Genomic DNA, 56,939 nt, shown 5'->3' with positions numbered 1-56,939 from the left:
CCATCACCAGATCGAGGACATGCACTATTTTCCAGTCCTTGAAAAACAGGACGCACGGATCTCTTCCGGTTTCGGTATTCTCGACAAGGATCACCACCAGATCGACGCGCTTCTGCACGGTTTCGCCGATGCGGCCAACCAATTGCTCGGTGATCCCGGCACAGGCAGCGCCTTTCGCGACAAGAGCGGCGCGGTCAAGACGGAACTCGACCGCATGGCGCCGATGCTCGACCGTCACCTTGTGGACGAAGAGGAACTCGTCGTGCCGGTACTGCTGAAATTCAAACCCGCAGGCCTCAGCTAAGGCGAGGCCGCGAATAACAAGGCCACCCCCTGTCCGGCCCTTCCAATTCCGAACAGAGGGCGACCGACAGCCGGGGATATTCCCACATCACCCCGACCGTGTCTCCCGGAACTTTTGACTTCGTGAGCGACGTCCCGGGCGTGACCTACTTGATGCCAAGCTTTTTCTTGATCTTGGAAAGCAGACTGGCAGGCTTTTCCTTTACGCTTTTGATATCCCACATGGCGCGCTCCCGCTCTTGGGATTCCTTCAGGATCTTGTTCGCCTTGGTGGTTTCCGACAGGCACAGCGCGCGGATCGCGTTGTCGACCGCCTTGATGTCCTTGGTGCCGACTTCCTTGGCGATCCGCTTGGCTTCCTTGTTGGTGAGAAGCAGCGCGTGCAGCTTCAGAAAAGCCGGTGAGTCAAAGAAGCTGGCATTATGGTTCAACTCGAGGTCATTGATGATGTGTTCCTCGATGTCCCCCAGAAGCGGTTGCCAGGATTTGAGCTTCCAGTCTCCGACGTCCGCCAGAGCCTTGGCATCGGCGGTCATCTTCGACGGCAGGTTCAACCCTTTGCGCGCATTACTCTGTATGTAGACCTTGTAGATTTTCTTGACGTCGAACTTGCCCTGCAGAAAATTGACCTCGTCCGAATTGAACACGCTGGTCAGATGCTTCTTGTAAAGCGGCCCGATATTGCGGTCCTTGAGCAGCGCCAAGGGATTGTCGGGATAGGTGATGGTTCCGATCTTGGGCATCGTTCTTGTCTTTCCTTTATGGGTCCGGCCGCACGCGGGGCCGCGCTATCGGGCTTTGATGGATCGTCGCGAACGGCGTCACGACAGGTTCTGTGACTAGGTCGAACGGCGCGGCGCAACGGTTCAAAAAAATTCGAATTTTTTTGGGTGGCGCCGCATCGGAACGATCAGGGCCGCAACCACAGCCTTGATCCGAAACGCCGATGCCTCAGCTCTTGCGGGTGATCCGGGCATAGACGATGTGTCGATTCCGGCCAAAGAACACCTCGGCCTGCGCATCCTGCCCCGGCAGGCTGCTCTCCGCGATGCGCGGCTCGACCGAGGGGCAGGTTGAGCAAGACGCTATCCCCGGAATATCCGCGCGGCTTGTCAAAGGACCAGCATGGGAACGGGTCTTGCAAATGACAGTCGCCCAGCGAATGGCGCTGTGCTTCGGTCAGCAACTCGCGCCACGTTGCCGGGTCGCATGCGTTGCGGAATTCGTGCAAGCGCATCACCAGCCCATGAACGTTGGCATTTGCCAGTTCATCGTGATCGGCAAACCTCAACCGGGCCCATTCATTCGAGGATCAGCAGCAGCTTCAGCCGGGATTCTTCGAATGTCTTGGTTTCTTTGTCTTTGTGTCGCTGTTCAGGCCGTGCGTTCTGATCTTTGGCGTCACCGGAAACTTCAGAAAATTCAAAAGGCATCGGGTTATTCCATACTAAAGATGTCGATGCCTGCGAGCTAAGCAGCGTCTGTTGGCGCTCCGGCTTTAGTCCCCGTGCGAAGATACTACTTCTTGGCCAGCCCAGCGTTGTTTTCCGCGTATAGGCACAGCCAGTCCGATGAACGCTTTTGCGCCCGGCCTCGCAAAACGTCAGAAATGGATCAGATCGACCCGGCCTCGGTCAGCTCGCGCTGCAACCGTTGTTCCTCGACCGTGCCGGGCTGGCTGAACCGGGCCAGCAACAGGTAGGCCACCGGCGTCAGGAACAGGGTCGACACCGTCGCCAGCCCCAGCCCGCCAACCACGACCCATCCCAGCGCCTCGCGCGCCTCGGCCCCCGCGCCCGACGACAGGATCAGCGGCACGCCCCCCAACACTGTAGATGTCATCGTCATCATCACCGGGCGCAGGCGGATCGTCGAGGCGTCATAAATCGCATCGAACAGCTCGGCCCCGTCATCGCGCAGCTGGTTGGCGAATTCCACGATCAGGATCCCGTTCTTTGCCATGATCCCGATCAGCATGACCAGCCCGATCTGCGAATAGACGTTCAGGCTCAGGCCCGCGAAGATCAGCGCGAATATCGCGCAGGCCAGTCCCAGCGGCACCGTCGCCATCACCACGATGGCAGAGATAAAGCTTTCGAACTGCGCCGACAGCACCAGCAGCACCACCGCAATGGCAAAGCCAAAGGTCAGCAGCAGACCCGACGAGGTTTCCTCGAGCGCCGCCGCCTCGCCCAGCGGCACGATGCGGTTGACCGGCGACATCAGCCCGGATGCAAGCTCCTCGACCTCGGTCATCGCCTGCCCAAGAGACAGCTCGGGCGAGAGCGAGGCCGAAATCTCCACCGACCGGTTCTTGCTTTCCCGGTTCAGCTCCGGCGCGACGGCCCGTTCTTCCAGCGATACGAAACTCGCCATCGGCACCATCTGCCCGTCCGCCGCCTGCACAAAGACATTCTCAAGATCGCCCGGATCGTTGATCGGGTCCGAGGTCGATAGCATCTGCACCTCGTAACTCGTATCGCCAAGGAAGACATCCGCCACCGCGCTGCCGTCCAGCATCGCCCGCAGCGCCGCGCCCAGACCGCTGATGTCGATCCCAAGGTCCGAAGCCAGCCCCCGGTCGATCTCGACAAATAACTGCGGCTGGGTGGTTTCATAGCCAAGCTGCACACGGCCAAAACGCGGATCGTCGCGCAGGCTCTGCACCATGCTTTCGCCGATCTCGGAAAGCTGGGCGTAATCCGTTCCCGTCAGCGCAAAGGTCAGCCCGCGCCCGGCACCGCGAATGCCCAGCGAGTTCGGCTGGATCACAAAGACACGCACCCCGACGATCTCCGAGATGGCATCGTCTATGTCGTCGGCAATCTCCTGCTGTGGCCGGGTGCGCTCGTCCCATTTCGCAAGGGTCGCCACCATGAAACCCTGATTATCCGCGCCATAGCCGGTGATCGCAAATACATTGGTGATCTCGCCGGACTGGCGCAGCGGCTCGACCGAATCCTCGATCTCGCGCATTTTCGACGTGGTATATTCCAGCGACACGCCCACCGGCGTGCGTACCGACATCAGTACCACGGCGCGGTCTTCGCGCGGGGTCAGTTCCTGATTGATGCTGCCGAACATAAAGATCGCCGTAACCGCGAAAAGCGCCGCGATCACCACCACCACCATCGGCGCGGCCAGCGCCGCGCGCAGGAGCCGCCCGTAAAGCGCCGCCAGACGATTGCCAAGCCAGACCATCGGCCCGCGCCCTTCGCCGTCCGAATTCCGGGTCAGCAACCGGCTTGCCATCATCGGCGCCAGCGTCAGCGCCACGACCGAGGACAGCATCACCGCCATCGCCAGAGTAAAGCCGAATTCGCGGAACAGCCCGCCCGCCTGCCCCGGCAGGAAAGACAGCGGGATAAACACCGCCGCAAGCGTCGCCGTCGTCGTCACTACCGCAAAGAACACCTGCCGCGTACCGATCACCGCCGCCGCCCTCGGCCCGGTTCCGGCACTTCGGTGACGCACGATATTTTCGAGCACCACGATGGCGTCATCCACCACCATCCCCGTCGCCAGCACCAGCGCCAGCAGCGTCAGCACGTTGACCGAGAACCCAACAAGGTAGAGCGCGGCCACCGTCCCGATCAAAGCCACCGGCAGCGTCACGGTCGGGATCAGCGTCGCCCGCCAATCGCGCAGGAAAAGGAAGATCACCGCGACGACGATCACCACCGCCAGCCCAAGCGTCTTGATCACCTCGTCAATCGCGCCCTGAATGAATATCGCGTCATCCGAGGTCACGAAGATATCGACATCTTCGGGCAGCGTCTCGTTCAAAGCGGCCACCCGCGCCCGCACCGCCTCGGAGATTTCGAGCGTGTTCGACGTCGCCTGCCGGATCACCCCGATGCCGATACCCGACTGGCCATTCGCGCGCATGATCGTCTGGTTCGGTGCCGGTCCCAGCGTCACGCGGGCAATATCGCCGATCGTGACGTCATTGCCGATTTCCAGCGCCTCGAAAGCCTCGGGGGTGATGACCGTCGCGGTGGTGCGCACGTTGATCGACTGGCTGTCGCCCTTGAGATCTCCCGCAGGCACGTCGAGCGCCACATCCGACAGGGTACGGCGCAGATCGGCCAGCGTCACGCCCCGGCTCGCCAGTTCCAGCTGGTCGATATCGACGCGGAAAATCGCATCCGTATCGCCATAGATTTGAAGATCCGCCACCCCCGGCAGCGAGATCAGCTCATCCTCTATCCGGTCCGTCACGATCAGCGTCAGATCCTGCGGCGCCCGGCTGTTCGAGGTCACCGCGATCCGCATCACCGGCTGGCCATTGGCATCCGCCTTGACGATCTGCGGATCGTCCGCATTGTCGGGCAGGTCGTTCACGATCCGCCCGATGGCATCCCGCACGTCGGTCGCCGCCACGTCCAGATCCACGTCATCGGCGAATTCCAGCGTCACCCGGCTGCGGCCATAGCGCGAATTCGATGAAATCGAGCGCACGCCCGACACCCGGCCCACCGCGCCCTCGATCCGACCCGTCAGTTCCTGATCGACGGTTTCCGGCGAGGCGCCCGAGAACATGGTGGTCACGGTGATGACGGGGCGATCCACATCGGGCAGTTCCCGGATCTCGGCGGCGAACAACCCCGCAAGACCGGCAATCACGATCAACGCGTTCAAAACAAAGGCAAGGATCGGACGGCGCACGAAAATCGCGATACCACCGGGTTTCGCCGCCTCGGCCGCCGCCTGCTCGGCAAGGCTCGGCTGGTCTTCCTCCGGCTCCTTGTCGGCCAATCTTTCGTCTCCCCCCACGCTCATGTCACAGCTTTGCCGGCTGGACCGCCGGAACTTCCGGCTGCGCCATGACCTGCGAGGAAATCTCGACCTCGCCATTCGGCCTCAGGGTCTGCACCCCCTCGACGATCACCATCATGCCCGCTTCCAGCTCGGCATCGACCAGCACCGTCTGTTCGTTGCGCTGCAGGATCGTCACCGGCACCCGCTGGCTACGGCCTTCGCGCACCACCCAGACGAACGCGCCGCTCGCCGACCATTGCACCGCCAGCGGCGGCACCGCGGGCACCGGCGTGCCCTCGAAACTCATCGAAACGGAAAACGCCATCCCCGCCCGCAGGCTGTCATCGCTATTGTCCAGCGCGCCTCGCACCCGCATCGTACGCGAGGCCCGGTCCACCACGTTGTCGATAGCAATGATCTGACCTTCAAGCCGACGATTGCGATGCGCCAGCGGCTCGGCCCAGAACGGCTGCCCGGGTTCAACCAGATCGACCACCCGTTCAGGCAGACGGAAATCGACCAGAATGCGCGACCGGTCGGTCAGCACCGCCAGGCTGTCCTCGGCCGTGATACGTTCGCCATGTTCCAGATCAACAATCCCGACCCAGCCCGAAATCGGGGCGTGGATCTTGCGTTGGCCCAGATCGAACTCGGCCTGTCGCAGGGCGAGTTCTGCATCCTGAAGCGCAAGCTCCGCCTCCTGCACCCGTACCGCCGTCACCGCGCCCGCCTGCGTCAGCGTGTTCACCCGCTCGTATTCGCGCTCGGCATTCGCCATCAAGAGCTGGGCGCGCGACATCGCGATCTGCTCGGCGTCATCTTCCAGTTCGATGACAATCTCCCCCTCTTCGACGAAATCGCCCGAGCTGATGTTCACCGAACGGATACGCCCGGACACCTCCGAGCGCAGCGTGACCGACCGCAGCGCCCGCCCATCGCCAATCGCGCGCAGGTCGCTGTTCTGGCGTTGCATGACCACCTCGGTCACGACGACAAGCGACGGACCCTGCCCCCAACCTCCCTCGCTTTCCTCTTCCGGCGGGGCTGGCGGCTCCATGCCCAAGAGATCGAAAACCCCGGCCCGTTCCAGCACCGGCACCGCCGAGGGCACAAAGGCGATCCATGCCGCAACGGCAGCCGCCATCACCACCAGCGAAAGCAGGATCTGTCTGATCAGGGACATGGGGTCTTGGCCTTTGTCACATTAGAATTTCTGCACGACGCCGCGCGACGCGCCAGATATACGTCAAGGACTGTTCACTGCAAAATCCATTATAGCAACACACAACCCCTTTATCTGCTGTGTGCTGCCCGGAATTTCGCTCTGGATCCGAGGGCTTAGCGCAATCCGTCCTCGCCTTTGACGTCCTCGACCGCCAAACCTCCCATGCGCGCATGGATACGTGCGCCACGGCTCATCGCCAGTGCAAACAGCAACTCGTCAGCGCGCGGCCCGTCCGGCACACCGACCTCCATACCATCGAAATGGCTGCGCACATAGGCCGCGTTGATATGGCCCAGCGGAATATCTATCCGGGTGCCGACGCCCCCCATCTTCATCGACGACGGCACAATCGCCTTCGCCTCGCCCAGCCGCTCGCGCATCGCATAGCCGCCCGGCACGTGCCACAGAGCGGTATGTTCCAGCTCGCCCCCCTCGCCGGCCAGCCCCGCCTTGCCATAGCCGTCAATGCCATCGATCCCGCCCATCGCCTCGACAAGCCGGTCGGTCATCATCAGCCCCAACGGCTTCAGATCCTCCATCGCCGATTGCAGATCCGCCTCGTACACCCCGGCAAAAGGGTTCCTGACCAGCGCCACAATCGCCGCCCGGCGGCGCGGCAGATCCGGCACCGGCCCACCATCGTGATGGATATCCTCGATGAAGATCATCGTCTTGCGCAGGGTAAATTTAGGCATCCAGCCGCTCCGTTTCTTGTATTTCCAGCCCGGGCATATAGCCCGCGATCCGCACATGGCCTTGCAGGGACAGCCGCGCCGCCCGGATCAACCCCTTGTCGGCCACCCCGCGTGCAAAAGCCAGCCCCGCCGCAAGCGCCCGTTCGATATCCTTCCGCCCAAGCGGACCGACCTCCACAGTCACCAGCCGCGCGCCAAGATCACTGTCGGGCGATATTTCTCTTGCGGGGCAACGCTTTATCACCGGATGCCCCGGCAGATCGACCGCATTGGCAATCAACGTGGCCGCCGCATCCGCCGCCGCCGCCGTCGGGGCCAGCACCGTCACGCTATCGGCAATGCCCAGCGACTGGCTGCGCCCTCGCCAGCCCGAGGTCGCGACCCCGCGCACCCCGTCGCCAGCCCGCAGAACGGCCCGATCCGACAGACCATCCGCGATCTGCGCGACCATTTCTTCGCCCTTCGCCATGTGAAAGGCCACGTCGCCGCCATTGTTCACATAGGCAGTTTTCAATTCACCCGCCGCCACCATGACGCCCAGGATCTCGTCCGCGACCGATCCCGCCACCGCCGCCATCGGCGTCACGAATACCGGCGCAAAAGGCGCGACCGCCGCCCGCATACGCCGAGCTACCGGGCCATTCAAATCCGGCCCGACCGGCTGGCGAAGCAGATCGAGCTCCCCCGCCAACTCACTCAGAACATTCTGAAACCTGTCAACCGCCGTCCTCAGAGCCACTTCGCGTCCCGGCCCCTTGGCATCGACAATTAGATCAATCGGCCCGTGGTGCAGATGCAGCCGCCGCCCGTCAGCAAGAAACCGCGCCTGCGCCCCGTCTGTCACGGCTTACGCCCAACCGCGCGGGCCGAGGCCCCATATTCGCCGCCGCTCTCCAGCACATCGTCCACCGACCGGACCGACGCGTCATGCCCGCCAAGCGCCCGGAACTCTTCGCGGCTCGTGGTGAACTCCAGCGGCGCAACCAACGCCGGTGTCGGCACCGAGCCAAACGCGTTGTCGGGCAGACCCAGCACATCGGCCATGATCGTGATGCCGCCGCCGGGCCAGACATAGGCCTCGCCGCCACCTACCGTAACCTTCGTGCGCCGCGCCTGAACCGAGCGGGTCAGATGCACCGGGTTACGCGTCACGCCCGAGCGCAGCGACCCCCCAGCCCCGCCCATGAACATCACCGTGCACAAGGCCGGTTCGCAATTTTCCGCAATAAGTTCGACACTTGGAAGAAGTTCTTGAGGCATTTCCGCAGGCTGCGGCACCAGATCACCGTCCAGCACGTAATAGGCCGAATGCTCGCCGGTGGTGGATACCATCAGCATGGTCAGTCCCGGTCGCGCGCCTTTTTTCTCAAGCCAGGGGTTCAGGATTTCCAGCGGGTCGTTGATATTGGTCCCGCCCCAGCCCAGCCCCGGTTCGGCCACCTGGAAATAGCGCCCGGGGGTCGAACGTCGCCCCTTGATGCGAATGCCGGTATCGGGCCAGCCGATGACCTTGCCCGCCTGATGCTCGCTCACCACGCCGGTAATATGATCGTCAACCACGACAACTTCGTCGACCAAGCCCTTCCACTGGCTTGCAAACATCCCGATCGTGGCCGAGCCGCAGCCCACCCGCATGCGGGTTTCTGGCACCCCGTCGACAATCGGCGGCTGCCCCGCCTGAACCACCACCGTGGCCCCGCCATCGACGCTCAGCTCCACCGCTTCACGGTTACACAGCCGCAAAAGCGCGTCGCAGGTCGCCCGCCCTTCGGATTTCGAGCCGCCGGTCAGGTGATCGACGCCGCCAAGGCTCATCATCTGCGAGCCATATTCGGACGTGGTCATATGCCCGACCACTTCGCCCCCGGCTCGGACAGGCGCGCATTCCTCGCCCAGATGCCGGTCGGTGTCGATCTTCACCTTAACCCCGCAGTAGGAGAAAATTGCTTCTGTCACCACGGTCACGAAATCCGCGCCATCGACCTCGCGGCTGACGATAAAGGGCGCGGGTTTGTAATCGGGATAGGTGGTGCCCGCGCCGATTGCGGTGATGTCCAGATCACCCGCGCCGATGCGCCCGTCCCAATCGGCCCGCAGAAAGGGGCGGATTTCGCCGCCCGCCTCGATCCGGGCATCCAGCACGGTCAGCGGATCGCAGCGAATGATGCGGCCGCCCTCGTTGGCATAACGGTCGCAGGCGCCCAGCTTGCCCTCGGCGATATAGCACATCACCGGGCAGGCGTCGCAGCGGATCTTTTCGGGCCGAGCCGAGGTTTTTTCCGCCATTGTCATACCTTCCGATGCACAGGGGGTGTACAGGGGGTGTACAGCCTGTGCATCGCCATTTTCGCTGTCCCAACGGCCATGGTCACACCGTTCGCCGCGTTAAGAACTGGCAATCTCACCACTCCGATCATCCCCCGATCTCCCCGCTTTCCCGGATCGCCGCAAGCACGCGATGCGGCAGCGCCGGAACCCGGGCCAGACGCGCCCCGCAAGCATGGCGGATCGCGTTCAGGATCGCCGGCGCCGTCGGGATCAACACATGTTCGCCCAGCCCCTTGGCCCCGAACGGCCCCTCGGGATCGGGCCTCTCGATCAGGATCGATTCAATCTCGGGCATGTCGCCAAAGGTCGGGATCAGGTAGTCATGCAGGTTCTCGGTACGCCCCGGAATATATTCCTCCATCAGCGCGAGCCCGAGCCCTTGCGCGATACCCCCCTCGATCTGCCCCTCGGCCAGCATCGGGTTAATGACCCGCCCCAGATCATGTGCCGCCACCATGCGGACCACCTTGACCGTGCCCAGTTCGATATCGACATCCAGCTCGGCAATCTGCGCGCCATAGCCGTAAACCGCATAAGGCGCGCCTTGACCGTTTTCGTCGAGCGCCCCGGTCGGCGGGTCATAGCTTTCTTCGGCAGAGATCACATAACCATCTGGCTGAACTTGCAAATTTGCCAGCTCAATCGCGGTATCCCGGGTGCCGTCGGTGACGCAGACACGTCCTTCGTCCAGACTTAAAGTGGCGCCCTCACCCATGTTGGTCATCGCCAGCAGCTGCGCGCGCAGCGCCGCACCGGCCAGCTGCGCGGCCTTGCCGGTGATGAATGTCTGGCGCGAGGCCGAGGTCTTGCCGCAGTCCGGCGTCAGTGCCGTATCGCCACCGATCAACCCGATCCGACCCACCGGCACCCCGAGCGCGTCGGCGAAAATCTGGGCGATCACGGTGTTCGCGCCCTGCCCGATATCCGTTGCCCCCTGATGCAGCCAGAGCGTCCCGTCGCTGCGCAAACCGGCCCGGATGGTCGACGGGTTCGGCAGCGCCGTATTCCCGCAGCCATACCAGCACGAGGCCACACCGACACCTCGCCGCACGCGCCCCTTCTGGGCATTGATAACGGCAGCGCGGGCCAAAGCCTCATCCCAATGCGGGGTCAGCGACTCGAGACAATCAGCGATCCCGACGCCGGACAATTCCTGCCCGCAGACGGTAGGTTCACCATCCTTTAACGCGTTGAGTTTACGAAATTGCAGCCGGTCGATCCCCGCCTTGATCGCCAGATCGTCAAAAAGCGTCTCCTGAAGGATCGCCGCCTGCGGTACGCCAAAACCGCGAAAGGCGCCGGAGACTGGCCCATTCGTGTGAACCGCGCGTGAGCTCGCCCGGTAGTCGCCCATAAAGTACGGCCCCGACGCATGGACCGGCACACGCACCGCCACGGTCGGCCCCCAGCTTGCATAGGCGCCGGTATTGAACTGCCCGTCGAATTCAAACCCCGAGATCCGGCCCTTGGCGTCAATCCCGGCCCTCGCGCGCATCCGCGCCGGATGGCGTTTCGTGGTCGAACTCATGCTTTCGCGTCGGGTATAGATCATCCGGGCCGGGCGTCCGGTTTTCAGGGTCACAAGCCCGATCAGCGGCTGCAAGGACAGGTCAAGTTTCGAGCCGAACCCACCGCCCGCCGCCGCCGGAATGATCCGCACGCGCTCGGGCGGCAGACCAAGCACAAGCGCCGTGTCATCGCGGTCCATCATAGGGGCCTGCGTGCAGGCCCGGATTACAAGAACATCGTCCTCCATCCAGGCGATACCGGCTTCGGGTTCGATATAGGCATGCTCCACATATCCAGTTTCCATAGCGAATTCAGCAACATGCGCGGCACTCTTCAACGCCGCCTCCGCATCGCCACGCTGCACCAGCCCGCGGATCAGGATATTGCCCTCGCGGTCCTCATGCATCCTCGGGGCATCCCCGACCTCTGCCTGATCCGGATCGCCAAGCGAAACGTCGGGCGCCCAGATCACCGGAAAATCGCCGAGACCCAGTGTTTCAATTAGCTCGGGTTCCCCCGCCAACAACGCAATGGCTTCGCCGCGCATCCGGGTATGCGACACTGCCAGCGCGGGCTGGTCGCGAAAGGCCGGGATCACGCTGAACCGGTTTTCGCCCGGGATATCGGCGGCGGTGAATACCTCAACGCCCCGCTCGGCAGCCCATGCGGCGGTATCGCCCAACGTGAACCCCGCGCTTTCATGGGGCGAGCGAATGGCCCGCACCGCCAGCATGTCCTCACGGATCATGTCAGCGCCGAACTGTTCGCGCCCGGCGACCTTGGGCACCCCGTCGAGTCGTTCGATGGCCGCACCAACAGCCTGCCCGGCCATCGGGGCCTCGACCGGGTCAGGCGCCAGTCCCGCTTCCATCACCGCCGTGACGATCTTGGCATAACCAGTGCAACGGCAAAGCACCCCGCCCAGCGCGTCCTCCACCTCGGTCCGCGTCGGCACCGGCTTGCGCGTCAACAGCGCCGAGGCGGCAACCAGCATCCCCGGCGTGCAGATGCCGCATTGCGCCGCCCCGTGACGCAGAAAGGACTGCTGAAGATTGTCCAACACCCCGTTTTCAAGGGATTCCACCGTGCGCACATCGCGCCCCACGGCCTGCGCCGCCGGGGTCAGGCAGGCGCAGACGGGCGAGCCGTCAATCAGCACCGTGCAGGCGCCGCAGTCTCCCGCATCGCAGCCAACCTTGGTACCGCGCAGACCCAGATCCTCGCGGAGCGCCTGCGACAGGCGCCGACCCGGCGCGATCTCGATCCCTGCCTCGACGCCGTTCACGATCAGCTTGGCATCCACCGCGTCCTTCATGCCGGGCTCCTCATCAGGGTCAGGTCATCCAGTACCCGCCGCAGCAGGTGGACCGCCGCCTCGCGCCGGTATTTATCGCTCGCCCGCATATCGGTGATCGGCGTTAGCGCCGAGGCGATCAGCTCCGGCTGCAACCTGTCCGGCAGACCGGCAAGCGGCGTGCCGCGCAAAGCCTCCTCGAGCGCCGCAAGCCGTGTTGCAACCGGCCCGCAAGCCCCGACCGACAGCGCGATGTCGCGGACGAACCCATCCTGCACATGCAGGCGCGCGGCGACCATTACGATTGAAATCACAAGGTATTTGCGCGCCCCAAGCTTGCTGAACCGGCTTTCCCCCTTGCCCGAGGTGTCGGGGATGCGGATTGCCGTCACCATTTCTCCGGGGGTCAACACGGTGGCGCGCGGCGCGGTCAGAAACTCGGCCAACGGTACCTCGCGAGGGCCTCCTTTCGCGCCGATTTCCACCTGTGCATCAAGGCTCAGCAGGGGCGGCACCCCATCGGCTGCGGGCGAGGCATTGCAAATATTGCCCGCCACCGTCCCCGCGTTCTGGATCTGGACGGACCCGACCTCGCGCGCGGCCTGTTTCAGCATATCGAACGCAGGCGGCAGATCGGCCGCGATCACATCGCTCCACGTGCTGGCCGCGCCGATGCGCCAGCCAGTCGCATCCTTCCCGATCCGGCGCAGCCCCTCGATCCGCGTCACATCCAGAACCGTTCCGTTCAGGCTCTGGCTTTCGGTCGCGGCGAAAAGGTCGGTGCAACCGGCGGCAATCGTCACGGGCTCGCGCGCCAGAATGCCCAGCGCTTCATCAAGTGTGTCCGGTTGCAGATAGGCGCCCAAGTCGACCTGCCTTTCCTTTTGGAGAACAGGAATTGTTCGTGTACTAACAGAAGTTGAGGCAGGTCCGCGCACCTGTCAACAATCGCGATGCGCCGACAGGGTTCATGAACGACAATAGTGATGCAACAACAGGCAGCTACCGGCTTGACGATCAGGTCGGATTTATCCTGCGTCGCGCCAACCAGCGCCATCTTGCCCTGTTTGCGCGCGATATTCCCGACCTGACCCCGACTCAATTCGCCGCACTTGCCAAGCTTTGCGAGCTGGGACAGGCCTCGCAGAATGCGCTTGGCCGGGCGACCGCGATGGACGCGGCCACGATAAAGGGCGTGATCGACAGGCTGCGCAAACGCGGTCTGGTCGCCGCCCGGCGCGACGCGGATGACGCCCGACGGGTCCATCTATCCCCCACGGATCAGGGACAACAGCTTTACGCGGCGCTCCTCCCACGCGCCCGCGAGATTTCCAAGGAAACACTGGCACCGCTTACGCCGCAAGAAGCGAACCTGTTCCTGCAATTGCTGGAAAAGCTTGCCGGGGAATAAGCGTTACATTCCCCGGGGCGAGGCCAGCAGCCAGAGACCAAAGAAGGTATAGGCCACCATAAAGATCGACAGCGGCAGCTGGCTTAACACCGCGCGGCGCGGTGTTTCAAAGGCGCGCAAGGCCAGCGCATGGGCCAGCAGGATCGCCACCACATGGCCCACAACTACCGCGCCCGCCTGTGTCAGCCATATCAGGCGCACGGTAGATTCCGTTTGCAGGAAACCGGTCGTCACATGGTAGTGGTCCATCCCCAGCAACTCGGCACCATTGCGCAGGGGATCGTTCATCATTTTCAGCACATACTGCCCGTCGACCAGAAACACCGTAAGGTAATGGGCAATGTGATAGCCCAGCGCGATCGGCAGGATCGAGGGCGCAAACAGCCGAAAGAACCTGCCCAATCCACGCTGTCCCGCAAGCCGCAACCCCAGCGCCACGGTCCCGGCATAGATCGCGATCAGCGCTGCGTTGGCCAGCAATAGTCCCCAGATCGACGATGCAACGACCGCCGAACGCCCCGGAAACTCGAGCGGATTAAGGCCCAGTAGGCCGAACCACCAAAAGGTTTCGTTCAAGCCGTCGAAACTGCCACTGCCCAGAAGAATCAGCATGAACACCGCGGCCGCATATCCCGGCACCGGCTGGCGCAGCACCTGCCAGCCCCAAAGCCCCATCGCCGCCCTCGCGCCCTTGCGACCGAACAGTCCCAGCCGCGCATAGCTGCGCATCAGCACCGTGATCGCCTCGCCGCGCAGCAACCAGCGTGGGCCGAGGATCAAACCGCCCATCAGCATGGCCAGCCAGTAAATCAGGATCACGCGGGCCAGATGATCCGGATCGGACGGGGCCAGATCGGCAAGGAGGAAGGCGTAGAAGGCGAGATAGCCAAGCACCGCGCCCCACCCCAATACCGCGCGCGGCAGATGGATCAGCGTCCTTAGCCCCAACTGGCGGCGCAGCCACAGGACAGGCACCAGCCACGGGTTCAGCCATGACCATAGATTGCCGAGCAGCCCTTGCAGGCTGACCAGCGCCAGCCACCAGAGCGTCCAGATCACCAGCGGCAGCGGGTTGCTCAGCGGATCATGCGGGCCTCTGAACCCCTCTCGGATCAGCCAGAACAGCAGCAGTGTCGAGAGCAGACCGGTGATTGCCCGTCCGCGCGGGCGCATCCTGAACAGGGCAATGGGCCGAAAAAGGCCGTGGATCGCCCGCACCGGCAGGAATACCGTCAGCAGTACGGTCAGGACGACACAACCCACCCCCGCCGCAATATAGATGTCCGTCGGCAGCAACAGTACGAATCCCTGCTCGGACACATGTGCCCGCGCCGCCGCCGGAAAAATAGCGCCAGCCAGCGCCGCGCCCGTGATCTGCCGATACCCCATGGGTCAATCTTTAGGCGGGCGTACATGACGTGGAAAGCGCCAAAGCTTGGGCAAGCACCCGGCACAGGTCGAAAACTTCCCCCCTGTCGCCTCGCTGCCGCGTTGACAGGCACAACAAATTGGCCACATCATTTGCACACAAACAATTCCGGAGGACCGATGAGCGGGACATCGTCAGGCGCCGTAGTGGGCGTGGATGTGGGCGGCACCTTTACCGACCTTGTCGAGCTTGATCCGGCAAGCGGCAGGGTGCGTCTGGCCAAAGTGCCCAGCACGCTCGACAATCAGGCCTTCGGCGTGCTGAACGCGCTGCGTGAGGCAGGTAGCGATCTGCAAACGCTTGCGCTTATCGTACATGGCACCACCACGACGACCAACGCCGTCCTGGAACGCAAGCTGAGCCGTACCGGGCTGATCACCACCGCCGGGTTTCGCGATATCCTCGAACTCGGTCGTCGTACCCGCCCGCAAGCCTATGGGATGAAGGGAGAATTCCGCCCCCTGATCCCGCGTGACCTGCGGCTCGAAGTGCCCGAACGGATGGATTGCGACGGCTTGGTCGTGACCCCTCTGGACGAAGACGCGGTGCGGCAGGCGGCGCAGCAGCTTGTCGATGCCGGTTGCGAGGCGCTCGTCATTCATTTCCTGCACGCCTATGCGAATCCGACCCATGAACAGCGCGCCGCCGAGATCGCGCGCGAGGTCTGGCCCAACGCCTATATCACCACCGGGCATTCGCTGCTCTCGGAAAGCCGCGAGTTTGAACGCGGCGTGACGGCGGCGGCTAATGCCTCGGTCCAGCCGATCATCGACCGCTATATCCGCCGCCTCACCGACGAGCTGAAATCCGGCGGCTATACACGCGACGTGCTGGTGATGAACGGCAATGGCGGCATGGTCAGCGCCGACCGCGTCGCGCTTGAGGCCGCCAAGACGGTGATGTCCGGTCCAGCCTCTGGCGTGATGGCCGCCGCCTATACCGGGCGTCAGGCGGGGATGCGCGACCTCATCACCTATGACATGGGCGGCACCTCGACCGATGTGGCGCTGATCCGCGATGCCGAACCCACCGTCTCGAACGAAATCGAGATCGAATATGCCATGCCGATCCACGTACCCATGGTCGACGTGCGCACCGTCGGCGCAGGCGGCGGTTCCATCGCGCGGGTGAACCCCGCCGGTCTCCTCGAAGTCGGCCCCGAGAGTGCGGGCGCGACGCCCGGGCCGATCTGCTACGGGCGCGGCGGCACCCTGCCGACGATTTCCGATGCGAACCTGTTGCTCGGGCGGCTCGATCCGTCACGGCTGGCTTCTGTCGAAGGCGTTTCGCTTGAGACCGTGACCGATATTTTCGAGCGCGAGTTGGGCGCGAAACTCGGTGTCGATGCCACCCAGGCCGCCGCCGCCGTGATCCGGCTCGGCAATACCAAGATGGCGGGTGCGATCCGTATGGTTTCTGTCTCGCTCGGGGCCGACCCGCGCGATTTCGCGCTCTTTGCCTTTGGCGGTGCGGGGCCGCTCCATGCCTGCGCTCTGGCGCGCGAGCTGGGCATTCCCCGCGTTCTGGTTCCCTCGCGCCCCGGCATTACCAATGCCATCGGCTGCGTCGTCGCCGATCTGCGCCATGATTTCGTGCGGACGCTGAACACGCCACTGGACGCGCTCGACCCGGCTGACCTGCACAAGGTTTTTGCCGCACAAGAGGCCGAGGGTGATGCGCTGATTGATGCCGAGAGCATCACGCTCAGCGACCGCCGCCACGTGCACAGCGTCGATATGCAGTTCATCGGCCAGACCCACCTGCTGCGCGTCCCGCTCGAGCGGCCGGATGTGGATCGCGAGACGCTGCAAGCGCTGTTCGAGGCCGCCTATTACAAGCGGTTCCGGGTCAAGCTGGACAATATCCGCGCCAATCTGGTCAATGCGAATACCTCGGTCATCGGCACCCGCGCGGCGCTGGACCTATCGACTCTAATCGACCCCGCCGGGCGCAAGGAGACGCTAACGCAGGCCGAAACCGGGCTTCGTCCGGTCTATTTCGACGGCTGGCACGACACGCCGATCTACTGGCGCGATCACCTGCCCGCCGATTTCAGCCTCACCGGCCCCGCAATCGTTCAGCAGATGGACACCACCGTCCTGATCGAACCCGGTGACCGGGCGCGCGGCGACGCGCAGGGCAATATCATCATCGAGATCGGAGCCACCGCATGAGCCAGCCCGCGCTTGATCCCATCACGCTCTCGGTCATTCAGGCCGGGCTGCAACAGGTCTGCGACGAGATGGACCTGTCCTTTTCCCGCGCCGCCTTTTCGCCGGTCATCGCCGAGGCAAATGATCGTTCCGACGGGATCTACGCCGCCGAAGACGGCGCGCTGATCGCCCAGGGCGCGGGCGGCTTGCCGGTCTTTGTCGGCACGATGCAATATTCCACCGCCACGCTGATCCGCATGATCGCCGAGGGCCGCGCGGCAGAGCCGCGGCCCGACGACATCTATATCGTCAACGACCCCTATCTTGGCGGCACCCACCTGATGGACGTGCGGTTCGCCAAGCCGTTCTATCGCAACGGTAAAATATGGTGCTGGCTCTCCAACACGGGCCACTGGCCGGATACCGGCGGCGCAGTGCCCGGCGGGTTTTCCGCCTCTGCCACCTCGGTCGAACAGGAGGGGCTGCGCCTGCCGCCCGTGCGCCTGTTCAAACAAGGCGCTCTCGACCCCGAGATCTATGCGATCATCACCTCGAACATCCGTGTCGCAGACCAGCGGATCGGCGACGTGCAGGCGCAGGCCGCCGCATTGCTGGTGGGCGAGGAACGGCTGGGAGAACTGCTCGACCGGTACGGCGACGACACGGTGGCCGGGGCCATTGCCGAGTTGCGGGATCGTGCCCGCGTCCAGATGGCCGCCTTTATCGATGCAATCGAACCGGGGAGGTATGACTCGGTCGCCTATGTCGACAGTGACGGCGTTGTGGACAAACCGCTGGCGATCAAACTTTCAGTTACCCGGCAGGGAGATGAACTGGTGTTCGATTTCTCCGGCTCTTCCGCCCCCTGCGCCGGGCCGATGAACTCGGTGCGGGCGACGACGCTCAGCTCTGTCTACCTCGCCATGCGCCATATTTTCCCCGAGGTCCCGATGAACGCGGGCGCCTTTGCCCCGCTGAAAGTCACCGGGATCGAGGGCACTTTCCTTGATGCACAATACCCCCGCCCGGTGTCGGGCTGCGCCGCCGAAGTCAGCCAGCGCATTGCCGAGGCGGTGTTTGCAGCACTTGTCCCCGCCCTGCCCGAGCGTGTCACCGCCGCGCCCGCGGGAACCAGCGGCAATTTCGCGCTGGGTGGCCATGACCCGGCGCGGGGGCGCGATTTCGTCATGTATCAGCTCTCGGGCGGAGGATACGGCGGCAATGCGGACCATGACGGGCTGGCCAACGGCTGCTCGACCATTGGCATTTCCAAGGCGCCGCCGGTCGAAATCATGGAGCAGGCCTTCCCCGTGCTCTACCGTCACTATGCCCTGCACGAAGGGTCAGGCGGCGCAGGCAAGCATCGCGGCGGGTTCGGTCTCGATTACCAGCTGGAACTGCGGCGCGGGACGGCGCGCGCCAGTTTCGTCATGGACCACGGGCGTTTCGGACCGCAGGGCGTGATGGGCGGGCGCGATGGTGCGCCCAACAAGGTCACGGTCTGGCAATCGGGTAAGCCGCACGTGCCGCCGCACCTGTCAAAGGAACAGGATATTCCGCTTGGCCCAGGGGATCGCGTGCATGTGCGCACCCCCGGTGGCGGCGGTTATGGCGATCCGTTCAAACGGGACCCGAAACTGGTGGCCGAAGACGTGCGCCTTGGCCGGTACAGCATTGATCAGGCGAAAGAATTATTCGGCGTGGCCGTGACAGCCACGGATTTCACCGTGGACGAACCCGCGACCGCCACGCTCCGCGAAAGCTAAAAGCGTTTTTGCCAGGCGTTGATGGCCTGCCCGACACGGCTGGACGGAACAAAGGCAAAGAGTTCCTCATCCCCGAGGCTTGCCGACAGGAAATTGATCCCTCCGGCCAGAGGAAGGATCACGCATTCGGGCTGAGCCGCCCCAAGGCGCGGCTTGGTCCCGTTCCGGTTGCGCGCAGCGAACTCGGCCAATCGCACGACGAGGGCCGCGTCGCCGCCCCTCTTGTCACCACTGCCTTTGGTTGGCATGAAAATCCAGGCGATAGCAAAGCCTTCGATCACCGCGAAAAAGTCCGACAGATTGCGCGGTGCTTCGGGCGTGGGCGGCTTGATGCCAGCCGCCTTGGCGAGCATTGTGGCCGAGCATCCAACAGCATCGGCTACCTCATGCTCGCTGCTGCGTTCAAAGACGAAACGGGCCGAACGTACGTCGCTTAGAACGGTATTGAGCTGACCGGCCCAAAGCTGCGCTGCTGCGCGCGGATCGACTGGCGCTACGAAATTCGGACAATCTGGCAGCCGCGTGGATACCAGTCTTCGGTTCGAAACCACGAGACGGATCAGGAGATCAGCCCCGTGAAACAGTGAGATCCGGCGCGGCATAACGGTTTCGTCAATCTCTTTCAGCAGAACGTCAAGGATTGCTTCTGCCCCGCCGTCGACAACCGAAGGCAAGCCCTGACCCGGTTCGGCAAGACGCGTCAGAGCCCGCGCGAGGCGCGAGCCGCCAGCACCGTTCTCTTCTGTCGTCGCCTTGGCCACCGGTGTCGTCATCCTATGAAAGCCTTAAATATTCCGCATCGCGCTACGCGCGCCATTTGTCAGGATCGGCAGGTCCGCCGCCGAGTGACAGACGCAGCAGATCATGTCCGACGGCACCTGATCTGAGCGTACGAAAAGCTTGATCCCGTCCGGGTGGAGTACAATGGCTTCGGTCGAGAAATCCAGCGCCATATCCGCATCCGACGAAATTGCGATGTGATCGGCCTGATCGAAACAGCGCGCCGCCAATTTGCACAGCGCGTCGAGCTTTTCCTGCGGCCACTGGTTATCGGCGCTGACCCGCAGCACAAGCCGGGTCTCCAAATCGCCGAACGCCGCGAGAGAGCAACTCTCTGTCGCGGCGCGCAATGCGTCCAGACGATCGGATACTTTCATGCGATACCTTCCTCGCGCATCGGTACTTTCATCTCTGCGATGCCTCCATCGGCGGCAAGAACGTGCCTTCGCGACGCGGCAGTCGCTCGGACCGGCTGCCATCCGACCGGACCCGGACACGTTTGGGCACGACACGCGGGCCTTCCGCTTCGTCAGGTGCGGCCACGGATTCGACGGCCTCGGGTGCGATTTCATCCTTTTCCTCGGCTTCGACTTCCGCAGTATTCAGCAGCATTTCAACCAGATGCTCTGTAAACGCCCCGGCACCGCTGGCGTTCCATGCTTCGACATCCTCGTCCGCCTGAAGCGCCGAAATCAGTGAAACCGGATAGATCGCCGCAAAGAGGTCGCCGGTCTCCTTGCGCAGCCTTGCCAAGACCCGGGCGCGGTCGCGCTCGTTGGTCAGCTTGTCGATCTGGGTCACCAGCAGCAGGCTGTCGCCCCGGATCTGGTGGCGGATCTCTTTCCATGTTGCCGCTTCGGACTGACGCCACGCCTGCGTCGCATGGGTGCACCATACCACGTGATCGGCTTCGCCCATCACCGGCTGCCAGACCTCGGAGGACATGTTGGGGTCGGAGATCCCCGGCATGTCGATGAGGTCGCAGAGGTGGAGCGTTTCGGATTCCATCGACAGGCGGATCAGCCGGGTTTCCTCAAGATCGACGAGGTCGAGATCGGCAACATCGAAAGGGATTTCGGTCCCGTCATGCCGCTGCATTACTGCGGCCTCTGGCCCGTAGGTTATCCACACAGGCGGCAGCCGCGTGGCCGTCACCTTTGTCGGCAGCGGGCTGGCCCCGAGCAGCAGGTTCGACAGCGTACTCTTGCCGGCGCTGAATTCCCCCATAAGGGCCAATCGGGGCTTGCGTTCGGGCATGTCGTCCATTCTTGGCAGTCCTCTGTCGTGTCAGGCGGCGTATTGGGTCAGGGTGTCGAGCGCATGCTGAAGCTGGCTCTGACGCTGTGCCTGTTCGCCATCGACAAACAGCTTTTGCAGATCGCCCGGACGGGTCTGTCCGGCGCATAGCCCGTCAAGAATATCGCTCTGCTCGGCGAGGAATTCGTCAAGCGCGGCAAGCGCGGCATCGCGCACCTCGGCGGTCTGGACCGATTTCAACTGGACCATGAAATCCTCTGTCTCGGCGGCGATAAGCAGCTGAAATTTCGAGGCAAAAGCCTTGTAACCGCGCGTCCGGCGCCACCAGGACTTCCACCAGCCATCCCGAAAGTCGAGCGCGATGGTCTGCCCCAAGGCGACCGGTGCGGGTGTCTCCGGGGCCATTGGCACGCTCATCTGGATACCGCCGACCGCCGATCCGAAGGCCGCGAAATACAGCTCGGCCATATCCTCGACCACGGACTCAAAGCAGGTGTTGGTCAGCGTCTGCGCGCGCGTTCCAAAGACGGTAAAGGCCGAGCGAAGCAGCATCCGGAGCCCCGTCGGGCTGTATTCCCAAAGCTCGTTTTCGCCGTAGCTTTCCAGATGGCTGATCAGCGAATGGGTCGCGCGCTGGATAAAGGTGGCATGGGCGCGGTCTGCCCGGCTTTGGTAATTCTCGATCAGTGCCGAGAATTCGCGGCGCAGGTTCTCGCGGTGGCGCTGCGCGATGGCCTCAAAACGCTGTCGCGCCTCGGCAGGCGCAAGAGTTTCCTCGCCCGACTGCCCCTCGATCGTGATGGTTTCGGCGACTTTCAGGCTGCTGGCAACCGTCACGGCGGAATTGGCCACCTTGGCAAGCAACGCCTCGCCGCTTTCCGACACGATCCGTTCCGAAATCAGGCGAAACAGCGCGGGCACACCGGATAGCTCCCAGATCATCTCGGCCGGGGACCCGTGGGATTCGCTGCCGTCGAGTGCAACATCCGCATAGTTCAGCAAGGCGTCAGAGCTGAGCTGGGACATGTTCTGCAACCCGCCCGATAGCACTTTGTTGGCCCAGTAGGCGCTGCCGAATACAATCTCGGCCTCGGTTGGGCCGTTCTGGTCAATCAGGGTCTGGCGGATGCTCGCCTCGATCTCGGGGATTTGCTCACCGGGGTTCTGCAATTCGTCGATGCGGTTGACAAAGATCAGCACGTCGCGGGATTTCAGGTTCGAAATCAGTCGGATAAGCCCCATGTCAACCGAGGTCAGCGCCTGATGCGCCGACAGCACAACGACGCATAGGCGGCTTTCACGGATCGCCTGAATGGTCACCTGCTCACGCATCATAAAGGTGTCGTTGACGCCGGGCGTGTCACGCAGGCACATGCGGAACGGAACTGTTTCGCAGTTCAGATACAGGTCGGCCGAGCGGGTGATATCGGCAAACCGGCCCTGGTCTTCGTCCGTGTCACCATCGCCGAATTCAATATCGAAATCATCGCCCAAGCAAATGTAGCGTTCGACGAGGTTCTTGTCGAAAAAGCCGTATTCGTGTTCCTGCCCCAGAAGCAGTTCGAACTTGCGGCCCAGACGCTTGCGCGATTTCTCCCGCATGGCCTCGATCTGTTCGCGGATCTGTTCCAGCTCGCTCTCGGCCCCTGCCCGCCCGGCGAGTTCACCGATGCGACCGCCCTTGGTCAGCAGCCGGTCCCATTCATCCTCGGTCATGAACTTGAATCGTGCGCCGATTTCCGAGCGCGCGCTGCCCGGTGTCAGGTGAAGCGAAGTGACCACCGATGTCCACGGGTTCACGTCCGACGGCAAAAGATCGGACCAGCCCGCCATGGCATTGACCAGCGAGGTTTTGCCCGATTTGACCTGTCCCAGAAGCGTGATCGAAGGTTCGAACTCGGCCAGTTGACGGCGCATCCGATCAACGGAACGATTGCCGTTTTCCCCAGCCAGTTCAGACAGGTCATCTAGCGCCTGCCCAAGCTGGGCAATCCGGTCGGAAAAATCCGAAAGTTCTTCGAGACCGGCACCGAGAAAGTCCGATCGTTGCGTCCCGCGGAGCTTTCTGGCCGAGTCGAAACTGGTGGGACTATTCATTACATTGCCTTGCTTCATACAGTATGGCGTTGATCTTTCAGGGTTTCCCCCTTTTGCGCGAACCTCCCCAGCTCTCAGTCTCAGCCCTTTTCGTTACGAAACTATGTTTGAAATGAGGCCTATCCGAGGCAGGGCCTTAGGACTGTTTCGGCGCGCCCGCCGCGTGCGCGATTTCCTTTTTGAGTTGCAACAAGAGCGTGACCGCATCCACAGCCGCATCTTCATCCCGTTCCAGCTGGAAGAGCAGCATCATTTCGGCGCTGTCTTCGGTATCAAGTTGCAGATCCTGCGCCATCAGGTCGCGCGGGTCGGTCGCCTGGAGCATCTCGGCAAGGCGGTTGGCCGACTCCACGCATTTGTTGAGGATTTTCTCGGCCTGCGGCTCTTTCTGGTTGGCATATTCGGCCAGCATGTCATTGGCGCAGTCCTGCAGCAGCTTGAGCGCGCTCTCCAGGGTCGGGTCCTTGCTGCCGGGCTTGACCGCGGCAGGGCGCACATCGGCGTTGCTCGCGGGCAGGTTTACGATCCGGTCTGCTTCACGCACGAACTTGTTCAGCAGCATCTGCGCCTGATCCATGTCCGCAGTACGGCCGTTTTCGATCTGCTGGGACACGCCGGACATCAGTTGTTCGCCGCCGCTCGATTTCCACAGCGCATGGTTGAGGTTCGGACCAGCAGTGCGCGCGGTGATCGCCTGTTCCGTGGCAATCGGGTAAAGGCAGAGGAACTCCTCTGAAACAATGGGCTCCAGCTCTTCGATACGCTGTTGCAGCACCCCGCGCATCATCTGCCGGTCGGCCATCGTCAGAACGAGAAAGCTGTGATCCTTGATATCATCCGGCACCCCGGCCCAAAGCCGTTGTTCGGTTTCGTCAAAGCTCTCGGTACACCACAGGACGATATCGGCCCATTGGGTGATCCAGTTGACCATCGAGGCCTGATGGCCCGCGTTATCGCTCAGCCCGACTTCGACGAAATTCTGACGCAACAGGGAATCGTCATCAAGTTCCAGCCGGGCGCGCACCGTGTTTTCCGGTACGTCACGTGCCTGGAATTCGCCGCTGCGCCGAATGCAGGTGCCATCGTCAAGCTCGAACAGGGAGCGCGGCTTGAGACCATGCGCGATTTCGATCACCGGAATATCCTGTACCCTCGGGATCGCCTGTTGGCCAAGCAACATGTTGATCAGGGCGGACTTGCCGCTGCCGTGCATGCCGACCACGGCCACCTGAACCGGCTTGCGCAGATGATCAAGAAGCCGGGTGCCCCACTGGTGCCATTCACTCGGAAAGACATCACCTTCGAGCGCGGATTGCAGACGTTGAACGACGGGCTCTAAAGGATGGCTCATCGTCACGCGGATTTCTCCATCGACAGCCGATAGGTCATCACGTTCCGCGAGTCTGCCTTGGATGAACTGGCCATGAAAGCGAACCCGTTTCGGTTGCGGATGACGCGCTGTTCAGTGCCCTGCATGGCGCCGACAGAGACGGTCGGCTCTTCGAGTGCTTCGCGCTTTTCGCTGACACGGATGACGCAGACCGAGATATTGTCCTGATCGGGGTCGTCGAGCGCCTCGATTTCACGCAAGAGCACGGTCCCGATTTCGGCGCTGCTCCGGTCGGCATGGGCCGCAATCAGATTAGAGATCTCCTGATCCGCAAGGAATTGCAGGCCGTCGCTGGCGACAACGATGATATCGTCGGGATAAAGGCGGACGGGCTCCGCCGGGCAGTCGATCTGCGCGATTGGGCCACCGATCAGCACCGAGGTCAGGCAGTTGCGATCCGGGTGCAGCGCGCCCTGCCGTGAATCCAGAAGCCCGTTATCGACCATGTAATTGATCTGCGGGCCCATTGAATGGTCTTCGTTCAGTCGGGAGAGCTGACCGTCGCGGAATAGGTAAAGCGGTGAATCTCCGACGGAAATCCAGTGCAGGCTGTCCCCCATAAGAACAGGGGCGACCAGCGTGGTGCCCATGCCTTCGGTTTCAGGGTTCTGCTCGGCATGAAAGCGGAGGCATTCGTTTGCCCCAAGCACGGCGTTGCGCAGGATGTCTCCGATACCGGTCAGACACTCCGGGTCCCCGCCATTGAATTTCAGCTCGCTGAAAACTTCGGTGACGGCGATCTTGCTCGCGATATCACCGGCCGCATGGCCGCCCATTCCATCGGCAAGGACGGCAAAGCCCATTCCGACACCAACCGGGAAATCACAGGCGATTGAATCTTCCTGATATTCCCGACGTCCCCGGCTTTGCGCCGAGGCCGCCTCGTAGCTCAGCTCAGCCAAAGGATACATGTCGCGGTTTATCCTCTTGAGATGCGGTCCAGTCGAAATCCTTGCCACAGAGGGCCACGAAACGCAGCGTTGTCTCGCCGATCCGGATCAGGTTGCCGGTGTCGAGCTCTTCGGTGCTGAGCACGGGGCGGTTATTGAGACGCACGAGGTTCGCCTTGCCGCCATGCCCAAGGTAGAATTTCCGGCTTTCCGCGTCATAGGCGACGGCCGCGTGATTGGCCCGCGAGATCGAGTTGTCGCCGAAATCCAGACGTACGGCCTGATCTTCGCCGCGACCGATCTGTGCGACGCCGTTTTGCAGCGTAAAGCAGGTGCCGCGTCCGGGGCCGTTCACGATAATCAGCCAGCCGACCGGGAATTCCGCCTGGGTTGAACGAGGCGCCGGGCTTTCGGCAAAGGGATCAGCCGCCTGGGTTTCGTTGTTGCTGAACCCGAGGAGCCGGGTTTTGACACGACCTGCGCGACGCGATGCGCGTCCAGCCGCAGGGGCCGGAACATCGACCGGTGAGGCTTCTGCCACAGGTTCCGCGACTTTCGGCTGTTCAGGCACTGCGCGGCGCAGGCGGGGCGTTTGCGGGGCTTCGGCGGCTTCACGCGGCGCGGGCGCACGTACGGGCCGCGGTATGGCGCCGGTCCAGCCTTTGTCCATCGGGGCGCTGGCCTGCTCTTCTTCGTCGTCGTATTCGGGTTCCTGCACCTTGGCTTCCATCGCGGCAAAGCGGCGCAACAGCGCAACCCGGCGCTCTTCATCGGTGCTTTGCGGCGCAACCTTCTCGAGGACGGGCTCGGGCTCAACCTCTTCCGCAACAAGCAGAGGCTCGGAGGGTTCTTCCTCCTCCGCGAAGGCTTCCATCTCTTCGGGTTCATCCTCTGTGTCGAACGCGTATTCCGATGTCTCTTCCTCGGCAGCAGCCTCGGCTTCCTCACGCTGGGCAGAGAGGACAGACATGATGCCCGCATTTAGGGCACTGTCGTCTTCTTCATCGAGTTCGGGTTCGAATTCATCCGCTTCGAATTCAAGCGTCTCGTCAGCCATCTCGGCTTCGATCCCGGCGGGCTTTTCGACGGGGGCTTCCTCGGCTTCGGCGTAGGCTTCCTCTTCTGCAAAGGCTTCCTCTTCTGCAAAGGCTTCCTCTTCTGCAAAGGCTTCTTCTTCCGAAATGCCGCCCTCTTCCACGAGGCTCATCTCTTCCTCGGGCTCGTCATCGGTTGCGGCGACGATCCGGTCGAGGGTACGGGTGAACTCGTCCTCGGCCTCTTCGAGGTCGTCCACCTCTTCGTCGAACACGTCGAAATCGTAGTCTGCGTCTTCCTGACCGGCGTCATCCGCATGATCAAGATCGCTGAACAGGCCCTCTTCCGGCTCTTCGTCGGTTTCCTCTACTTTCGACGCGGCGACTTCCGGCGCAGCGACGTCTTCAATCTCTTCGATGGCTTCGGCGGGATACTCTTCTTCCCGGATCACATCTTCCTCGACCGTGGGAGCCTTTGCAGCAGGGGTATCCCGGAGCATACCGCTCAACCGGGCCGCATCGAATTCGAAGGAGTCTATGTCGCGGCGGGTAACCTTGTCGCGTGGAACCAGGTCCTGCTCCCGGTCGCGCATCACGTCGGATAGCGGCGCGATGAATTCATCAGAGAGGACAAGCGTAGATTTCGCCTTTCCCGTACTGTTCTGCCCGCCGGCCGCGGCCTGCGCACGTTTTTCAGAAATAATGTCTCGAATGAATTTCATGCTTCGTATCCTTTAGTTTTGGATCGGCGACCAATTCGAAGAGCGACGGATTGGCAGGCAGGACGTAAACAATTTCACCAGCCCGGAACCGCCCGCCGCCTTTGTCCCCTCAGGCTGGGCATCGTCCTGCACCGCGTCTGTCGCCTTTTCTTCTTGCACACGAGGTTTGATGGATTTGGGTTGCATCTGCTTTGGCGCGGTATTCGGCTGTTCACCGTTTTCCCGCAGCCAGAAATCAAGGTTCTCGATTGGCGCGCCAAAAATATCGACCAGTTCCTTGGGACCGTCTTCCAGTTCCTGATCGAGCAGGCGCGCGCGTTTCCGCTTCTTTTTCCGTTCAGCCTGAAGCGCCGCATCGCCGGGCATGCCCTGTTGCACCTGCCGGTTGGTGTCTTCGACCAGCCGCGAAATCACGCGGGTCAGTTCGACTTCGCTGCCGGACTCTTCTATTTCTTCCTCAACCACCGGCGGCGGCGCGATATCGAGCATGCCCAGCCATTCAGCGGCCGACGCGATACGATCGCGCGAAAGAACCTCAAGCGCTCGGTCAATGGTCCGCAATATATTAAAGTCGAGATCCCACCGGCCCGAGGCAAGCGGCACGTACGGATCGGCCTGATGCGCGGCCAGGGCGGCGACGCGGTCCTGACTGTTGGGCGGCGCCTCTCCGGTGATCAGGTGATAAAAGGTCGCCCCCAGAGAATAGAGATCGCTCGACGCGCCCTGCGGCACATCGGTCAGGTAGAATTCATGGGGAGAGTAGCCATCCTTGACCGCAAGTAGGTTGGAAAGTGCGCGGTGTTCCTTGCCGGCGCGTTCGCGGGCCGCGCCGAAATCGATCAGGGTCAGATGATTGTCAGGGTCCAGCAGGAAGTTATCGGGCGAGATATCGCGGTGGAGAATGCCGAGTTCATGTATATAGCTGATCGCCGTCAGCGCATCGCATAGCATCTGCGACAGGACATCGCCGGTCAGCCGGTCGGGGTTGGTATCCATGATCGCCAGCAGGTCTTCGCCCGGGACAACCTCCATCGCCATGTAGGCGGTGTTGTTTTCCTCGAACACCTGGTGGACGTGGACGATATTGGGATGATCCAGCTTGGCGACACGGCGCGCCTCGCGCAGGAAGTGCCGCAAAATGGATTGGTACTTGTCCGCGAGACCGGGGGATTGCGGCTGGAGCTTGCCATCTACACGGCAGCATAGCGCACCGGGAAAGCATTCCTTGATCACATATTGGCGGTCGAGACTGTCGCGCGCGAGGTAGGTGATGCCGAACCCGCCCTGCACCATGTACTGTTCGATAACGTACTGACCACGCAGCAGAGTGGTCCCTGCCGGCAGCTCATCGACCTGATCATTATCCTGTGTGGACGAGGTATCAAACACGACCGTCAGCTCTCTCACCGAATCCAATAGTTGGTTCAGCCGCGACACGATCAGACATTGGACTGCGCGCGACCCCTACACGTTGCGCGGAAATTGTGTCCACAACGTGGTTCAATCGGGCCAATCGAATGACCTGAGCGCCCGCGAGCGGAAAAATGTTCATTCAATTGAAGCGGCCAGCATCACATTTATTAAAAGAAGCGTTCTAAAATTGACGCTCCGACACAACAAGAGGCTTAGATCATTGCCTTTTGTGCAAAGTTCGGAAACATTGGAAAGCCAATGATCACAACCGGTTTCGAGCGCAATTCGTAGATTTATACTAAAAAACAGGGGTTGGCCGGATTGTCGCCACGATTTGGGCAAATTTGGCGTATAGCAATTAACCAGTTGAGTAATCCACGAGTGGAGAATACCGGTGAACGCAGAAAGTAATGTAGACAGCACATTTCAAGAAAAGCTGTCTCGCCGCGCCCGTCTTCAGGAAGAATTGCGTGTACTCGCAGTAGATGACGACCATAACATTCTTCAGCTGCTGAAGACTGCCCTATCCGCGTTCCACTTCAACATTTCCATATCCGATTCCGGGGCCAATGCTCTCAAGCTGATCGAGCGTCAGGAAAAGCCCTTTGATTGTTTCCTGCTGGACATCCAGATGCCGAACATGAACGGCATCATGCTCTGCAAGGAAATCCGCAAGCTTCCCGCCTATCGTCAGTCACCAATCCTGATGCTGACCGCGATGTCCGACCGGGAATACGTGGATCTGGCCTTTGTTGCCGGTGCGACGGATTACGTGACCAAGCCGTTCGATTTCCTTGAGCTGCGCAGCCGCATGTCGGCGGCTCAGCGACTTGTGCAGGAACGCCGCATCGCTGAAACCGCGCATTCGCGCAGCAAGGCGGCCAGCAAACCTAAATTCCCGCTGAGCGAACCGGTTTCCATCGAGGGCATCGACCGCATCCTGCGCTATACGGAATTCGACAACTATATCATGCAGTTGTCGCAGGGCCGGATGTTCAATACCCACGCAGCGGCCGTGAAGATTGCCAATGTCGAGGAGATGCACGAACGGCTTTCCGTTGATGCGTTCGAGACTGTTCTGCGCGATGTCGCGCTTGCGATGGCAAACCAGACCAAGAAGACCGGCGATATCATCAGCTATCGCGGCGACGGTGTCTTCCTGATGGTGCGTCACAGCCGGTTCAGCGGCAACGGTCAGGATCTTGAAGACGATCTGAACAAGATGCTGCACACGCTTCAGGCGCAACGCCAAGGCGCGAACGAAGCCAGCGTGATCACCGGTGACAGCGTATCCCTGCGCTCGCTGTCTAAATCCGGATCGCTTATGTCGATCAACCGGGCCATCGAGAGCGTGAACATGCGCGACCAGATCATGCGCGAAGAGCAGAACACGCCGCGCCGTCTGTATTCCGGTCCCAATGCCGCCAGCGAACCCGAGACCGTTCGCAAGCGGCAGTACCAGAATGTTCTTCAGGAACTTTTCCGGGAAGAACCGTCCCTTCGTAACGACTAGCCTGCCGCGACAAGCGGCAGCGCCCGTCTGACAGCGAACGCTTCTGACGACCTAGTTCAACGCATAAGCTACCAGGAATTTATCCAGCGAAAACAATGCTTTCGCGCGGACGTAACGCCCTGCCTTCTCTAAAGCCTTAGAAAAGACACCTTTCATTCGAACAGTAAACGCAATTATTAAGTATTAAATACAAAACCTCGTCATGGATCGAGCAGACAATGACTCTTGTTGACCAGAATACCGAAGTAGCTGACGCGGTTCCCGCGATGTCGCGGGAAGAGCGCCAGATACGCGACTATTTTTGGGCAACGATGGGGTTGATCTGGCAGCGCCAGGCCATTTTTGGCGCGGCGGCCATCCTCACCATGTTCTATTTCGATCCGCTGAAATCGCTGGCCTGCTACGGCGCTGTCCTGTTCACAGAGCTGAACGACCTCATCCTGTGCCGACGGGTGACCCGGGAACCTTGGCTGTCCGAGAAAAAATGCCGGATGTACAAGCGCTGGATCATCTTCAACACGATCCTAAGCGCGCTTGGCATCTGCATATTCATTTTTATCGTTGCGCAACAACAAAGTATCGGCGGGCATTTCACGCCCCTGTTCTTCCTGTTCGCGGCCGCGCTGTTCGCGGCGATGAACAACCATCAGATCTTCAGCGTGCTGGCGGTGCGACTATCCATCTATGCCGCAACCTTCTTTGCGATCGCGCTGATGGATATATTTGTCGTGCGCCCACCCCTGTCATCCGAGCTATGGCTCCATTTCTTCACGGTCGTCTTTGTTCTTTACTTCGTCATCGATTGTTCCTTTGTCTTCCTGAAATTCTACCGCAAGAACATGCGCCAGCTAGAAGATCTTCAGGCCGAACATGAAAGAACAAAGGCCGCCTATCGCGTGAAATCGCAATTCGTCGCGGTGGTAAGCCACGAACTTCGTACGCCGCTCACGTCGATCAAGGGCTCGCTCGACCTACTGAATTCGGGGGCGCTTGGCCCTCTGCCCGACAAGATGAAGCCGATCATGAACATTGCGGGCAAGAATAGTGCCAGGCTGGCAGATCTCATCAACGACATTCTCGATCTGCAAAAGATCGAAGCTGGCGAAATCCGCTATTCCTTTACACCGCTGGACGTGCGCGAGCTGGTGCGCGACTCGGTTGAAATGAACCGTGGATACGCGGATTCGCTCAAAATCGGTCTGGAATACGAGATGGATGAACGAGACGAAGCCTATATTCGCGGCGACGCAAAGCGGCTGGCCCAGGTCATGTCCAACATGATCTCTAACGCGGTGAAGTTTTCGAACAAGGGTGGCACCGTGGTGGTCGGTTTCCAACGCCACGACGATCTAGTCCGCATCACGGTCACCGATACCGGCCGCGGTATCCCCGAGGATTCCTACGAGAAAGTCTTTGGCAAGTTCACGCAGGTGGATTCGACCGATCAGCGAGAAGTCGGTGGCACCGGTCTTGGGTTGAGCATCTCGAAACAAATCGTCGAGCATCACGACGGGATCATCGACTACACCAGCAAGATGGGCAGCGGCACGACCTTCTATATCGAGTTCGCCTCCTGGTCCCAGGCGGAAGCGGCCTGATCGCATTCAAGCGCGAGTAGGCACTCAACGACTCACGCTCTGCTTGATTCGGTGGCAAATACAGATTTGTTACCAATTCGTTGCACAACACTGTCAATTGATCAGAAACAATGCACAATAACGTGCCGCGTGACGTGTGGTAATGTTGCCAATTGGCACACCAGTCTGAGATTGTGGCGAAAATATGTAGACGCCCTGCAACCTGAGCATCTATCAAGGATAAAAAATACTGAGGCATGAATGAAACATACTCGCAATGGCGTCGCACCCGAACCGCAGGCAAAGGTCTTCCCCGAGCTTGCTCCGTTTAGGGATGCCCTCAAGATACTTGAAGATGGCCGGCCCGACTTTCTGAGCCGGGCGGCAAAGACGTCTGATGCGAGTTCTGATGTTCGTCCTCTGGGCGGTCAAAATGAATTGCGTTCGGATACACTGTCCTTTCTGAACATGGGCAATTACGGAAGCCTGCTTCCGAAATACATGATGGAAAGGAAATCCGTATTTATCGACCGGCTGGAATGGAAATTGCCGCATGTCGATTCAATGGAATTCGATCAGTATGACACCCCGATGTGCCGCTGGATCATTCTGCATGAAAATGGCGATGTCTATGGCGGCATCCGGCTATTGCCGACGACCGCTGTCTGCGGCACCTATTCTTACATGCTTCGGGATGGACAGCTGGGATATCTGCGCGATTTTCCGACCGATGTACTGTTTTTCGAAGCACCCGTTTCCGACACGATCATGGAAGCGTCGCGCCTGTTTATCTCGGAACATGTCCCTGCCGCGCGGCGCAGCGAAGTCCAGACCCTGCTGATGCGCCAGATGGTCCTGACCGCACATGAGATGAAGGCCAATCACGTTATTGGCATTGTGCCCGCCGTATGGTCGCGATGGCTGCGCCGACTTGGCCTTTATGCCGTGCCGATCGGTCCGAAATTCACCATCGGACGGACGACAAGCCAAGCTGCTCTTTTCAACATCGAAGACCAGCTGAAATGGGCCTGTTCGGTAGGTAACCCCCAGGAAAATTGAGCATAATTGGCCCCTCTGAAGGCTCTCCGAGCAGGGATACCAATTAAAGACGGGCGCACTCGGCGCCATCAGGCCGCTTTATGCGGCCTTTTTCCTGTCGGCCAGACTAAGGCCATTGAAACTGCGCCAATATCAAAGCAAAAAAGTCAGGATTGACCGATCTAAGTTTTTTTGTCAGGTATGGCGTAAAGAACTTGTGACCCGCCAGACAGACGGTCGGTCGCAGGCAGACAGCCCATGTTGTCGGGGAACGGACCCGGCACTCGCGCCCAAAAGGACTAGTAATGCTTCGTACACTTCTCGCGACAACAGCCGTTTTCTGTAGCCTCGGAGGCGCGGGATTTGCGCTTGAAAAGTCAGAAGTCGTCGCAACCTACGCCGATATTGCCGAGGCGGGATATGCGGACAGCCTTGCTACGGCAAAGACGCTTCAGGATGCTGTCGATGCGTTGATCAAATCGCCTTCGGAAGACACGCTGGCTGCGGCGCGAGAGGCGTGGCTGGCGGCCCGGGTGCCCTATCAGCAGACCGAAGTATTTCGCTTTGGCAATGCCATTGTCGATGACTGGGAAGGCAAGGTGAACGCATGGCCGCTGGACGAGGGTCTTATCGACTATGTCGACGCTTCTTATGGCGGGCCGACGGATGCGAATGAACTGGCCGCGTTGAACGTCATCGCGAACCCGGAAATCAACGTCGCGGGCAAGACAGTCGATGCAAGCACCATCACGCCCGAGCTTATCGCGGACACCCTGAACGAGGCGGACGGCATCGAAACGAATGTCGCACGGGGATACCACGCCATCGAGTTTCTTCTTTGGGGGCAGGATCTCAATGGAACGGAACCGGGCGCGGGCGACCGCCCGTGGACCGATTATGCCAGCGGCGATGACTGCACGAATGGCAACTGCGACCGGCGCGGCGACTACCTGAAGGCGGCAACCGATCTCTTGGTAAGCGATCTTGAATTCATGGTCGCGCAATGGGCCGATGACGGCGAAGCCCGCACCGAGGTGACCGCCGACGCGGATGCGGGACTTGTCACGATGCTGACCGGGATGGGCAGCCTCTCTTACGGCGAGCAGGCAGGTGAACGCATGCGCCTTGGCCTGATGCTGAACGACCCCGAAGAAGAGCACGACTGTTTTTCAGACAATACCCACAACAGCCACTACTATGACGGCAAAGGCGTTCAGAACGTCTATCTCGGCAGCTACACGCGCGTCGATGGCACGGTCATCGAAGGTCCGTCGCTGAGCGACCTCGTGGAAGCCGAGGCGCCGGATCTCGATAGCGAGATGCAGACGCGGCTGGACGAGACCATGGAGGCGCTTGGGGCGATCAAGACAGCAGCCGAGGGCGGCTTTGCCTATGACATGATGCTGGAGCGGGGCAACGAAGAGGGCGAGAAGTTGGTGATGGGCGGCGTCAACGCGCTGATCGATCAGACCCGGTCCATCGAGCGGATCGTGACTGCCCTTGGTCTGGACGGCATTGCCTTTGAAGGTTCAGACAGCCTCGACAATCCGAATGCCGTTTTCCAATGAGCCGAACCGCCGCCCCGAACCTCATTGTTGAGCAGCGTGGCCTTCTGATGCGTGATGCGATCTGGTGCGCCCGCCGGGGTACGAACGATGCTATAGGAAACCGGTCATCTTTCGCGCCCTATACCGGCTGCGACACCGACAACCCGATTACCAAAAGGATTGAATCTACCGGTATCGGACACAAGTTCGAGATTGGGATCATTTATGGTGGCAAGCCTGCCGCTCTTGACCAAACTGATCTCAAATCAAATGCCGCCGGCCCATCCGTCGCGTTCCAATCAGGAGTTTGAACCGTGATCGTCTGTCACTGCATGAATATCACCGACAAGGATATTGATAACGCGATAGACTGGATGCGGGCATCCGACACCCGCGCGCTTATCACTCCGGGTAAAGTCTATCGGGCACTGGGAAAATCGGCTGACTGCGGCGGCTGCATGTCACTCTTCCTTGCAACTATGCGCAAAAATGAGAATATGGAAGTTCCCATAGAACTCAGAACGCTGCGCGACATGCGCACAAAGGAAAAGCGATCATGCAAGGCGACAAAAAAGTCATAGAATATCTGAACCAAGCTCTGAGATCGGAACTTACCGCAGTCAGCCAGTATTGGCTGCACTATCGTCTGCAGGACGATTGGGGTCTGGGACACATGGCCAAGAAGAGCCGCGAGGAAAGCATCGAAGAGATGAACCACGCGGACAAGCTGATTACCCGGATCATTTTCCTTGGCGGTCATCCGAATCTGCAAAAGCTTGACGCGCTACGCATCGGGGAAACCCCGCGCGAAACACTTGACTGTGACCTTGCGGCGGAGCAGGAAGCACAGGCGCTTTACAAGGAAGCACGTGCTTACTGCAACGAAGCCGGGGACTATGTCTCCATGAAATTGTTCGAGGAACTGCTGATCGACGAAGAAGGTCACATCGACTTTCTTGAAACGCAGATCGAGCTCTTCGATAGAATTGGAGCAGAGAAATATGCTCAACTCAACGCTCTGCCGATGGACGAGGCGGAGTAGTCTTTTCGGGTCGCTCGTTCTGATCGCGGGCAGCACGGCTGCTTTCGAACTGGGCGACCCACATCTGAATGTCGTGCCGCGCACCAGCGCCGAAGCAGAACGCATTGCTGGCGTCACGCGACCCACAACCGACTTTTCCAAGCCCGAACGTTTCGAAGGTATGCCCGGCGGGGCGGCGACAGTCCGGGTGCGGAACAATGCCGACGCGTTTTCGCAGCCCTCGGGCAATATCGATTTCGAACGCGAACTCGATTTCAAGGTCGGCAACGGGCTGTTCCGCAAGATATGGGTCTCGGCCCCCTCCTCCACATTGGCGTCAGACGGGCTGGGCCCGCTTTACAACGCCCGTGGCTGCCAGAACTGCCATATCAAGGATGGGCGTGGCCATCCGCCGGAAGGTCCGGACGATACCGCCGTCTCCATGTTCCTCCGCGTGTCCATTCCGGGATCGCCCGAGGCCGAAGTTTCGCGCATATCGGATTACATCGCGACGGCGCCTGAGCCGGTCTATGGCGGACAGCTTCAGGATTTCGGGACGCCCGGTCAAACTGCCGAATACCGGCTGGACGTCACATACGAGGATGTCGATGTCGTGCTGAGAGGCGGCGAGACTGCGACGTTGCGCAGCCCCAGCTACCAAGCGGCAGACCTTGGCTACGGGCCGCTACACGACGGCGCAATGCTCAGCCCCCGGGTAGCGCCGCAGATGATCGGGCTTGGCCTGCTCGAAGCCGTTCCTGCGGCGGATATTCTCGCCCTCGCCGATCCGGAGGACACGGATGGAGATGGCATTTCCGGCCGGGTGAACATGGAATGGTCGATCGAATTCGATGAGGTGATGCTCGGGCGTTTCGGTCTCAAGGCCGGGGCACCGACGATCCGCCAGCAATCGGCCAATGCCTTTGCCGGGGATATGGGCATATCGAACCCGCTGTTTCCTGACCCTTGGGGCGAATGTACCGCAAGGCAGGAAGAATGCCGGAATGCGCCCCACGGCGATGACGCGGCCCAGCATGGTTTCGAGATCGATGCCGACGGGTTGGAGCTTGTGACCTTTTACAGCCGCAATCTTGCGGTGCCCGCAAGGCGGGATGAGGCCGCACCAGAGGTTCTGGCGGGCAAGAAAGTCTTTTACGAAGCGGGCTGCACGGCCTGTCACACGCCGAAATTCGTCACACACCGACTGGAAGATCGACCGGAACAAAGTTTCCAACTGATCTGGCCCTATACCGACATGCTGCTGCATGACATGGGCGAAGGCCTTGCCGATCATCGCCCCGAGGCACGCGCCACAGGGATGGAATGGCGGACACCGCCCCTCTGGGGGATCGGTTTGACGGAACAGGTAAGCGGCGTCGAAACCTATCTGCATGACGGGCGGGCGCGGACCCTTCTCGAAGCCGTGCTTTGGCATGGCGGCGAAGCGCAAGCGGCCCGTGACCGGGTTATCGATCTTAAGCCGGACGACCGCGTCGCATTGATCAAATTTCTGGAGAGCCTGTGAAACATCTCTTCCTTGCCCTGTGTGCCGCCTTCGCCCCCCTGCCCGCGCTCGCCGATACGGCTTCGGCGCTGGATGACCTGATCCTGCCCGGCTTCGACAAGTTCGAAAGCGCGACGGCAAAGCTGTCGGCGGCAAGTCAGGAAAGCTGCCTGCCCGCCGATGTCGATGCGCCATACCAAGCTGCCTTCGATGCCTGGATGCAGGTTGCCGATCTGCACATGGGGCCGTCGGAAACCCGCGCCCTGTCGATTGCCTTTTGGCCGGATGCGCGCGGTTTCACGCCCAAGAGCCTTTCCGCGATGATCGCTGACAAGGACCCCGTGATTTCAGATCCCGAAGCATTCATGGATGTCTCGATTGCCGCCCGCGGCTTGTACGCACTCGACATGCTGCTGAACGACCCGCGTTTTTCGGATTACGCTCAGGAGGATTACACCTGCGGGCTTGTCCGCGCGATTGCATTTGATCTGCACCAACAGGCGGCGGTGCTGCAGAGCGAGTGGCGCGAGAGTTTTGCCAAGACTCTTACCCGCGCGGGCGGCAGCGGGAATGCCACCTATCTCAGCGCCGACGAAGCGACGCGGGCGCTTTATACGCAGATCGTCTCTGGCCTTGAGTTCACGGCGGATACAAGGCTCGGCTCGCCCCTTGGGACCTTTGAACGCCCGCGCCCCAAACGCGCCGAGGCATGGCGGTCGGGGCGCAGCCTGCGCAATTCGCTGCTGGCTGTACAGGCCGCTTATGAATTGGCGCAGGTTCTGGCGAACCAGCCGCTACCCGAAACGTCGCTGGCAATGGACAAGGTACATGAGGCCGCATCGCATATTCAGGATCCGTCCTTTCAGGATATCTCGGATCTGCAGGCGCGGCTTCGGGTAGAAGTGCTGCAACAGGCCGTGCGCGACGTGAAAGAAGCGATAGAAACCGAAGTCGGCAAGCCGCTTGGCATCGCGCCGGGGTTCAATTCCCAGGACGGAGACTGAGTTATGGCGACCCGCCGCGCCTTTCTTGCCAGTTTTCTTGCCGCTACGGCGGCTCCGGGCCTAAGCTGGGCCGCGGCCGGGAACCCCGCTTATCTCGCGGCTGCGCGCGAGGCGGATGGAGGGTTTGCGCTCTTCGGTATCGGACACGACGGACAGGATTGCTTTCGTGTTCCCCTGCCTGCCCGGGGGCATGCGGGCGCAGGTCACCCGAGCCAGCCGATAGCGGTCGCCTTTGCGCGCCGCCCGGGGAAATTCGCGCTGGTCATCAACTGCGCAACGGGTCGTGTCACGCACCAGATCATCCCGCCCGAGGGGTCCCATTTCAACGGGCACGGCGTGTTTGACCCAGAAGGCGATCTGCTTTTCACCTGCGAACAGCGGGCGGCGGATTCCGAAGGTTTCATCGGCATCTGGAACGCCCGCGAGGGATATGAGCGGATCGGAGAAATGCGCTCGCAAGGGATCGGCCCGCATGATCTGCGTTTACTGAGCGACGGTGAAACCCTTGTCGTCGCCAATGGCGGGATCGCAACGGACCCGGAAACGCGGGACAAACTGAACCTTGACGATATGCATCCCAACCTGACCTATCTCTTTAGCGGGTCGGGCGCGGTTGTGGAGCAGGTGACGCTCAAACCAGAACTGGCGCAGAACTCGATCCGCCATCTTGCGCTCACGCCCGACGATACGGTTGCTTTTGCAATGCAATGGGAAGGGGACGCGGGCATGGCCCCGCCTCTTCTGGGTTTGCACCGGCGCGGCGATGCGCCGGTTCTGGCAGAAGCACCGCTTGGTGACGAATTGGCCATGGACGGCTATGCGGGAAGTGTTTCATTCTCGGGCGATGGCGGCAGCGTCGCGATCACCTCACCGAAAGGCAGCCGCGTACATCGCTTTGCAACCACTGGAGAATTCCTTGGCGCGGTGTCGAGATCCGATGTCTGCGGCCTAGCCCGGCACCGCAGCGGCTTTATCGCGAGCGATGGACTGGGCGGGCTGATCCACATTGAGGGCAGCCAAACACGACCTCTGGCGCGCCAGAGGCGCGCATGGGACAATCACATCGTCGAGCTGGATCTGGGACATCGACCGACCTGACGAGTATTGCCCAACGAGTGACAACCGGACAGGATCGCAGGATAAATTCCTCTCAAACAGGATAATCCGGTTGCCTGACCATCACGATCTGTGCTGAATCGCCTTGCCGCCCGCGCTGATGGGCGTCCTTTTTTGTCGTCTCTCGAATGGACCCGTCACATGTCGCAATATGCCAGCTCATCCAATCGCCCCTCCTCTTCCGGGGGCCGTTCGCATTTTGCAACCGGGGCGAAACTGTCCGGCGACCTGAGTGTTCCCGGCCTGATGGAATTGAACGGGCATATCGATGGCACCGTGTCGGCGGATTCGATCATGATCGACCAGAGCGGGTCGGCAATCGGCGAGTTGCGCGCCGATAGCGTCGGGATCAAAGGAACCTTCGAAGGCACGATCCGCGGCCGCGACGTGACGCTGCATTCGAGCGCGCGCGTTTCGGGCGATATTGAATACGAGCGCCTGACCATCGAAAGCGGTGCGGAAGTGAATTCCAACTGCCACAGAAAACCGCAGGGCTGAACTCGTCCCGTCATCAGTGACAGTATCGGAATTGTACTTGGCGATACGATTGCCAAGGGCGCGTCGCATTGTTGGCGGTGCCGCATTCTTGCGATGACCGCCGAAGTTCGAAAAACGAAACTTGGCGAAGAGCAGTTTAAGCTTGCGCGAAAAAGCGCAGTCCAACGATCAAACAACATGAGGCTGTGGCCATAAAGCCCGGAGTTTCAGGGTGTTGAACGCCTTCGAAACATTATCGGAAAAATGGCGCACCCATCAGGATTCGAACCTGAGGCCTCTGCCTTCGGAGGGCAGCGCTCTATCCAGCTGAGCTATGGGTGCCTGCAGCGGCGTATAGGGTAAACCCGTCGGCCCTGCAATCTCAAAACGGCTTTTTTCCACGCGTCATTGCGGGCAAGCCGCTCTGCCACGGGCATGTTGCCATCAGGCGAAAAGCTCGTGCGCGAGTTCGAGCGCATCGACCAGCGTGTCCACCTCGGCCTTGGTGTTGTAGAGCCCGAAAGAGGCGCGGCAGGTTGCTGTCAGACCGAGATGATCCATCAGGGGACCGGCGCAGTGGTGCCCTGCTCTGACCGCGACGCCCTTTTTGTCGAGGATCGTCGAAATGTCATGCGCATGTGCCGCGCCGTCGAGCGTGAAGGAAAAGATCGCGCCTTTGGTCGGGGTCGTGCCCTGCACCTGCAGCCAGTTCAGCCCGCCAAGACGTTCCACGGCGTAGTCGCGGATTGCGGCTTCGTGCGCGGCGATGTTGTCCATACCGAGACCCATCATGTAATCGAGCGCCACGGCCATGCCGATCTCCTGGACGATACCTGGCGTGCCGGCCTCGAACTTCATCGGTGGGTCATTGTAGATCACGGTCTCTTTCGAGACTTCCTTGATCATGTCGCCGCCGCCGATAAAGGGGCGCATCTCGGCCATACGCTCGGACTTGATATAGATCGCACCGGAGCTTGAAGGGCCGTACAGCTTGTGCCCGGTTATCGCATAGAAATCACAACCGATATCGGCCACGTCCACCGGCATGTGAACCGCTGCCTGACTGCCGTCGACCAGTACCGGGACACCCCGTTCGCGGGCGGCATGCGAGATTGCCTTCACATCCACCACCGTCCCGAGTACGTTGGACATATGGGTGATCGCGATCAGCTTGGTGCGCGGTGTGATCGCGTCGATCACCGCCTGCGGATCAAGCGCGCCGGTTGCATCGACATCGACCCATTTGATCACGACACCCTGACGTTCGCGCAGGAAATGCCAGGGCACGATATTGGCGTGGTGCTCCATCACCGAAAGTATGATCTCATCCCCCGCCTGGAGATGAGGCATGGCCCATCCGTAGGCGACAAGGTTGATCCCCTGGGTCGTGCCTGAGTTCAGGACGATCTCATCCGGCGATCCCGCGTTGAGAAAGCGCGCGACGGTATCGCGCACGGCTTCGTACTTTTCAGTCGCGAGATTAGACAGGAAATGCAGACCGCGATGCACATTGGCATACTCTTCCGCATAGGCACGGGTAATCGCATCGATGACCACCTGCGGTTTCTGCGCAGAGGCGCCATTGTCCAGATAGGTCAGCGGTTTGCCATTCACTTCGCGTCCAAGGATCGGGAAATCGGCGCGGATCTTCTCTACATCATACATAGAGTGTCTCTCCCATGAAGGGTGTCCCGACGAGGACGACAAAGAGTGAAAAGCCCAGCAGCACGGCAAGCATGGCCAGCACGATGACAACCAGCGTCCGGCCGATCGAGTCGAACCTGTGCACCTGGTTGATGAAGTTCACGAACATGTAGATGCCAATGCCGCTGGCCGCGAGGACCATCAAGGCTTCGAGGATCGGAATGAAGAGCCCCAGCAGCATAGCGACCAGCTTGAAAGCGATCTGGATTCCCTGAAACCAGACCATCACAACCATGATGTCTTCCAATGTCGCAGTACCGCCAAAGAGCCTTCCCATGCCCAGAAGCGCATAGATGGTCAGCACATTGATCAGCAGCGTCACGCCAAAGAACCAGAGCGGCGCACCGTAGAGCGCCTGAATGATGGCGATCGGCGCTTCGGGATCGCTGGGCGCCGGCGTAATCCAGACGGCAAAACCGACCAGCAGTGACTGAAGCGCGGCCATCAGAAGAATGCCGCTCCACAGCGCATTGCGCGGTAGGTCCAGTTTCATCAGGACCGGCGCGGCGGCGGCGGGATCGCGGATCGACCTGAGCGCGAATGTCTGCAAATCTGCTCCGTTCATGTGGCCAATCCGTCTGCTCGGATCAGCCCGCTGATCCAGAACCACCCAAAGACCGCCAGCCACAGCACCGAGACCAGTTGCAGCCCCGGCCCCGGTCCGATGAAACCGGCAATCAATCCGAGAAGCAGGGTCACTGGTGTCACTGCCAACAGCGCCCAGAAAAGTGTCAGCCGCACGTCGAAAGCGGACAGGCGGCGCCGCGCGAGCGTGGAGACAAGCCACACCACCAGCGCAAAGGAATAGAGCACCAGCGGCATGATGAAGACCCAGAAGAACGCGCTCCAGTACAGGCGAACGGCAAGCGGCCCATCCGGGTTGAGATGCGCCTCGCGTGCCTGATACGGGGCCTGCGCGACAAAGATCAGCACACAGGCGAGCATGACGAACGTCAGCGCCCTGGTTTCCTGCCGCCCTTGCGCAAGCAGTCTTTCGACCACGCGGCCGGGGCCGCGATAGGTCGCTGTAATGTCTGCCGTGACTGGCATCAGCTCCGCCGTGCCAGCCAGTTTTCCAGACGTTCGATCAGATCTTCAGCCAGAGCTTCGTCCTCGATTTCCTGAACGGCTTCGGCCAGGAAGGCCAGCGTCAAAAGGTTGGTCGCGGCCTTTTCCGGCACACCGCGGGACCGCAGGTAGAACAGTGCGTCCTCGTCGATAGCGCCGCTGGTCGAACCATGCGAACAGGCCACGTCATCGGCATAGATCTCAAGTTCGGGTTTGGCAAGGAACTGGCTGTCGCCATCCAGAAGCAGCGATTGGCTAATCTGGTAACCGTCGGTTTTCTGCGCACCTTCCTTGACAAGAATCTTGCCCTGGAAAACGCCGGTCGCGCCGTTGCGCAGAACCTTCTTGAAGACCTGACGGCTTTCACAATTCACCGCGTCATGGGTGATGAACACGGTGTCATCGTGGTGGAAATCCCCGTCGCCAACGCAGGCGCCAGCGATATGCGCAATCGCGTCGTCTCCGGTCAGTTCGATAACCGCCTCGTTCCGGGTCAGGACTCCGTTCACGGTCAGCGTGAAGGCCTTGAAAACGGATTCCTCGCCAAGACGGGCAAAAAGATGCGTCACCGCGCGCCGCTCATGGTCGCGACCCTGGGCCCGCACAAGGTGCAGCTTGCCCGTATCTGCAATGTCGACTTCCATGCATTTGTTGAACCGTGCCGCAGCGGGGCCGTTTTCGAGGATCGTCGCCTCTGCGCCGGCGTCCACACGTATCACGTGATGCAGGATGGCATCGGAGTCGTCTTTGGCATGCGTGTAGATGAGGCTGATCGGTTTGCTCGGCTTGCCGGTCACGTGGATCATAAGGCCATCTGTTGCAAAGGCCGTGTTCAGCGCCGCGAAGGGGCGCGCAACCGGCGACTGACCGCGTGCTTCGAGGACACCGTAGAGATCCTTGGCCCAGTGAATGTCCTTGTCCGCGATATCCGCGAGCCGTTCGATGCTGACCCCTTCGAGGCTGAGATCGTCCGAGGCGTCAGGATCAAAGACACCGTCAGCAAAAACGATACGCAGCCTGTCGTGCGCGTCGAAAACCGGCTGCTCGTCATTGTCGAAAACCGACGCTTTCGGCGTTTCGACCTGAACCAACGTGTCCGGACGGGTGAATTTCCAGTATTCGTCACGCCGATCGGGCAGCCCCATCTCGCGAAGGCGCTGCAAGGCATCCGCGCGCGCGGCAGCCGACCAACCGGTCTTTACAAGGTCAAACCCTTCGAGGCGCGCCTCGGTGGCTGTAATGCGTCGTTCGGCAAGCGCCATCAGACCACCTCGTTCAGGATGTCAGCATAGCCGTTATGTTCGACTTCCAGCGCCAGTTCGGGACCGCCGGATTTAATGATGCGCCCGTCGGACATGATATGCACGACATCCGGTTTGATGTGATCCAGCAGACGCTGATAGTGGGTGATCACCAGAAATCCGCGGCCCTCGGAGCGCAGCGCATTCACGCCATCGGCGACAAGCTTCATCGCATCCACGTCGAGACCGGAGTCGGTTTCGTCGAGGATACACATCTTGGGTTCCAGCATCGCCATCTGAAGCACTTCGTTACGCTTCTTTTCACCGCCGGAGAAGCCGACGTTGACCGGGCGTTTCAGCATCTCGGCGTCGATCTTGAGTTCTTTTGCGCGCGCACGCACGAGCTTGAGGAAGTCGGTCGCGTTCATTTCCTCCTCGCCCCGCGCCTTGCGCTGCGCGTTCACGGCCGTTCGCAAGAAGGTCATGTTGCCGACGCCCGGAATTTCGACCGGATACTGAAACGCGAGGAAAAGACCGGCGGCAGCGCGCTCTTCAGGCTCAAGATCCAGAAGATCCTGCCCTTCCAGCATCGCCGAACCTTCGGTGACCTCATAACCGTCGCGACCGGACAGCACATAGGAAAGCGTCGACTTGCCTGACCCGTTCGGCCCCATGATGGCATGGACCTTTCCGGCTTCCACCGAAAGATCGACACCCTTCAGGATCTGCTTGTCTTCTTCTTCGAGTTTTACGTGCAGGTTTTTGATTTCGAGCATTTTTTTCTCTCATACGGCTGGCACCCGCGCATCCGGAGATACACGGGGCAAAGTTGCGTTCAGTTCTTCTCGCCGCAGTGGAGCGGCGAGACAATTCAGTAGGAAACAATCGGTGGCGTGCGCAAACCCGCCTGTATCAGCATGTAATCCAGATGTTCGGGCGAATAGAGCGCCATCCAGAGATCCGGCAACAGCCAGGCGAGATAGGCTTCGCCCAGATACGTGGCGATTAACCCGGCTGCGAGCCCGATGACATGCGGTTTGTCCCGCATCCCCAGCCCGATCATGATGACGAACAACAGGCCGCCGGCGATCGCAAACGGTCCGACCGATCCCAGTATCTTGAGGAAGAAGCTGGTTTCGCCCTGTGTCTGAAACGAAATCACATTGGCTGCGAGCAGCACGAGTAATCCCGTCACGAATGCCAGAATGCATGCGAACGGCAGGCTTCTGCCGGTTGCGCCCGAAGGCAGCTTGGTCTGGCTGCCCGTATTCGCGGCGACATGCGGCTCGGGTTCGCGCGTCCTTATTCGTTCCAGACGTGCCTCGAACTGCTGTTTCTGATAGCTTTCTTCCATGGCACAGGTATTCCCGAACAGGTCGCGTTGAAACGAACCCTGCGCAGGAAATCTGACGCGAGTTTGACGCTCGTACGGCCAGCATTTGCAAGCTGTTATCCATGATCCCATTGGGCATCAGACGCTTCCTCGACATCGTCCAGACGGCGGGACAAATTTTTTCAAAAAATTTGCCAAAAATCTTCGAGGAGATTTTTACCCGACGGACCCTTCCAGTGAGATCGCAACAAGCTGCTGCGCTTCCATCGCGAACTCCATCGGCAGCGCCTGCAGCACATCCTTGCAGAAACCGTTCACGACAAGCGCCACGGCTTCTTCCTCGTCCATGCCACGCGACCGACAATAGAACATCTGGTCATCGTCCACTTTCGAGGTCGTCGCCTCGTGTTCGACCCGGGCCGAGTTGTTCTTGACCTCGATGTAAGGCACCGTATGCGCCCCGCATTGATCGCCGATCAGAAGGCTGTCGCATTGCGTGTAATTGCGTGCGTTCTGGGCTTTGGGATGCATGGAAACCAGCCCGCGGTAGGTGTTCTGCGCATGGCCCGCGCTGATGCCTTTGGACACGATCCGGCTCTTGGTGTTCTTGCCAAGGTGGATCATCTTGGTGCCCGTATCGGCCTGCTGGTAGTTGTTCGCGATAGCGATCGAATAGAACTCGCCCTGGCTGTCATCGCCACGCAGGATGCAGGACGGGTATTTCCACGTCACGGCAGAACCGGTCTCCACCTGCGTCCACATCACCTTGGCACGGTCGCCCCGGCAATCGGCACGCTTGGTCACGAAATTGTAGATCCCGCCCTTGCCGTTTTCATCGCCCGGATACCAGTTTTGCACCGTGGAGTATTTCACCTCCGCGTCTTCCTCGACGATGATCTCGACCACAGCCGCGTGCAGCTGCGCGATATCGCGGGCCGGTGCCGTGCAACCTTCGAGATAGGACACGTAGGAACCCTTGTCCGCGATGATCAGTGTACGCTCGAACTGACCCGTATTCTCGGCATTGATCCGGAAATAGGTGCTCAGCTCCATCGGGCAACGCACGCCCGGCGGCACATAGACGAACGAGCCATCCGAGAAAACTGCCGAGTTCAGCGTGGCGTAAAAATTGTCGGAAACAGGCACGACCGAGCCGAGGTATTTCCTGACCAGATCCGGGTATTCGCGGATCGCTTCCGAGATCGAGCAGAAGATCACGCCTGCCTTTTTCAGCTCGGCCTGGAACGTCGTACCCACGGAAACCGAATCGAACACGGCATCCACCGCGACCTTGCGCCCTTCGGCGGGCGCCTCCTCGGCCCCTTCGACGCCCGCGAGGATCATCTGTTCCTTGAGCGGAATGCCGAGTTTTTCATAGGTCGCCAGCAACTTGGGATCTACCTCGTCCAGCGACTTCGGCTTGACCTCCATCGACTTGGGACGTGCGTAATAATACTGGTCCTGAAAGTCGATCTCAGGATAGTCGACCATCGCCCAGTCGGGTTCTTTCTTGGTCAGCCAACGTTCATAAGCCTCAAGACGCCATTCGGTCATCCACGCGGGCTCATCGTTCTTTTCAGAAATCAGGCGGACGATATCGGGGGTCAGGCCCTTGGGCGCGTACTCCATCTCGATATCGGTATTCCAGCCGTGTTTATACGCACCGCCGACCTCGCGTACTGCGTCAACCGTATCCTGGTCGACGCCTTCCTTTACCTGTGTCTGGTCCAATGCGGCCATCTGGTCTCTCCTAACCTCACGCAACGCGCGCGTGATGTTTCTTTTCCTTGCTCAGCCACGCATCGACAAAGCGTGATATGTCTTCTTCCGTCGTGTCCGTGCCAATCGATACACGTATGGCACTCGACGCTGTTTCTTCGTCGTATCCCATCGCGCGTAACACTCGGCTCGCCCGAACTTTTCCGCTGGAACAGGCGGAACCGGCGCTGATCGCGAATCCGGCCAGATCCATCTGCATGACTTGCGTTTCGCCTTTCCAGCCGGGCACGGCAAGACATGACGTGTTCGGCAAGCGCGGCGACTCTTTCCCGACAAAAATAATGTTCTTTGCCGAAGCCTCAAGTGCCTTTTCTAGAATATTTCTAAGTTCGGCCACCCGTTCCCACGCGCCATCGGCCAGTTCGCGCGCCGCAGCTTCGGCTGCGGCGGCGAAACCAGCAATGCCGATGACGTTCTCTGTCCCCGAGCGTCGGCCCATTTCCTGACCGCCACCACGAATCCGTGCCTCGACCTCTGTACCGCGCTTGACCACAAGTGCGCCTACGCCTTTCGGTCCGCCAAGTTTATGAGCGGAGACAAGCGCCATCTCGGTCTCAAGCCAGTTGAAGGCCACGGGCAGTTTGCCAAAAGCCTGTGTCGCGTCCGTGACAGCCAGCCCGGATGGCAGCTTTTGAACAACGCCGGTTTCAGAATTTGCGACTTGAAGCACTGTGTTGCCCGGATCCGTAACGCTCACCTGCCCATCCGAAGCAACAGGCAGATCCGCCGTGATCCAGGCGCCAACCGCATCGTGTTCGATATCCCCGCCGTGCAGATCGCGCCCCGCGCAGGCAAGCGCCGCCGCTTCGGTCGCGCTTGACGTGAAAACGATGTCTGCACCGTCCGCGCCAAATGCGCTCGCCACCTGTGCCCGCGCCCGTTCGACCAGCGATTTCGCAGCGCGGCCCTCGGCATGGACTGAGGACGGGTTCCCGACGATATCCATCGCCTCGATCATCGCCGCCCGCGCCTCGGGGCGCAGTGGTGCTGTCGCGTTATGATCAAGATAGATGCGTTTCACCGCGCCCCCAATGGCATTACCTGCGTTGCAACCTGTTCCCGATTATTCGTCAACGACATCGAACAGCCCCGGCACAGCCGGGCAAGGCGCCAATTCATTCGTCACGACATCGGACAGGCGGGTCTGGTGCAGGAACACGTAAACATGGGCGCTGAGCCCCTGCCAGAGCCGGTTCGTCAGCGATTGCGCGCGACTGCCGGAGGACCCGCCCGAAGCGCCCGCGCCCTTGTGCATCGCGTCCACGGTTTCATCCACCGCCGCCAGCACTTCGACGATGCGAATGTCGGATGCCGGTCGCGCGAGGCGATAGCCGCCGCCGGGTCCGCGAACCGAGGTGACAAGCTCGCGACGACGCAATTTGACAAAAAGCTGCTCGAGATAAGGCAGGGAAATTTTCTGCCGCTGCGAGATGTCGCTGAGGTTCACCAGAGTGCCTTCCGGTTGCAGCGCGATATCCGCAAGCGCGACCATCGCGTATCTTCCCTTGGTAGAAAGTTTCACCCGATCTTCTCCAAATCTGAGCTGCAACGCGAAAACATTGACGTTTCCCTAAGCAGTGCGTATTTGCCATGACGATGCGGGCGTCTCCCGCCCACAGAATTAGAACCGTTCTAAGGTGCCCTAGCGAATTCGTCAAGAATGCCGCGCGACGCCTGGTCGAAAAGAGACAGGATCCAACTGCCCATGCCCGAGGTCATTTTTCCCGGACCCGAAGGCCGCCTGGAAGGCCGCTATCACCCGCAAAAAGAAAAAGACGCCCCCATCGCCATCGTATTGCATCCGCATCCTCAATTCGGCGGGACGATGAACAACAAGGTCGTCTATAACCTGCACTACGCGTTTTACAACATGGGCTTTACCGTGCTGCGCTTCAATTTCCGTGGCGTCGGACGCAGCCAGGGTGAGTATGACCAAGGCATCGGTGAATTGTCCGATGCAGCCTCGGCGCTAGACTACCTGCAATCGATGAACAACAACTCCAAGCATTGCTGGGTTGCCGGATTCTCGTTCGGTGCGTGGATCGGCATGCAGCTGCTGATGCGCCGTCCGGAAATCACCGGATTCATCTCGGTCAGCCCGCCGGCGAACATGTACGATTTCTCCTTCCTAGCCCCCTGCCCGTCTTCGGGCCTTATCATCAACGGCAGCGCCGACCGTGTCGCGCCGCCTGCGGATACCGTTTCGCTCGTCTCCAAGCTGCACGAGCAAAAAGGCATCACGATCACCCATGAAGAAGTGCCTGGCGCAGATCATTTTTTCCAGGATCAGCATATGGATACGATGATCGGCACGGTGTCTGACTACGTGAAACGCCGCCTGACTGAAACCACGCGCTGATATGTCGAGCGTCGAGACAATCGCCTCCAGACTGGCCGACGACACGATGGCCGCGATGAAAGAGACGGGCGAAGACCGGCTCTACACCGAAGTGGCAGCCGTTCTCGGCGCATCGTCTCAGACGCTTGAGGAAGCCTATCTGACGGAAATCCGCGTACGGCTGGCCGAGGTGACGGCCCGCCGCTTTCTCGAGGAAAAGCTGGCGACCTCTCGCGACAAGGCGACCGGTCAGGCGCCGGGATAACAGCGGATGAGCGAGCGAATCGAAGCGCAGATCGCTTTTCTGAAAGAGGCGGACAAGCTCAAATCCGTGCTGAGAGCCTCGCGCCTGATCGACGGGTCGCGCCGCGAGAACTCGGCGGAACACAGCTGGCATATCATGCTTTATGCGATGGTCCTTGGCGAACATGCAGGGCCCGAGGTTAGTATTCCACGCGTTTTGCGGATGCTACTGCTGCACGACATCGTCGAGATCGACGCGGGTGACGCCCCCATTCATGGCACGGTCGATCACGCAGCCATGGCGGCCAAGGAAGAAGCCGCCGCCGAACGGCTCTTTGGCCTTTTGCCAGAGGATCAGGCGCAGGAATATCTCGAGATCTGGCGGGAATTCGAAGCTGCCGAGACTCCGGATGCGCGTTTTGCCAAGGCAATCGACCGTGTGCAGACGCCGATTGCCAATCTGGCGAATGGCGGCGGCACATGGGCCGAGTATAACGTCACGCTCGACCAGCTTGATCAGCGGGTCGGCACGCCGATAAGCGCGGGCGCCCCCGGACTCTGGCACTGGCTGCGCCCAAAGCTCGCAACATTTTTCGACAAAAACGCTAGCTCCTCAGAATAGGTCCAGCTGATCGCCTGCTTGCGGTGGCAGACGAAACAAATCGGTTCGCAAACCGGGCTGCTTTTCATCAAGACCCAGCCGAGAAGCTGCCGCCTTGAACCGCTTTGCAATCATCTCTGCATAGATCCCCTCGCCACGCATCCGATGGGACCAGCGGGGATCGTAATCCTTGCCGCCGTGCATTTCGCGCAGGCGGGCCATGACCTTGGCGGCCCTGCCCGGCTGATGTTCGGCCAGCCATTCCTTCCACAAGCCCGAAACCTCGCGCGGCAGACGCAGCATGATCCAGCTTGCCGCGACCGCCCCGGCATCCTTTGCCGCCTTGAGCATGTTTTCCAGTTCGTGATCGGTCAGCCCCGGCACAAGCGGCGAGGTCATGACCCGCACCGGAATACCCGCGCGCGACAAGGTCTCGATGATTCTCAACCGCCGCTCCGGCCGAGGTGCCCTCGGCTCCATTCGTCGTGACAGATCCGGGTCCAGTGTCGTCAAAGAAATGCCGACGCGCAGCAAGCCAAGCTCCGCCATGGGCGCAAGAAGATCGAGGTCTCTTTCGATCAATGCGCCTTTGGTGACGATCGCAACCGGGTGCCGGAATTCGGACAGGACCTCAAGGCAGTCACGCATGATGCGATGCTTCGCTTCGACGGGCTGATAGGGATCGGTATTCGTCCCGATGGCGATCGGTGCCACCTGATAGCGCTTTGCCCGCAACTCTTTGCGAAGCATTTCGGCCGCATTCGGTCGCGCGATCAGCCGGGTTTCAAAATCAAGACCTGCGGACAAGCCCAGATAGGCATGCGTCGGCCGTGCGAAACAATAGATGCAGCCGTGCTCGCAGCCCCGATACGGGTTGATCGAACGGTCAAAGGACAGATCCGGCGAGCGATTGTAGGTGATCAGACTTCGCACCTGCTCCATCGTCACCTGCGTCTTGAAGGCGGGCAAGGGTTCGGGAATATCCCAGCCATCCCAAGTATCTGCGCGCCCAAGCTCATACCGGCCCGGATGATTGCTGGGCGCGCCACGCGCCTTTCGACGCTCGGGCTGAATGGGAACTGATGCCGACATGCTCAAACATTTAGAACAAATAGCGAACAAATGCAATAATTCGGGCGGCGCGGATAAACAACTTGATTACCTCGATCGGTCAATAAGAAGATTGGTCGGAAGCGAAGCGATCAGTGTCGCAAATATTACAGCCGCATTCTTCGGTTCGCGCAAAAAGCGGGAAATCGCGGGGCATGTCGCCTCACGTTAAATCAAGGTTTCGCCCATGTCGGAAGATGACGATATCATTCTCTCGGAACTTGACGACGAAGAGCTTGTCCAACAGATGTTCGACGACCTCTACGACGGTCTCAGGGAAGAGATCGAGGAAGGCGTCAACATCCTTCTCGAACGTGGCTGGGCCCCCTACAAAATCCTGACCGAAGCGCTTGTCGGCGGCATGACCATCGTCGGCGCGGATTTCCGTGACGGTATCCTATTCGTGCCCGAGGTGCTGCTTGCCGCCAACGCGATGAAGGGCGGGATGGCGATTCTAAAGCCGCTGCTGGCCGAAACCGGTGCGCCGCGCGTCGGCAAGATGGTGATCGGCACGGTCAAGGGCGACATCCACGACATCGGCAAGAACCTCGTTTCCATGATGATGGAAGGCGCAGGTTTCGAAGTGGTCGATCTGGGCATCAACAACCCGGTCGAAAGCTATCTTGAGGCGCTGGAAAAAGAACAGCCCGACATCCTTGGCATGTCGGCCCTGCTGACCACCACGATGCCCTACATGAAGGTCGTGATCGATACGCTGGTCGAACAGGGCAAGCGCGACGATTATATCGTTCTGGTGGGCGGTGCGCCGCTGAACGAAGAATTCGGCAAGGCAATCGGGGCGGACGCATACTGCCGGGACGCGGCCGTGGCTGTGGAAACCGCCAAGGATTTTGTCGGACGCCGTCACAACCAGATGAACGCCTGATCAGGCCACAATGCGGCGCCTCGGCGCCGCACTCTTTCTTGGGTCTACCTGTTTCTTGGGATCGCGGTCAGAACCGCGACAAGAACGATGCCGTAAAGCACGTGCCCGACCAGCGCGACCCATGTGATCCCCGTGAAATTCAGGAACAACGGCAGCCCCGCAATCGCGGTGATGCCACCGATCGCAAACACCCACAGTCCAAAACCATAAATCGCCGCAGGCAAAAACCAGCCCCCCGCGCCGCCGGTCAGGCGCTGCCAGATCGGACGAAAAACAAAGAGCCAGCCAACCGGGTAACCGATCAGGCCAACCAGATAGAAATGCATGAAATAACCGGCAAAATCACCGCTCGGCAGGCCAAGGCTGCCCAGCAGGCTTTTCGCCAGCCCATGCGGTGAAAGATTTGCGAAACCAAGCCCGGGGCTGACGATCTGGCCCCAGAAATCAAAAGCCATTGTCGCCAGCATCCCGGCGATAAACATCTTACCAACAGTATCAAGATTTGCAGGCGGTACGCCCGCCGCGGTGCGGGAATAATCTGAATTGGTCATTGGGTATCCGACTCTTATCTGTTTTTCTTTATACGCCAAGCGCCCGAATGAACTGGGTCGCGGGCCCGCTTCGTGCAAGAAATGCTTCAAGGTTACACGCAAAGGTCAGCTTTATGTCAAACCAGACCGCCCCCCTGCCCGATGCCGAAAAGCTCACCCATGAAGGCTATTCGACCGGATCTCAGGGCCGCATTCTGCTGATCGCCTGCGGCGCTCTTGCACGTGAAATCCTAGCGCTGAAAGCAATGAACGGCTGGCAGCATATTGACCTCACATGCCTGCCCGCAATCCTGCATAACTCCCCCGAAAAGATAACCGATGCGGTCAGGGCATCGGTCGAAAAGAACCGTTCCTGCTACGAGACAATCTTTGTCGTTTATGCCGATTGCGGCACGGGTGGCCAGCTTGAGAAAGCCTGTGCGGACCTTGGCGTGGAAATGGTCGCGGGCCCGCATTGTTATTCATTTTTCGAAGGGAACGCGCATTTCGCCCGTCATGACGACGAAATCACCGCCTTCTACCTGACCGATTTCCTTGCCCGCCAGTTCGACGCCTTTGTCTGGAAACCGCTCGGGCTGGACCGTCACCCGGAACTCGCCGCCATGTACTTTGGCAATTACACCAAGCTGGTTTATCAGGCGCAGACGGACGATCCCACGCTGACCGCAAAGGCAAAAGACTGCGCGGAGCGGCTGGGGTTGGCGTTTGAAAGGCGGTTCACGGGCTACGGCGATCTGGCGAAGACATTGTCGCAGTGGATGGACAAGGAGTCCTAAGTCACCCTTAGCCCTGCGCTGCCGCAACCTCACGGATACGTTTGATCATGGCACGCAACCCGTTCGACCTTTGCGCCGAGAGGTGATCGTTCAAACCAAGGCGCGCAAGCTCTCCGCCCGCATCCACGGATGTCACATCACCCACCGGCAGATCATTATACAGCGCGCGCAGAACGGCGATCAGACCGCGTACGATCATCGCGTCGCTTTCCCCATCAAAGCGGAACGTGCCATCCTCAATCTGCGGGTGCAGCCAGACCTGGCTGGCGCAGCCGTCGACTTTTGTCGCGGGCACTTTCAGCGCGTCGGGCAGTGGATCCATCGCCTTGCCCTTTTCGATGACATAGCGATACCGGTCTTCCCAATCCTCGAGAAACTCGAAGTCTTCCACAATTTCCTCAAAGGCGGGGCTGGCCATGGTCATCGCATCCTTTCTCGCGCGTCCTTGACCTATGCGCTGCCCCGGGGTCTGTCCAGACCTGCCTTGCGGCTTTTCAAGTGGCGCAGGATGCGGTAACCGAAGGAGAATTACTTAATAACCGGTCCATCCAATGCGCAAATTCCTGATTTTACTTCTCGCCTCCGGCCTCGTTCTTTCAGCTTGCGGCAATGGGGGCCGACGAGCGGCAAGGGATGCCGCCATCGCCGAAGCAGGGGGCAACCCCCTCATTCCGACGGAACGTCGCGGCATGTTCTCGAAACCCGAGGAAGTTGATACCAGCGTGTTGATTGGCAGCATCTCCGAGCTTCGCATCGAGCGCACGCTCTCGGGCGCGATCGTTCACGTCACCGGCGTGGCTGACCGTCAGGGTGCCTATCGCGCCGAACTGCGCCCCGAGGATCCGGACCTGCTCGCAACCGATGGCGTGCTTAGCTTTGCCTTTCGCGTGCGATACCCTGCGGACCCGACCCCGATCGGCAGCACCGCGACACGCACGGTTTACGAGGCTTTCAGCCTCTCTTCCGGCACGTTGCAGAATGTCCGGACCATTCGGGTGACCGGTGCGCGCAACTCGATGCAGGCAAATCGCCGTTAAAGCTCGACCGTTTCGACGTTGTTCCCCTTGGCGGCAAGCGCGATCTTGCCGTCACACAGGCGCAGTGCATCAAGACCAAAGACTTCGCTTCTCCAGCCCGACAGGGCCGGCAGGTCACGTTCCCCCGCCGCAATGGCATCCAGATCGGCGCTTGACGCGATCAGCTTGGCGGCCACGCCGGAACTTTCCGTCTTGGATTTCAGCAGTACCCGCAGCAGGTCCGCCAGCGCCGGGTTTACCTGCAGTTTTTCGCGGCTGCGGTCAGGTTTTGGCATCTGGTCCTGCGGACAGTTCACGCCCTTTTGCACCGCGGCAAGGATGCCGTCTGCAATCGCGCCGCGGCGCGCCTCGCGCAGCAACAGACGCAGCCCACTCAGATCGGTATGCGCCTTTGGCTTGGCCGAAGCCAGTTCGACCAGCGCATCATCCTTGAAGACGCGGTTACGTGGCACGTTGTTTTCCTGCGCATATTGCTCGCGGAACGCCGCCAGTTCTCGCACGACAGCAAGGAACTTCGGTGAATTGGTGCGGGTCTTGAGGCGTTTCCATGCCTCACGCGGCTCAACCTCATAGGTGCTGGGGTTGGTCAGAATCTGGATTTCTTCCTCGACCCAACGCTTGCGGTTCGTCTTGTCCAGTTCGGCCGACAGGTATTCATAGATCTGGCGCAGGTGGGTGACGTCGGCCAGCGCATAGGACTTTTGTGCCTCGCTCAGCGGGCGACGCGACCAGTCGGTAAAACGCGACGACTTGTCGACGGACCCCCGCGCGATCTTGCGCACAAGCGTCTCATAGCCAACCTGTTCGCCGAACCCGCAGACCATCGCGGCAACCTGCGTATCGAAAAGCGGTTCGGGAAACACCTGCGCATCGACCCAGAAAATCTCAAGATCCTGCCGCGCGGCGTGGAACACCTTGACCGTGCTGGTATCCCGGAAAAGGTCATAAAGCGGTTCAAGCGAAAGTTCTTCGGACAAGGGATCGACCAGGACCGCGTTACTTTCATCCGTGCCCGGCATGGCAAGCTGGATCAGGCAGAGCTTGGAGTAATAGGTCCGTTCGCGCAAAAATTCGGTATCGACGGTCACGTAATCATGTTCGGCCGCAGCCTTGCAGAAGTTGCTCAAATCTTGCGTCGTCGTGATCGTTTTCATTAGAACCCGGTTTTTATTTGCTTTATTTCTTGTCGCTTGCGCAAACACTAAAAGTGTTATGACAATCTACCGCAATTGAAAAGCGACCTTCAGCGGTCTTATTCTTCCGTGGTCTCAAGAAAGACCGGTTCGCGCGATCCTGCCGCAAAACGCTTCAGAACTGCGGGATAGAGGCGGTGTTCCTGCTTTAGAACGCGCGCGGCAAGCGTCTCTTCGCTATCGCCCGGCAGAACCGGCACTCGCGCTTGCCCAAGGATCGGCCCATCATCCAAACGCGCCGTCACCTCGTGAACGCTGCAGCCATGTTCCTTGTCCCCGGCTTCCAGCGCACGGCGATGGGTATGCAGCCCCTTGTACTTGGGCAAAAGCGACGGGTGAATGTTCAGCATACGGCCATGGAATTTTGACACGAACCCGTCTGTCAGAACCCGCATGAAACCGGCAAGACAGACGATATCGGCCTCAGCCTCAAGGATCGGCTTGATCAGTTCGTCCTCGAAAGCCGCCCGATCGCCCGCGAAAGGCCGGTGATCGACAACCGCCGTCGCGACGCCACGTTCAGACGCTTTGGCCAGTCCGCCAGCGGTCTTTCGATTGGACAAAACAAGGCAGGGCCGCGCCGGATGGTCGCCGGTCATGCTATCGAGCAGCGAAACCATGTTGGACCCGCCGCCGGAGATCAGGATCGCTACACGCTTGTGACTCACAAAAGCGTCCCGCTGTAGGAAACGGATTTGCCCGGAACGACCGTACCGATGCGCGCGACTGTTTCACCGGCCTCGCCCAGCATCGCGGCGATCTCATCAGCCTTGTCGGCAGCAACCGCTATAATCATGCCGATTCCGCAGTTGAACGTCTTGAGCATTTCGGATTCGGCCATGCCGCCTGTCTCGGTCATCCAGCCAAAGACTCCCGGCAATTCCCAGCTGTCCAGATTGATGGAAGCGCCCAGCCCCTCGGGCAGAACGCGCGGCAGGTTCTCGGTCAGCCCGCCGCCGGTGATATGCGCAAGCGCGTGAACGCCACCGGCCCGCACGGCCTCGAGCACGGGACGCACGTAAAGCCGCGTTGGCGTCAAGAGAGCAGCGCCCAACGTGCCCTCGGCAAACGGACAATCCGACTCCCAATCCAGACCAGATTGTTCCACCAGACGCCGGACCAGCGAATACCCGTTGGAATGAACCCCGTCGCTGGCCAGCCCCAGCAGCACATCGCCTTCGACAACGCCCGCGGGCAGATCATGACCACGTTCCATCGCCCCGACGGCAAACCCGGCCAGATCGAAATCGCCCGGCGGGTACATGCCCGGCATCTCGGCAGTCTCGCCACCGATCAGCGCGCAGCCGGATTTTTCGCAGCCCGTCGCGATACCTTCGATGATGCGGGCCGCCGTATCGGTATCCAGTTTGCCGGTCGCAAAGTAATCGAGGAAAAACAGCGGTTCCGCCCCTTGACACACAAGGTCGTTGACGCACATGGCCACGAGGTCGATGCCAACCCCGTCGACATGGCCCGTGTCGATAGCGATGCGCAGCTTGGTCCCGACCCCGTCAGTCGCGGCCACAAGGATCGGGTCCTCGTACCCGGCGCCTTTCAGATCGAACAAGGCGCCAAAGCCGCCCAGCCCGCTCATCACACCGGGGCGATTGGTCCGCTTCGCCGCAGGCTTGATCCGCTCGACCAGCGCATTGCCCGCGTCGATATCCACACCTGCATCCGCATAGGTTATGCCGTTCTTTGACTGGCCGCTCATTCCCGTCCTCCGGTCCGATTGCCGCCCCCCGATAGCGCGGAGCGATCAAGGAGTCCACGGCCAGAGCGACGTCTCGGCAACAAGGGCGCACAGAGGGTTCGGCTTAGCCGT

At 60.6% G+C, this 56,939-nt stretch carries 54 protein-coding genes, 1 tRNA gene and 1 pseudogene (1 of these 56 running past the window's edge); 21 read left to right on the top strand and 35 right to left on the bottom strand.

What is annotated here, in order from left to right; genetic code table 11:
- Positions 1–304, top strand: the 3' portion of a protein-coding gene (locus ACU0FH_RS15295) for a hemerythrin domain-containing protein (RefSeq protein WP_446195508.1). The gene continues 266 nt to the left of window position 1, outside the view; only the last 304 of its 570 coding nucleotides appear in the window; the start codon falls outside the window, past its left edge; the stop codon is at positions 302–304.
- A 145-nt stretch (positions 305–449) separates the two neighbouring features.
- Here ACU0FH_RS15295 and ACU0FH_RS15290 read toward each other — a convergent pair whose 3' ends face one another.
- The 10 genes from ACU0FH_RS15290 to ACU0FH_RS15245 form a co-directional block, all read right to left on the bottom strand.
- Positions 450–1,046 (bottom strand): hypothetical protein, encoded by a 597-nt coding sequence (locus tag ACU0FH_RS15290; protein ID WP_446195507.1) that lies wholly within the window; start codon positions 1,044–1,046, stop codon positions 450–452.
- A gap of 208 nt (positions 1,047–1,254) precedes the next feature.
- Complete coding sequence (locus ACU0FH_RS15285) at positions 1,255–1,419, bottom strand: hypothetical protein (RefSeq protein WP_446195506.1); 165 nt, start codon at positions 1,417–1,419, stop codon at positions 1,255–1,257.
- A gap of 185 nt (positions 1,420–1,604) precedes the next feature.
- Positions 1,605–1,736, bottom strand: coding sequence for a hypothetical protein (locus ACU0FH_RS15280; RefSeq protein WP_446195504.1), 132 nt, complete (start codon positions 1,734–1,736; stop codon positions 1,605–1,607).
- Positions 1,737–1,917: 181 nt separating this feature from the next.
- A complete protein-coding gene (locus ACU0FH_RS15275) occupies positions 1,918–5,061 on the bottom strand; it encodes an efflux RND transporter permease subunit (protein WP_446195503.1) in 3,144 nt (1,047 codons plus the stop codon).
- Between the two features lie 25 nt (positions 5,062–5,086).
- Entirely contained in the window at positions 5,087–6,247 is a 1,161-nt protein-coding gene (locus ACU0FH_RS15270) for an efflux RND transporter periplasmic adaptor subunit (RefSeq protein ID WP_446195502.1), read from the bottom strand.
- A gap of 155 nt (positions 6,248–6,402) precedes the next feature.
- Entirely contained in the window at positions 6,403–6,984 is a 582-nt protein-coding gene (locus ACU0FH_RS15265) for an amino acid synthesis family protein (RefSeq protein WP_446195501.1), read from the bottom strand.
- The gene (locus tag ACU0FH_RS15260; RefSeq protein ID WP_446195500.1) at positions 6,977–7,828 is read right to left on the bottom strand and encodes a UPF0280 family protein; all 852 of its coding nucleotides are present in this window, start codon (positions 7,826–7,828) and stop codon (positions 6,977–6,979) included. The genes ACU0FH_RS15265 and ACU0FH_RS15260 overlap by 8 nt, the downstream gene beginning before the upstream one ends.
- A complete protein-coding gene (locus ACU0FH_RS15255; RefSeq protein WP_446195499.1) occupies positions 7,825–9,270 on the bottom strand; it encodes a 6-hydroxynicotinate reductase in 1,446 nt (481 codons plus the stop codon). The genes ACU0FH_RS15260 and ACU0FH_RS15255 overlap by 4 nt, the downstream gene beginning before the upstream one ends.
- A gap of 127 nt (positions 9,271–9,397) precedes the next feature.
- Positions 9,398–12,136, bottom strand: a complete 2,739-nt coding sequence (locus ACU0FH_RS15250) for a molybdopterin-dependent oxidoreductase (RefSeq protein WP_446195498.1) — start codon at positions 12,134–12,136, stop codon at positions 9,398–9,400.
- The gene (locus ACU0FH_RS15245; protein ID WP_446195496.1) at positions 12,133–12,981 is read right to left on the bottom strand and encodes an FAD binding domain-containing protein; all 849 of its coding nucleotides are present in this window, start codon (positions 12,979–12,981) and stop codon (positions 12,133–12,135) included. The genes ACU0FH_RS15250 and ACU0FH_RS15245 overlap by 4 nt, the downstream gene beginning before the upstream one ends.
- Positions 12,982–13,085: 104 nt before the next feature.
- Here ACU0FH_RS15245 and ACU0FH_RS15240 point away from each other — a divergent pair, with 104 nt between their 5' ends.
- Positions 13,086–13,526 carry a MarR family winged helix-turn-helix transcriptional regulator gene (locus tag ACU0FH_RS15240; RefSeq protein ID WP_446195495.1) on the top strand — a complete coding sequence of 147 codons (441 nt, stop codon included), beginning with the start codon at positions 13,086–13,088 and terminating at the stop codon, positions 13,524–13,526.
- 3 nt (positions 13,527–13,529) lie between these two features.
- On the opposite strand, the gene ACU0FH_RS15235 is transcribed toward ACU0FH_RS15240, so the two are convergent.
- The gene (locus tag ACU0FH_RS15235) at positions 13,530–14,915 is read right to left on the bottom strand and encodes a hypothetical protein (RefSeq protein ID WP_446195494.1); all 1,386 of its coding nucleotides are present in this window, start codon (positions 14,913–14,915) and stop codon (positions 13,530–13,532) included.
- A 159-nt stretch (positions 14,916–15,074) separates the two neighbouring features.
- Between ACU0FH_RS15235 and ACU0FH_RS15230 the strand changes: the two genes are divergently transcribed.
- The gene (locus tag ACU0FH_RS15230; protein ID WP_446195493.1) at positions 15,075–17,129 is read left to right on the top strand and encodes a hydantoinase/oxoprolinase family protein; all 2,055 of its coding nucleotides are present in this window, start codon (positions 15,075–15,077) and stop codon (positions 17,127–17,129) included.
- Positions 17,126–18,874, top strand: a complete 1,749-nt coding sequence (locus ACU0FH_RS15225) for a hydantoinase B/oxoprolinase family protein (RefSeq protein WP_446195491.1) — start codon at positions 17,126–17,128, stop codon at positions 18,872–18,874. The genes ACU0FH_RS15230 and ACU0FH_RS15225 overlap by 4 nt, the downstream gene beginning before the upstream one ends.
- Here ACU0FH_RS15225 and ACU0FH_RS15220 read toward each other — a convergent pair.
- The 8 genes from ACU0FH_RS15220 to ACU0FH_RS15185 all read right to left on the bottom strand — a co-directional run bounded on the left by ACU0FH_RS15220 (position 18,871) and on the right by ACU0FH_RS15185 (position 28,433).
- Positions 18,871–19,647 (bottom strand): hypothetical protein, encoded by a 777-nt coding sequence (locus ACU0FH_RS15220; RefSeq protein WP_446195490.1) that lies wholly within the window; start codon positions 19,645–19,647, stop codon positions 18,871–18,873. The two genes, ACU0FH_RS15225 and ACU0FH_RS15220, sit on opposite strands and share 4 nt — an antisense overlap.
- Before the next feature lie 12 nt (positions 19,648–19,659).
- Positions 19,660–20,031: a hypothetical protein gene (locus ACU0FH_RS15215; protein ID WP_238368984.1), complete on the bottom strand. Its 372-nt coding sequence runs from the start codon at positions 20,029–20,031 to the stop codon at positions 19,660–19,662.
- 28 nt (positions 20,032–20,059) lie between these two features.
- A complete protein-coding gene (locus ACU0FH_RS15210; RefSeq protein ID WP_446195489.1) occupies positions 20,060–20,920 on the bottom strand; it encodes a dynamin family protein in 861 nt (286 codons plus the stop codon).
- Between the two features lie 21 nt (positions 20,921–20,941).
- Positions 20,942–23,008: a dynamin family protein gene (locus ACU0FH_RS15205; RefSeq protein ID WP_446195487.1), complete on the bottom strand. Its 2,067-nt coding sequence runs from the start codon at positions 23,006–23,008 to the stop codon at positions 20,942–20,944.
- 136 nt (positions 23,009–23,144) lie between these two features.
- Complete coding sequence (locus ACU0FH_RS15200; RefSeq protein ID WP_446195486.1) at positions 23,145–24,359, bottom strand: hypothetical protein; 1,215 nt, start codon at positions 24,357–24,359, stop codon at positions 23,145–23,147.
- Between the two features lie 2 nt (positions 24,360–24,361).
- On the bottom strand, positions 24,362–25,309 hold the full coding sequence (locus ACU0FH_RS15195) for a PP2C family protein-serine/threonine phosphatase (protein ID WP_446195485.1): 948 nt from the start codon (positions 25,307–25,309) through the stop codon (positions 24,362–24,364).
- Positions 25,293–27,044, bottom strand: a complete 1,752-nt coding sequence (locus tag ACU0FH_RS15190; RefSeq protein WP_446195484.1) for an FHA domain-containing protein — start codon at positions 27,042–27,044, stop codon at positions 25,293–25,295. The genes ACU0FH_RS15195 and ACU0FH_RS15190 overlap by 17 nt, the downstream gene beginning before the upstream one ends.
- 12 nt (positions 27,045–27,056) lie before the next feature.
- The gene (locus tag ACU0FH_RS15185; protein WP_446195483.1) at positions 27,057–28,433 is read right to left on the bottom strand and encodes a serine/threonine protein kinase; all 1,377 of its coding nucleotides are present in this window, start codon (positions 28,431–28,433) and stop codon (positions 27,057–27,059) included.
- A 418-nt stretch (positions 28,434–28,851) separates the two neighbouring features.
- On the opposite strand from ACU0FH_RS15185, the gene ACU0FH_RS15180 reads away from it, so the two are divergent.
- The 11 genes and pseudogenes from ACU0FH_RS15180 to ACU0FH_RS15130 all read left to right on the top strand — a co-directional run bounded on the left by ACU0FH_RS15180 (position 28,852) and on the right by ACU0FH_RS15130 (position 39,275).
- Positions 28,852–29,970 (top strand): response regulator, encoded by a 1,119-nt coding sequence (locus tag ACU0FH_RS15180; RefSeq protein ID WP_238368991.1) that lies wholly within the window; start codon positions 28,852–28,854, stop codon positions 29,968–29,970.
- Positions 29,971–30,188: 218 nt separating this feature from the next.
- Entirely contained in the window at positions 30,189–31,568 is a 1,380-nt protein-coding gene (locus ACU0FH_RS15175; RefSeq protein WP_238368992.1) for a sensor histidine kinase, read from the top strand.
- 240 nt (positions 31,569–31,808) lie between these two features.
- Complete coding sequence (locus ACU0FH_RS15170; RefSeq protein WP_238368993.1) at positions 31,809–32,606, top strand: acyl-homoserine-lactone synthase; 798 nt, start codon at positions 31,809–31,811, stop codon at positions 32,604–32,606.
- Positions 32,607–32,890: 284 nt separating this feature from the next.
- Complete coding sequence (locus tag ACU0FH_RS15165) at positions 32,891–34,153, top strand: imelysin family protein (RefSeq protein WP_446195482.1); 1,263 nt, start codon at positions 32,891–32,893, stop codon at positions 34,151–34,153.
- Entirely contained in the window at positions 34,150–34,443 is a 294-nt protein-coding gene (locus ACU0FH_RS15160; RefSeq protein ID WP_446195481.1) for a hypothetical protein, read from the top strand. Before ACU0FH_RS15165 ends, ACU0FH_RS15160 begins: the two co-directional genes overlap by 4 nt.
- A gap of 3 nt (positions 34,444–34,446) precedes the next feature.
- A pseudogene (locus ACU0FH_RS15155) lies at positions 34,447–34,662 on the top strand ((2Fe-2S)-binding protein); the annotation flags it as partial.
- A gap of 26 nt (positions 34,663–34,688) precedes the next feature.
- Positions 34,689–35,174 carry a bacterioferritin gene (gene bfr, locus ACU0FH_RS15150; RefSeq protein WP_088635058.1) on the top strand — a complete coding sequence of 162 codons (486 nt, stop codon included), beginning with the start codon at positions 34,689–34,691 and terminating at the stop codon, positions 35,172–35,174.
- A complete protein-coding gene (locus tag ACU0FH_RS15145) occupies positions 35,134–36,678 on the top strand; it encodes a di-heme oxidoreductase family protein (RefSeq protein WP_446195480.1) in 1,545 nt (514 codons plus the stop codon). Before bfr ends, ACU0FH_RS15145 begins: the two co-directional genes overlap by 41 nt.
- Entirely contained in the window at positions 36,675–37,661 is a 987-nt protein-coding gene (locus ACU0FH_RS15140) for an imelysin family protein (protein ID WP_446195479.1), read from the top strand. The genes ACU0FH_RS15145 and ACU0FH_RS15140 overlap by 4 nt, the downstream gene beginning before the upstream one ends.
- A 3-nt stretch (positions 37,662–37,664) precedes the next feature.
- A complete protein-coding gene (locus ACU0FH_RS15135; RefSeq protein WP_446195478.1) occupies positions 37,665–38,759 on the top strand; it encodes a DUF1513 domain-containing protein in 1,095 nt (364 codons plus the stop codon).
- A gap of 159 nt (positions 38,760–38,918) precedes the next feature.
- Positions 38,919–39,275: a bactofilin family protein gene (locus ACU0FH_RS15130; protein ID WP_238369001.1), complete on the top strand. Its 357-nt coding sequence runs from the start codon at positions 38,919–38,921 to the stop codon at positions 39,273–39,275.
- A 244-nt stretch (positions 39,276–39,519) separates the two neighbouring features.
- Here ACU0FH_RS15130 and ACU0FH_RS15125 read toward each other — a convergent pair.
- The 10 genes from ACU0FH_RS15125 to ACU0FH_RS15080 all read right to left on the bottom strand — a co-directional run bounded on the left by ACU0FH_RS15125 (position 39,520) and on the right by ACU0FH_RS15080 (position 47,901).
- Positions 39,520–39,596: transfer RNA gene (locus ACU0FH_RS15125), tRNA-Arg, on the bottom strand.
- 102 nt (positions 39,597–39,698) lie between these two features.
- Positions 39,699–40,919 carry a cysteine desulfurase gene (locus ACU0FH_RS15120; protein WP_446195477.1) on the bottom strand — a complete coding sequence of 407 codons (1,221 nt, stop codon included), beginning with the start codon at positions 40,917–40,919 and terminating at the stop codon, positions 39,699–39,701.
- Positions 40,912–41,523, bottom strand: coding sequence for a Yip1 family protein (locus ACU0FH_RS15115; protein ID WP_238369003.1), 612 nt, complete (start codon positions 41,521–41,523; stop codon positions 40,912–40,914). The genes ACU0FH_RS15120 and ACU0FH_RS15115 overlap by 8 nt, the downstream gene beginning before the upstream one ends.
- Positions 41,520–42,008, bottom strand: coding sequence for a YIP1 family protein (locus ACU0FH_RS15110; RefSeq protein WP_446195476.1), 489 nt, complete (start codon positions 42,006–42,008; stop codon positions 41,520–41,522). Before ACU0FH_RS15110 ends, ACU0FH_RS15115 begins: the two co-directional genes overlap by 4 nt.
- The gene (locus tag ACU0FH_RS15105; RefSeq protein ID WP_446195475.1) at positions 42,008–43,288 is read right to left on the bottom strand and encodes a SufB/SufD family protein; all 1,281 of its coding nucleotides are present in this window, start codon (positions 43,286–43,288) and stop codon (positions 42,008–42,010) included. Before ACU0FH_RS15105 ends, ACU0FH_RS15110 begins: the two co-directional genes overlap by 1 nt.
- On the bottom strand, positions 43,288–44,043 hold the full coding sequence (gene sufC, locus ACU0FH_RS15100) for a Fe-S cluster assembly ATPase SufC (RefSeq protein WP_238369006.1): 756 nt from the start codon (positions 44,041–44,043) through the stop codon (positions 43,288–43,290). Before sufC ends, ACU0FH_RS15105 begins: the two co-directional genes overlap by 1 nt.
- A 95-nt stretch (positions 44,044–44,138) precedes the next feature.
- Positions 44,139–44,621, bottom strand: a complete 483-nt coding sequence (locus ACU0FH_RS15095; protein ID WP_446195474.1) for a hypothetical protein — start codon at positions 44,619–44,621, stop codon at positions 44,139–44,141.
- A 195-nt stretch (positions 44,622–44,816) separates the two neighbouring features.
- Positions 44,817–46,340, bottom strand: coding sequence for a Fe-S cluster assembly protein SufB (gene sufB / locus ACU0FH_RS15090; RefSeq protein ID WP_446195473.1), 1,524 nt, complete (start codon positions 46,338–46,340; stop codon positions 44,817–44,819).
- Between the two features lie 16 nt (positions 46,341–46,356).
- Positions 46,357–47,400 carry a cysteine desulfurase family protein gene (locus ACU0FH_RS15085; protein ID WP_446195472.1) on the bottom strand — a complete coding sequence of 348 codons (1,044 nt, stop codon included), beginning with the start codon at positions 47,398–47,400 and terminating at the stop codon, positions 46,357–46,359.
- Between the two features lie 42 nt (positions 47,401–47,442).
- On the bottom strand, positions 47,443–47,901 hold the full coding sequence (locus ACU0FH_RS15080; protein WP_238369010.1) for an Rrf2 family transcriptional regulator: 459 nt from the start codon (positions 47,899–47,901) through the stop codon (positions 47,443–47,445).
- 183 nt (positions 47,902–48,084) lie between these two features.
- On the opposite strand from ACU0FH_RS15080, the gene ACU0FH_RS15075 reads away from it, so the two are divergent.
- From ACU0FH_RS15075 to ACU0FH_RS15065, 3 genes are read left to right on the top strand one after another with little or no spacing between them, the layout of a single operon-like run.
- Positions 48,085–48,738, top strand: a complete 654-nt coding sequence (locus ACU0FH_RS15075; protein WP_088635974.1) for an alpha/beta hydrolase — start codon at positions 48,085–48,087, stop codon at positions 48,736–48,738.
- Position 48,739: 1 nt separating this feature from the next.
- Positions 48,740–48,982 carry a hypothetical protein gene (locus ACU0FH_RS15070; RefSeq protein ID WP_238369011.1) on the top strand — a complete coding sequence of 81 codons (243 nt, stop codon included), beginning with the start codon at positions 48,740–48,742 and terminating at the stop codon, positions 48,980–48,982.
- A gap of 6 nt (positions 48,983–48,988) precedes the next feature.
- The gene (locus tag ACU0FH_RS15065) at positions 48,989–49,582 is read left to right on the top strand and encodes an HD domain-containing protein (RefSeq protein ID WP_446195469.1); all 594 of its coding nucleotides are present in this window, start codon (positions 48,989–48,991) and stop codon (positions 49,580–49,582) included.
- On the opposite strand, the gene ACU0FH_RS15060 is transcribed toward ACU0FH_RS15065, so the two are convergent.
- A complete protein-coding gene (locus ACU0FH_RS15060) occupies positions 49,574–50,653 on the bottom strand; it encodes a PA0069 family radical SAM protein (RefSeq protein WP_446195468.1) in 1,080 nt (359 codons plus the stop codon). The genes ACU0FH_RS15065 and ACU0FH_RS15060 overlap by 9 nt on opposite strands.
- Positions 50,654–50,858: 205 nt before the next feature.
- On the opposite strand from ACU0FH_RS15060, the gene ACU0FH_RS15055 reads away from it, so the two are divergent.
- Entirely contained in the window at positions 50,859–51,557 is a 699-nt protein-coding gene (locus ACU0FH_RS15055) for a corrinoid protein (RefSeq protein ID WP_238369014.1), read from the top strand.
- Positions 51,558–51,601: 44 nt separating this feature from the next.
- Here the strand turns inward: ACU0FH_RS15055 and ACU0FH_RS15050 are convergent, their stop codons facing one another.
- Positions 51,602–52,108, bottom strand: coding sequence for a hypothetical protein (locus ACU0FH_RS15050; RefSeq protein ID WP_446195466.1), 507 nt, complete (start codon positions 52,106–52,108; stop codon positions 51,602–51,604).
- 113 nt (positions 52,109–52,221) lie between these two features.
- On the opposite strand from ACU0FH_RS15050, the gene ACU0FH_RS15045 reads away from it, so the two are divergent.
- Positions 52,222–52,884 carry a DUF1638 domain-containing protein gene (locus tag ACU0FH_RS15045; RefSeq protein WP_446195464.1) on the top strand — a complete coding sequence of 221 codons (663 nt, stop codon included), beginning with the start codon at positions 52,222–52,224 and terminating at the stop codon, positions 52,882–52,884.
- Positions 52,885–52,891: 7 nt separating this feature from the next.
- Here ACU0FH_RS15045 and ACU0FH_RS15040 read toward each other — a convergent pair whose 3' ends face one another.
- Positions 52,892–53,302, bottom strand: a complete 411-nt coding sequence (locus ACU0FH_RS15040) for a SufE family protein (protein WP_238369017.1) — start codon at positions 53,300–53,302, stop codon at positions 52,892–52,894.
- Between the two features lie 133 nt (positions 53,303–53,435).
- Here ACU0FH_RS15040 and ACU0FH_RS15035 point away from each other — a divergent pair, with 133 nt between their 5' ends.
- Positions 53,436–53,921, top strand: coding sequence for a hypothetical protein (locus ACU0FH_RS15035; RefSeq protein WP_446195463.1), 486 nt, complete (start codon positions 53,436–53,438; stop codon positions 53,919–53,921).
- Here ACU0FH_RS15035 and rnd read toward each other — a convergent pair.
- The 3 genes from rnd to purM all read right to left on the bottom strand — a co-directional run bounded on the left by rnd (position 53,918) and on the right by purM (position 56,828).
- Positions 53,918–55,075 carry a ribonuclease D gene (gene rnd / locus ACU0FH_RS15030; RefSeq protein WP_446195462.1) on the bottom strand — a complete coding sequence of 386 codons (1,158 nt, stop codon included), beginning with the start codon at positions 55,073–55,075 and terminating at the stop codon, positions 53,918–53,920. The genes ACU0FH_RS15035 and rnd overlap by 4 nt on opposite strands.
- Before the next feature lie 98 nt (positions 55,076–55,173).
- Positions 55,174–55,782, bottom strand: a complete 609-nt coding sequence (gene purN / locus ACU0FH_RS15025; protein WP_446195461.1) for a phosphoribosylglycinamide formyltransferase — start codon at positions 55,780–55,782, stop codon at positions 55,174–55,176.
- On the bottom strand, positions 55,779–56,828 hold the full coding sequence (gene purM, locus ACU0FH_RS15020; RefSeq protein ID WP_446195460.1) for a phosphoribosylformylglycinamidine cyclo-ligase: 1,050 nt from the start codon (positions 56,826–56,828) through the stop codon (positions 55,779–55,781). Before purM ends, purN begins: the two co-directional genes overlap by 4 nt.
- Positions 56,829–56,939 lie beyond the last annotated feature (111 nt).

It is taken from the genome of Heliomarina sp. (genome assembly GCF_052826185.1).
The sequence above is the reverse complement of the archived record's forward strand: the minus strand, read 5'-3'. Positions and strand labels throughout refer to the sequence as shown.

Bases quoted from the DNA above. Each gene is read 5' to 3' on its own strand.
- ACU0FH_RS15290 (WP_446195507.1), bottom strand. From the start codon at position 1,046: ATGCCCAAGATCGGAACCATCACCTATCCCGACAATCCCTTGGCGCTG.
- ACU0FH_RS15280 (WP_446195504.1), bottom strand. From the start codon at position 1,736: ATGCCTTTTGAATTTTCTGAAGTTTCCGGTGACGCCAAAGATCAGAAC.
- ACU0FH_RS15270 (WP_446195502.1), bottom strand. From the start codon at position 6,247: ATGTCCCTGATCAGACAGATCCTGCTTTCGCTGGTGGTGATGGCGGCT.
- ACU0FH_RS15265 (WP_446195501.1), bottom strand. From the start codon at position 6,984: ATGCCTAAATTTACCCTGCGCAAGACGATGATCTTCATCGAGGATATC.
- ACU0FH_RS15255 (WP_446195499.1), bottom strand. From the start codon at position 9,270: ATGGCGGAAAAAACCTCGGCTCGGCCCGAAAAGATCCGCTGCGACGCC.
- ACU0FH_RS15250 (WP_446195498.1), bottom strand. From the start codon at position 12,136: ATGAAGGACGCGGTGGATGCCAAGCTGATCGTGAACGGCGTCGAGGCA.
- ACU0FH_RS15240 (WP_446195495.1), top strand. From the start codon at position 13,086: ATGAACGACAATAGTGATGCAACAACAGGCAGCTACCGGCTTGACGAT.
- ACU0FH_RS15235 (WP_446195494.1), bottom strand. From the start codon at position 14,915: ATGGGGTATCGGCAGATCACGGGCGCGGCGCTGGCTGGCGCTATTTTT.
- ACU0FH_RS15230 (WP_446195493.1), top strand. From the start codon at position 15,075: ATGAGCGGGACATCGTCAGGCGCCGTAGTGGGCGTGGATGTGGGCGGC.
- ACU0FH_RS15225 (WP_446195491.1), top strand. From the start codon at position 17,126: ATGAGCCAGCCCGCGCTTGATCCCATCACGCTCTCGGTCATTCAGGCC.
- ACU0FH_RS15220 (WP_446195490.1), bottom strand. From the start codon at position 19,647: ATGACGACACCGGTGGCCAAGGCGACGACAGAAGAGAACGGTGCTGGC.
- ACU0FH_RS15215 (WP_238368984.1), bottom strand. From the start codon at position 20,031: ATGAAAGTATCCGATCGTCTGGACGCATTGCGCGCCGCGACAGAGAGT.
- ACU0FH_RS15210 (WP_446195489.1), bottom strand. From the start codon at position 20,920: ATGGACGACATGCCCGAACGCAAGCCCCGATTGGCCCTTATGGGGGAA.
- ACU0FH_RS15205 (WP_446195487.1), bottom strand. From the start codon at position 23,008: ATGAATAGTCCCACCAGTTTCGACTCGGCCAGAAAGCTCCGCGGGACG.
- ACU0FH_RS15200 (WP_446195486.1), bottom strand. From the start codon at position 24,359: ATGAGCCATCCTTTAGAGCCCGTCGTTCAACGTCTGCAATCCGCGCTC.
- ACU0FH_RS15195 (WP_446195485.1), bottom strand. From the start codon at position 25,309: ATGTATCCTTTGGCTGAGCTGAGCTACGAGGCGGCCTCGGCGCAAAGC.
- ACU0FH_RS15190 (WP_446195484.1), bottom strand. From the start codon at position 27,044: ATGAAATTCATTCGAGACATTATTTCTGAAAAACGTGCGCAGGCCGCG.
- ACU0FH_RS15175 (WP_238368992.1), top strand. From the start codon at position 30,189: ATGACTCTTGTTGACCAGAATACCGAAGTAGCTGACGCGGTTCCCGCG.
- ACU0FH_RS15170 (WP_238368993.1), top strand. From the start codon at position 31,809: ATGAAACATACTCGCAATGGCGTCGCACCCGAACCGCAGGCAAAGGTC.
- ACU0FH_RS15165 (WP_446195482.1), top strand. From the start codon at position 32,891: ATGCTTCGTACACTTCTCGCGACAACAGCCGTTTTCTGTAGCCTCGGA.
- ACU0FH_RS15160 (WP_446195481.1), top strand. From the start codon at position 34,150: ATGAGCCGAACCGCCGCCCCGAACCTCATTGTTGAGCAGCGTGGCCTT.
- bfr (WP_088635058.1), top strand. From the start codon at position 34,689: ATGCAAGGCGACAAAAAAGTCATAGAATATCTGAACCAAGCTCTGAGA.
- ACU0FH_RS15145 (WP_446195480.1), top strand. From the start codon at position 35,134: ATGCTCAACTCAACGCTCTGCCGATGGACGAGGCGGAGTAGTCTTTTC.
- ACU0FH_RS15135 (WP_446195478.1), top strand. From the start codon at position 37,665: ATGGCGACCCGCCGCGCCTTTCTTGCCAGTTTTCTTGCCGCTACGGCG.
- ACU0FH_RS15130 (WP_238369001.1), top strand. From the start codon at position 38,919: ATGTCGCAATATGCCAGCTCATCCAATCGCCCCTCCTCTTCCGGGGGC.
- ACU0FH_RS15120 (WP_446195477.1), bottom strand. From the start codon at position 40,919: ATGTATGATGTAGAGAAGATCCGCGCCGATTTCCCGATCCTTGGACGC.
- ACU0FH_RS15115 (WP_238369003.1), bottom strand. From the start codon at position 41,523: ATGAACGGAGCAGATTTGCAGACATTCGCGCTCAGGTCGATCCGCGAT.
- ACU0FH_RS15110 (WP_446195476.1), bottom strand. From the start codon at position 42,008: ATGCCAGTCACGGCAGACATTACAGCGACCTATCGCGGCCCCGGCCGC.
- ACU0FH_RS15105 (WP_446195475.1), bottom strand. From the start codon at position 43,288: ATGGCGCTTGCCGAACGACGCATTACAGCCACCGAGGCGCGCCTCGAA.
- sufC (WP_238369006.1), bottom strand. From the start codon at position 44,043: ATGCTCGAAATCAAAAACCTGCACGTAAAACTCGAAGAAGAAGACAAG.
- ACU0FH_RS15095 (WP_446195474.1), bottom strand. From the start codon at position 44,621: ATGGAAGAAAGCTATCAGAAACAGCAGTTCGAGGCACGTCTGGAACGA.
- sufB (WP_446195473.1), bottom strand. From the start codon at position 46,340: ATGGCCGCATTGGACCAGACACAGGTAAAGGAAGGCGTCGACCAGGAT.
- ACU0FH_RS15075 (WP_088635974.1), top strand. From the start codon at position 48,085: ATGCCCGAGGTCATTTTTCCCGGACCCGAAGGCCGCCTGGAAGGCCGC.
- ACU0FH_RS15070 (WP_238369011.1), top strand. From the start codon at position 48,740: ATGTCGAGCGTCGAGACAATCGCCTCCAGACTGGCCGACGACACGATG.
- ACU0FH_RS15065 (WP_446195469.1), top strand. From the start codon at position 48,989: ATGAGCGAGCGAATCGAAGCGCAGATCGCTTTTCTGAAAGAGGCGGAC.
- ACU0FH_RS15060 (WP_446195468.1), bottom strand. From the start codon at position 50,653: ATGTCGGCATCAGTTCCCATTCAGCCCGAGCGTCGAAAGGCGCGTGGC.
- ACU0FH_RS15055 (WP_238369014.1), top strand. From the start codon at position 50,859: ATGTCGGAAGATGACGATATCATTCTCTCGGAACTTGACGACGAAGAG.
- ACU0FH_RS15050 (WP_446195466.1), bottom strand. From the start codon at position 52,108: ATGACCAATTCAGATTATTCCCGCACCGCGGCGGGCGTACCGCCTGCA.
- ACU0FH_RS15045 (WP_446195464.1), top strand. From the start codon at position 52,222: ATGTCAAACCAGACCGCCCCCCTGCCCGATGCCGAAAAGCTCACCCAT.
- ACU0FH_RS15040 (WP_238369017.1), bottom strand. From the start codon at position 53,302: ATGGCCAGCCCCGCCTTTGAGGAAATTGTGGAAGACTTCGAGTTTCTC.
- ACU0FH_RS15035 (WP_446195463.1), top strand. From the start codon at position 53,436: ATGCGCAAATTCCTGATTTTACTTCTCGCCTCCGGCCTCGTTCTTTCA.
- rnd (WP_446195462.1), bottom strand. From the start codon at position 55,075: ATGAAAACGATCACGACGACGCAAGATTTGAGCAACTTCTGCAAGGCT.
- purM (WP_446195460.1), bottom strand. From the start codon at position 56,828: ATGAGCGGCCAGTCAAAGAACGGCATAACCTATGCGGATGCAGGTGTG.